Source organism: Paracoccus alkanivorans, from assembly GCF_003697785.1.
GTDB classification, from domain to species: Bacteria; Pseudomonadota; Alphaproteobacteria; order Rhodobacterales; family Rhodobacteraceae; genus Paracoccus; species Paracoccus alkanivorans.
Genome location: NZ_QOKZ01000002.1, coordinates 1 through 55,766, shown reverse-complemented (window position 1 = coordinate 55,766; position 55,766 = coordinate 1). Strand labels below are relative to the sequence as shown.

Genomic DNA, 55,766 nt, shown 5'->3' with positions numbered 1-55,766 from the left:
CGTGGGCCGTGCGGCGCAAATGACGAATTCCTGCTCGCCGCCACTGCCCAAAACCTCCGCAAACTAGCCAAGATCCTTCCCGCACCGCAGCAAACACGAAAAGTCTGATCAGAAAGGCGCTTGCGCACTCTTCAGAACGCTATTTGCTGCGGTCGCGAACGGGCGGTTTTCCACAAAATGGGCGGATTCCAGTCATTCTCTGCAACTGCGAAGGGCTCTTGTTAGAGAGGAATAAGCGGTCATTCATCTCTCATTTGACTATTGCGTCGATGCTGCACTCTGCATCAAGGGCAGCAACGCGCAGATAGTGACCTTTGCAAAGTCTGGGCCATCGGAGTGTTGCAAGGGCTCGGGCGGCCCAGATCGGGCATTAGTCGAGCGTCGTAACGCTGCTAGGCAGCGGTGACATCACGAGGCTTTTCTAGATCCTTCACACCTACGAGCTCTGGATCGAAGTATCAATATCGTTTGCCTTGCATCCATAGACAAAAGCAACCAAAGCTTAGCTTGAAACACCACTACGTCCAAGAGGTATAGACTATGGCCCGTGAGAGCTATGCTGCGGTACTGCTTACACAAGGTGAACATCGTTTCTATCAATTGGCGATGCCCAGCGATGTCTTAGGCAATTGTACATTCGTATCGACGAGAGATGATGACCCTGAAAGTGGGTTTCAGCGATTACTTGATGTGAAGAGAGCAAAGGAAATATCTTCATATATGGACTCTGGCCATGGGACCATTCCGACCTCAGTAATACTGTCAGCTCAAGAATCTTGCGGCCTTGAATATGAATCGAGAAATAAAACCATAAGTTTTGAGATCAGCCCTAACTCTTTTCTGATCCTTGATGGTCAGCACCGCATCTATGGCTTTAAGCTGGCAGAAACAAAAATTCGAGTTCCGGTCATAATCTATGATGGCTTGAGCAGGCAGGACGAATCTCGCTTGTTTATTGACATCAATTCAAAGCAACGGGGCGTTCCTTCGGAACTGTTACTCGATATTAAGAAGCAAGCCGACTACGAAAACACAGAAGAGCAGCTTTTCAGAGATGTTTTTGATAGAATGAGTGCCGATCCAAGCAGCCCTCTCTTCGGACGGTTGACGCCATCGAAGCGCGCCAAGAATAAGATATCAAGGGTTACGTTTAATGCTGCGCTTAAGAGTATTTATCCAGCCCTCACGTCTCGGAGCTCCGAAGACATTCAGACAATCTTATCCGAATATCTTGCCAGTGTTCGAGATCAGATAATTCGAAACGGCGGTGATGAAGATATAATACTAAACAGCGTTACCTTTCGCGCTATTGTCTCGTTTTTTATTCAAGCAGCTCGAAGAGTAAAGGACCGTTTTGGGCCAGAGTACACAGTTGGAAACTTCGATACTGTATTGGCCCCTCTTTTTGACAGTATCCAGATAAGCAAATTGTCCGGAACTTCGCAGGCCAAAATTGTTGACTACCTTGATAAACATTTCAAGGGTGAGTTCCAGCTTTGAAGAAAACTGATATTGAACTGTTGCGACCACTTTGGATACCCAAAAGTTTATCATATGATGAACAGTGTACGCAGACTTTAAAGTTATGGCTACATGATGGAAACTATTACATAAATAGTCAACCTCCCGACCTTTCATTGTTTTGTCAGATCTCGGAAGAAGTAATGAAAAGCATGTCGTTAGATGCGTTTCGATTTGCCACTCACTCAGCACAAACTGTTTTTGAGTTGGAGCAAACTTCTGCATATCCGAAACTCACATCTTGGAGGGTGATCCAAACCTATTATGCGGCTTATTTTGCAGCACATGCAATTCTGCGATTCTTTGGGATGTCTTTCTCTCATCTCGAAAACGGACATGTGCAGTTTCTAAAAACAAGATGTAACAGCGAGGCTGGATATCTTCCCACGCTCCCGTCAAGCTATTACCTGATCGGTTTTTTGCCAGACGATCAGCATCTCACTTTCAATAAGTGCTCCGAAAGCCACAAAGATCTTTGGAAATGTTTTAACGTTTTAGTGAGGCAGATATCAACTGATTCACTCACCCTTCGAGCTTCGGATAATAGGCGACAAGAGCTTTCGCAGGTGTTCTCCAACCTCTCGGATGCATTATGTCAACTGGGAAAGTATCAGTCAGGGAATTGGCTTTCGGTTGTGAGGAATGAAGTTAACTATAAGTCTCTGCACGGTGTCTGGTACCCATTCTCGAAGGCAATTCCGTCATTTGAAGAGCTCATGGCAAAAGTTAAGGACTGGAGGAAGGCGTCCTCCGATTTCGGAAACCCAAATCATATAAGGAATGACCTTGAACGTTTTTTTATTACCGCATTTTTGATAATCGATATATGTCTTTCGCTCGCCCAGGATTATCAGGGTATAGTAGAGAAAGCTGGGCGTAGGTCGGGTAATTTTTCACGCCTTCTAAAATTGAGTGCGGCAGCGTAGGCGCAAACAAGTGTTTACGCCGGTAGGGAGCGCTTTCGTGGCATCGCTGCGAAGGTCCGCTTCCCGCCCTCCGGGCAATGGGCTCTGTGTCATGCTGCAGGCGGAATGAATGTCGTGAAAGGACTGCCTGCCGGCATCGAGCAACCAGATGTGATGCTCCAGGGCGGCGATTCACGCGCTGCATCGCCGCAAGGCGGCTGCGAGCCCATCTTGACCGGCGCCGCGATGCGGACAAATTTCTGCTCCCGCGTTTATTCGTCGCGGCCAGGCTCATTCGGGTCGCTAGAGAACAGCGCTATTTTGTTTCCGTGCGGGTCTCGAAGGTAGCCGACATAGAAGTTCGGCCCATAGGAATTCCGAAAACCAGGCTGCCCGTCGTCAGAGCCGCCTGCAGCCAACGCGGAGGCGTGAAGGTCACGCACTTGTTTCTGCGACTGGGCCTGAAAAGCGACCATTACGCCGTTGCCAGCCGTGGCGGATTGCCCATTGAATGGCGATTTGACGTAGAAATCGGGCTGAACTGCGGACCGGCCCGGCTCTACGGGCAGCATGTAGCTCAGGTCGCCTTGGTATTCTTCGACCTCGTAGCCGAGGGACGGGAGGAAAGCAGAGTAAAAGCGTTCGGCCCGGGCGATGTCATTTGCACCAACGGTTACATAGGCAATCATAAAGTAGGGTTCCTCCGACAGATTCGGCGATGCTGATGGCATCAAGTTTCGACACGAAAGTAGCACAAACGGAAGCAGTCATTGGAGTAGCCGCAGAGAAAGCTCAGTTTGTCCCGCACAACCGAGGCTCGTATTTACTGGGGCCTGTCCGCCCTGACAATAAAGGTCAGATGTCGGCTCTGAGCCCATCGCCACCCTTGGCAAAGCTAAGTGCGACATTATCGCACTATCGAGTACGATAATTATTTTCTACACTAGTGGGACTGGAAAATAATGAGAGCGCCATGGAACACTTGCTTAGCCTTCTGCTGACCCATCCTCACATGATCCTCCTAGCGAAGGTCATCCTGACGTCATTCTTCTGGGTGGCCGGTCTGTTCGGATTGTTCAACTTCAAAGTCATTGTGCAGGAAATGATCGACGTTAATCTGCCAGTCCCCCAAGTCTTCGCACTCGCGACGATTGCTTGCCAACTTGGCGGTCCGGCCCTTCTGATCAGCAACGCCGGGGGTCTTGGCTGGCTTGGAGCGGGCGCTTTGGCTGTTTTCACAATCCTCTGCATTCCGGTTGCACACCCATTCTGGAAATATGAGGAGCCTAAGCGGACCCCGGAGTTTCATATCGTTTTGGAGCATGTCACTGTCGTTGGAGGCCTGATGCTGGCCGCATCCATGTCCATTCTGCTGTGACGGAGCTGCAATTGCCTAAAACCAAACGATCCCGTGGAAGACCTAAGGACGAGAGCAAGCGCACTGCCCTGCTCGATGCAGCACGTACCCTGCTGCTCGCTACGGGGCCGGAGGTGACGACGGACAACATTGCTTCACGGGCAGGGGTGTCGAAATCCACGTTATATGCAAACTTTGCAGACAAGAAGACCATGATCGAAGCCGTCATCCGGCGAGAAGCGGATCTGACGATCACCGATGAAGAATTTGCAAGCTTTTCGCAGGAAAGGCTAACACCTGAAAGCTTGGTCAGCTTCGGGATCAGGTATGTCACCTTCATCAACCAACGCGAACTGGCTGGCTGGGATCGGCTTATTGCCTCAATTGCAACCGAACATCCCGAGTTTCACAAGAAGATCTTTGAACTGGGACCGGGACGAGCACAACAACTCCTGATCCAGCTCCTGAAGCAAGGGATGCAGCAAGGGTTTTTGGCCCAGGTCGATGCCGATGTTGCGGCTGACGTCCTGACGGGTCTTTGGTTGGGGTTCGTCAATATTGAGGTTAAATTAGGCGTTCGCGATCCCTTGTCGGAGCATGAAGTTGAAAAACGAGTTCAACGAGGCGTCAGCATTTTCTTGCACGTGTATGGAAGCTAGTAGTCCTCGGATGACACCGGTCGGCCGATCTGATGCGACGGCAGCTTCGTCCCGCATTGAGTGAGTTCGTACAGTCAATGACTTTGCTGGCGCGGCGAATGGCCGAAATGACGGGCCGCACTGCAGCACTTCGCGTGATCACTGGAAGGCGGCTCAGGGCCGGCCTTTCCACCTTCCCTGTGCTGCACCCGAGAAACGCAGCAGCTGCGCGGTGTGGCAACAAGGGCTCGAAGCTGACCTGCGGCAGCGCAGCAGCATTGGTATCGTCGTCCTGTGGCAGCAGATTGGGTTCCGGACGTCTTGGCGGATGACAACAGGCAGCCCTTCCGCGACATTCGTAGGTCGCGCAGCATCCACGATGCTGTGGCTGCGCACAGCGAATGCCACCTTCCCGAAAGCGGACATTCACAAGGCCGTATTAGCCACGGTTGATGCTGCGCTCTACACCGAGGTCGACGAAGCGCAGGAAGCAGACTTTGCAAAGTCCAGATGAAGGCTCGAGGCAAAGTGCATCGGGTCTGTCCACCACAGCCACAGCTTTGTTTTCCTGGTTTGATAGGGATGGTGCACATGTCATGACTTACGCACCATCTTGGCCGTTCAAGCGGCTTTCGATCCTGAAGGTTTATTGTCCTTGCGCGCATCGATGAGAACAATGTCTTTGCTGTTTTTGAGACCAAGCCGCTTCAATATTCGCTGCACGCGAGTCAACTGTGAATACGAGAAGTAAACAATGGCCTTTATAGCGCGCTGCGCATCTGATGATGCTTGATATATGTCGGTTTGTTTTCTGAGATTCATTTCAAGTTTTGTGTTCTTTGCCAGCTTCACTTCGACGAGTGTCTTTTCTCTGCCGCGCGATATTTTGAAGTCAACCGGCCCGCGACCATCATTGGCCTCGGTACCCGCATCCGACGGTGTTCCAAACCAAACCAGTCGGTACAGTATCTGAACGTCTTTCTCCCGTTCGACCGCGTTTCCATTGTCGTCATAGAAGATGCGCCAGCCTCCCATGTCTTCGATGACGTGCTTCAGGTAAGCGAGTCGAATATGAGCTTCCTCGTAAGTGCCTGGCTTTACGCGGTAGAAATCGGTTGCGGCTAGAACAGGCTGAAGAATTTCGCGTAGGCGCTTGGAGAAAAACAACTCAGTTGCGAAAACCTTCTCAAAGCTCAAATCAGTAGCATCATCGCCAGTGTCTTCTTTCAACTTGATGTAATAGTCGATAAGTTCAGGATACTGCCGGATAGTCGCTGTCGCTGCCTCGGCCCTCTCTGCTTTGGTAGGGTGTCGCCCCTTCTTCTTGCGGGCTTTGAGCTCTCTCTCAAAATAGTTGCTGACGGACGCCCTAAGGCTACCATCAGGGATGGCTGTGGGAATATCTTGGAACCTAAGGATTAAATCGCTTGTGTTGATCCATGTGTCGTCCCTCGTCAGCATATCCTTGGGGGTAAGGATGATGTAATCACCTTCGTACCAAGGCAGTTCGTAGCACTTTCTCTGCCAAGATTGTGTTTTGAAATTGAAAACGGCTCTATCAATCCAGACTTCTCGTATTTGGTCTTCACGCAAATGCGCCTTGGCGAAGCTCTCCGTGTATGTGCACAGAAAGTCCTGGATCAGGTTTGTCACGAAATCACTTATGTTGTCCCGTCCGACTCCGCTCGATACTAAGCATACTTTCTCCAAGTGAGAACTTTCGGTGATGCTCTCCTCGCCAAAGTTGGCGAAGATGACATTCAAGTTTTCATGTAAGCTTCTTGCAAAGTCCATCCCGAGACCTGAACCGCCGTTTCCAACCATCGAGAAGCCAAACCAGTTTTGCTTTACTTCCGGGAAGCAATACCAATTACGTAGCATACCGTCGCTGACGTGGCTGTCCGCTGCCCGATCTCTCAGAAAGACCAGATATTCGATTATGCTATCATGTAAGTCCTGATATTCTTGCTTTTCGCTGTGAAAGAGAAGGAACGGGTCAATAAAAAGTGGCAAATCGTTGATGATTGACACATCAAAAGCCCCGTACTCGTCAACAACAGATTTTTCCAAATTAAATGCATCGCTAAAGAATGTGGCCAACTGGAATACTCCATGCATTGCGCGAAAAGCCGATATTCACACAATATACAACAACTCAAATGCAATTGTAGTGAAAAGTGTTTTCCGTAAAGAATTTTACCGCGAGCGGACTGTGCAATGGCGCATAAGTCCCTTGTATGTGATGGGTCGAGTGCTTCTGCAGTGTCCTCTGTAGGCTGAGCGACGACGTACCGTTCCTGGACACGACCGGCAACTTTTGGCTGCCTGCCGGCATTCAGCTGGCTCAAGCTTGGCTTGACCAGGGCGGGGAGCAGCGCCGCGTTGCCACAAGGCGGCTCCGAGCCCAAATTGACTATTTTCTGCACTGGGACTAGTGTTCATTCGAGTTCCTAAATTCATTACATGTGAGAGAAGGTTTGAAGAATATTCTGGTGATTGGCGGGTCAGGTTTTGTTGGAGGAGCACTCATTCCAACACTCATAAGAGCAGGTCATGCGGTAACGATTCTAAATCGTGGGAATCGAAAAATTGATGGCGTTTCTCAGATTGTCGCCGACCGTGACCGATCCGAAGAAATGGCCAAGCATTCTGCTTCATTTGACGTTGTTGTTGATACTAGCGGTTACACAAGACAGCAGGTTGAAACAGCATTCTCTGCGTTCGGCAACTTTGCGAGCAAGTGGATACATCTCAGCAGTGCTGCGGTTTATCGAGAGACACCTGATCGCTTACCTGCCGAAGATGATAGTCTAGGCGGTGCGGAAATTTGGGGTGCTTATGGGTTGGATAAATCGAGAGCCGACGAATTCTTAGTTGAACATGTCGAATGTCCTCTCGCAATCCTTCGCCCGCCTTATCTATATGGTCCAAACAACGCCAATGATCGGGAAACCTTCATATGGTCTCGTGTGCTGACAGGAAGGCCAATTATCATCCCCGGCGATGGGTCGGTGCAATTTCAGTTTCTTCATGTTCAAGACCTTGCAAACATAATCACCCATTTTGTTGATGCTGATTTCGGCAAGCGCGCAATTTACAATGTTGCAGAACCTGAGACCATGAATGCTGAGGCGTGGGTTAAGAAAGTAGCGGCTGTGTCAGGCGGCGAATTAAAGATCGTTTCAGGTAAAGACCACGCTAGCGATGTGATGGCGCGGAGGTATTTTCCGTTCAGGGATTACTCTTGTGCACTAGATGTGAGCAAACTTCTGCGCGACTTTAACTGGGCATTCGAATTTAGCTTTGATGACGGTATCAGGAACACCATTTCAAACTATGACATTGAAGCTCTGAGACAAGTTTCCCCTAGCTCACCTGACGAGATACGCATCCTTAGAAATACATAGACAACCAAGGTAACTATGCCCCGCATCGTTGCCTACCCGGCGGATCGACGTGAAGAGCTTACCGGACAGTCACGATGCAAGCCGAATCGAAAAGAGCGGGGGATGTGTATTTTTACGTTCAAAGCCCAATATCTCGTAAAACACCTGAGCCTTGTGGTTGTCTGGATTGGTTCCGACATTCAGATAACTGCATGACAATGCGATTGCCTTGGTCTTGCTGGCCGCAATAAGACTGCGGCCAACGCCGCGCCCGCGATACGCGGCCTCAGTAAACAAGTGATGCATGTCCATTCCCCGCCAGCCAAACTGAAGACGGGTCAGCCCACACAGGGCGGAATAGCCTATTAACTCGCCACGCGCCTCCGCGACGAGAACGTAAATCCATGGATTTGCGACGAAAACGTCTCGGGCAAGGTCGTCCGCCGTCAGCGCCGGTGTGTCGCCGTGGTGGGCGGCGAGCTTTCCGACCATCTGAACGATGCGTTCCGCATCTGTCATACGAGCGCAGCGGACAATCCAAATTCAGTTTTCAGGGGGAGGGAGTTTCTTTGCATTTCTAGCTCCATTGCGCCGTAGGAGCCAACTGTCTGCCACCATACGGCGGCAGCATGTTGAAGTGCACCGCGCTCAGATGAGGCGGTGGTAATAGGTCACGAAGCTGGTGGCATTCATGCTCATGCCCTCTTCCTGATCGTATTTCGGTGTTCTGTCAACGGCTGCAAAGTCCCGCTCTGGCGACGCTGTATCAGGTCCCGATATCGCGGTTGCAGCGAAGGTCGGCTCCAGCTGCGACACTGCAGCAGCGTGCTTCGTGATTTCAGGACGGAAGTAGGCTGCGGGACCGAGTTTGCAAAGGGCGCTTCCTGCGCTCCGCGGACCTCTGGCCACGGGAAATGCTGCGCCACGCATGAATGGCTGGTCTGGTGAAGCTGCATGCAGCATCGAAGCCACTGGTGAGCGGCAGCTTTGGGCCGTCCATGCCGTGCCCGGGGACGGGATGCTCACGTCGACCAAGTCTTCCACGCTCTGCGCCAGATTCCGAATGCAATCGACGTTCTGGGCGTCGGTCTAGTGATGATCGGCGTGGCGGTTCACAGACCAGCATCTTTGCCTGTACCGGTGCCGGACAAGGATCCGTCCTGACAGCGGGCAGCGGGCGAACAACAAGATTGTCTGCGCTCTCTCGAGCTTCCCTGATACGGTGTTTGTGCAACCGCAGCCAGGGACAACTTCAACGGATCGCTCCGCATGACAGATCCGAACCCGGCTTGAGTATTCAATTATCTGCAAGATTCTGTTACCCTCTCAGCATGCAACCTGCCTCTATCGAAGACTTTCATACCGCTCAGTCACCGAACGATAGGGCTATTTGCGAAGCTCTACGATCGGCCATCGATGCAAGCCTGCCGGACGCTGAGGGCAAAATCTGGCACGGCCATCCAGTCTGGTTCCTCGACAGAAATCCGATAGTTGGCTACGGCAAGCTAAAAGACTGTATGCGCCTGATGTTCTGGAGCGGTGCCGATTTTGATGAGCCGAAGCTAAAACGTGGCACCGGCAAATTCAAAGATGCATCAGTCCGTTACACTGCTGTGGAGCAAGTGGACCTGGACGACCTCACCCGGTGGCTAGAAAAAAGCCGGAACATCCAGTGGGACTACAAGAACATCCGGAAACGAAAGGGGCAGCTTGAACGGCTCGCCTGAGCGCCTTGCGTCAGAAGCTGCTCGCCGGGAAGTGATGACAGCCTCTCCGCATTCGTACCGTCTAAGTTACGTGTCAAGCGCATGATTCACGCTATGATCACTTCGATTTTATGACATGTATTCAGCAGGGACGGATGCTGCTGTGCGGTGACCTCCACGTCGGCCTTCGGGAAGTACGCAGCGAAACCGCCTCGTTTCTATCAGTAGCTCCCTACGTCGAGTCATGGTTGTACCGGGAAAACCAGATGGGTTACGCGGTCGCCCTGAACGCATATTGTGGGGTTGCCGAGTATGATGTCGTTTGAAGAGAGTTGACCAAAGAAAGGGCGGTTGCCCTCGCCCATCACCACCGGCACCAGGTTGACAGCCACTTCGTCGAGCAGGCCCAGCTCCAGGCACTGTTTGGCGATGGTCCCTCCGGTGACAGAGACGACGCGGTCGCCGGCAATCTCCTGGGCGCGTGCAATCGCGGCTTGCACTCCGTTGGTCACGAAGGAGAAGGGCGCGTCGGGGTGAGCCTCGACCCAGTCCGAAGGAACGTGATGCGTGACCACGACGACGGGGACGTCCAGGCTGTGTCGGCCGTTCCAGCCTTTCGCAACATCGAACAATGTGCGGCCACATACCAATACCCCCAGCGAAGAGATCCACTGCCGCCAGTATTCTGCGCTCGGCGGGCTGAGGTGAACCTTGAAGTCTCCGGCCGGGGTCGGCAGGGCGACCTCGCCGTTCTGGAGCCAGTCGAACAACCGGCCGATGGTGTTGTCCTGCTTGGCCACATAGCCATCCAGAGACATGATCGCTTGCGCTTGCACGGCACCCATCCAACAAGCCTCCTTTTTCTTAGCTTCCATAGTAGGTTTCCGGGCGGAGCCGCGCTTTCTTTCTCATTCCCGGCACAGCTCTGCTGGCGATGTTCCGGTTTGATAACAGAGCCGGAACGAACCGCCCGGCTCTGCCGGCATTCGGGCAATCAGGATGCTGCCGGCATGTTTGCGAGGATGCGTTCGATCGCTACCCTCAGCGAAACCCGGCCGCGTCGCAGCTCGACACCGTCCTCGAGCGCCACGCGACCGCTGGAAATGCCCTCATACATGCCGAGAAGAGCATCGGCTACCGGGGCGGGAATCCCTGCCTCCGCGAGAACTGCCGCGCGGTGTTCTGGCGCGATGAATGCCGGGGTGACCGGGCGATCGAGAAGCTCGGCAAAGATGGCCGCCACATCACCCGGGCTCCAATCCTCAGGGCCAATCAGTTGCACAACCCGCTGCCCCTGCCGGTCCTCGCATAAAAGATCGGCTGCTGCGCTCCCCACATCCATCGTACTCACCATCGGGAACTTCCGATCGGTCTCGATGAAACTCGGAAGTACGCCCTCCTCGACAACGGAATTCGCGACCTCACTCCAGGTTTCCACAAAATAGCCCGATCGCAAGAAGGCGATTGCAGGCGCCGCACCGTCGAGCAAGGTCTCGATCTGGTTGAGGGTGGCAATGACTCCCGTGCCGGAAGCATGTTGCGCCCCGATCGACGACAGGATGACCGCCTTGGACAATCCTGCACGCTGCACCGCTTGTGCGAACGCCGCGCCGGTCTCGACTGCCTGCGCATAGGGATCGCCGGCAATGGGCGGCGGGCTGAGCAAGAACGCCCCGGAAGCACCTTGCAATGCGGCCACGACCGCGCCTGTGTCATTGATGTCGGCAATCGCCACATCCGCGCCGCGCGCCCTCCAGGCACGGGCCTGTTCCGGGCGACGCAGTACGACACGCACCTCCTCACCATGCCTGATCAGTGCATTCGCGGTTTCGCCACCCGCTCGTCCATTCGCGCCAAATATGACATGCATCATCCTGTCCTCCCTGTTGGCAATGATTGCCACTGAATAATCGCATGCCGATCTTTCATGTGTCCAATGCATGATATATATAGTCAGTATGCATGAAGTGGATTTACGCCGTGCCGACCTCAACCTACTCGTGGCGCTTGACGCGCTGCTTGAGGAGAAGAACGTCACGCGAGCCGCGCAGCGGCTCGGCATGAGCCAACCGGCCGCCAGCCGTGCACTCGGGCGACTGCGCGCTCTATTCGCGGATGCACTGCTGGTCGATGGGCCCGGTGGTTATATTCTCAGCGCCCGCGCCGAGGATATTCGACCCGTCTTGCGCAGAACATTGGCGGATATCGGCGAGATGCTGGAGGCAAACCCGTTCGATCCCGCAACGGCAACGGGTCATGTGCGCTTGCTGATGCCCGATCTCCAGGCGGCCGTGCTTGCACCTTACCTGTTGACCCATCTCGCCAAGCAGGCGCCCGGCCTGGACATTGACATCATGCCGCCGGAATCCGCAGCAATCGAAGCGCTGGAAAGCGGTGCGGTGGATGCAATGGTCGGGCTGATCGATGAAGCCCCTGCAGGCATCATACGACGACGCCTGTACGACGATGAGTTGGTGACGCTGATGCGTACCGAGCATCCGGCTGCCGATGGACCGCTCACCCTCGACCGCTATCTGGCACTCGAGCATATCGTGGTAAGCGTTACAGGTGTCGGACCTGCACCCGTCGATGACAAGCTGGCGGCGTTGAACCGTTCGCGGCGCGTGAAGCTGCGCGTTCCGAACTTTTTCGCGGCGGCGGAGATCGCCGCCCGATCCGATCTCGTCATGACCCTTCCTCTGAGCCTTGCTCGGACTGCAGCGGGAATGGAGCGTTTCGTCGCGCTACCACCGCCACTCGATCTGGACCGTTTTACGATGAGTCTTGCTTGGCATGCACGCCATCAGGACGCACCCAAACATGCCTGGTTGCGCCGTATCATGGTCAGAGCGGCCATCGAAATGAGCAATGCGGGAGATAGCCACATCTGAATTCGTCGCCCCCGGTCCCGGCCACCGCCCGACCGGATGAGGCTGGGCGAATATCTGAAGCTGCCATTCAACGATCTTGCGGGGATCGAGGTAGCTCGGAGCAGATATTGGAGCTTCGCGGAATATCACAAGACAAGTTGCGGGCGCAGCAGAATGCCATGATCAACGGTGGCCTTCCGCTCCCTTCGTTTCTCGCGTGGCCGCTTTCTACAATCCGGCCATTCGTCAATAGCGCAGGGTCGTATCTACGAATCGATAACGCCATTTTTTGCGAAGTTCCTGAGGCCAAAGGGGAGCTCTCTCGGCGCCGTGACGAGTATCGATATTTTTTTTCGGACCTTGGCATGCCATACAGCTTTGCGCTGACCTGCTCAGTCGATCGTTTGGGGATCGCAAAGGACATCGCGATAGGCGCAGAGTTCCGCGAGAAGCTCCTGTTCATCGGCAAGGATTTGATCCCGCTCCTTCTGCCCGACGAGATGAATGAGGTAGCTTTGTTCATCGATGCCCTCCCGATCGATGACCGGGTGATAAAGGCTGGACGGATCGTCGAGACTGGGAGCGGCGCCAATATCTTCATTGGTGATGAATGTTGCATAGGGCATGTAATGCGGCATCGATACCGTACGGCGATGGCGTTCGCCAACTTCGCTTCGAGAGATCGGACCTCGCGCTCGACTCTTGTTTGCCCCGGGGAGTAGCTGAATGGCGGGCAGGGTGTCAGGCGGGCTTGCCGGCTGGATGCGATCTCGCGGGCGCGCTGCGATCATCCCCTTGGGCCCACGCGCAGGCTTCAGTCAAACATGCCCTTCGGCGTCTCGCCGGCGAGGAATGGACCGATATGTGACATCAGCAACTCTGGCTGCATGATCACCGCCGTGTGCGAGGTCGCTGGAATTACCGCAAGGCGCGATGCCGGCAGGGGCTGGCCCATATCGCCCATGCCACCGCCACCCAACAGCCGGAACATGGTCACCGAATGTTCCAGCGTTGCCACATCCGCGTCGCCGGTGATGATCAGCACCGGAGTTTCCAGCGCGTCGACTTCGGGGCCCCATGCCATCGGTTCTTTTTCCAGTGCGATCAGCTTTTCGACCAAGGCGGGGAAGCCATCGGGATTAGCGGCAAGCTGCCGGTATTCCTCGGCAAAGGGCATCTGGGTGAACATCTCGACCGTCATCTGCGGGATGAATTCGCGAAAGGCCGGCTGCCAGCCCTCGGCATCATAGGCGGCCGAGGCTGCAATCAACTGGTCGACCTTTTCGGAATGGCGGATGGCCAGTTGCAGGCCAGCCGCCGCGCCCATGGAATACCCTAACACATCGGCCTTTTGCAGATCCACGGCGTCCATGAAGGCGGCCACGTCATCGGCAAGGTTGGGATAGGTGATCGGCCGGTCGATATCGGTGGTGCGGCCATGGCCCTGGAATTCCAGCGCATAGACAGTGTGGTTTTCCGCCAGCATCGGGACGATCTCGCCCATGCTGGGGATGTTCATATAGGCACCGTGCAGCACGACAATCGGATCACCCTGTCCCGAGACCTCGTAATACATCTGCATCCCGTTGACCTCGACGCGCTCGCCTGTCTCGGTGGCTGTCTGGTCCTGCGCGGCGGCCGGAAAGGCCAGCAACAGGGCGGCGGTTGCGATTGTAATCCGTGACATCTTCTCTCTCCTTGTTGCGTCTGCCGTTCAGGCCGAGTCCGGGCCGGGCATCGCGGACATGTCCATCCACGCGAATTCCAGTACATGCCCGTCCGGATCCTGGACCTGGCGGTTATACATCCAGCCCATATCCATCGCCGGGCGACCATCCAGCGTGCCGCCAGCGCCCTCGCCCGCCTTGGCTGTCGCATCGACAGCGTCGCGTTCATCGAAGCTCAGCGCATACATCGCGCCGCAAGCCGTCTTGGCATCCGCGATCGTCATGGGCGTGAAGGTCTGGAAATAGTCGCGGCTCAGCAACTGGAATGTGATCGTATCGGACCACACCATGTTGGCGGCGTTGTCATCGCTGAACTGCTCATTCTTCTGGCAGCCGATCGCCTGATAAAAATGCGTCGCGGCAGCAAGGTCAGCGACGGGCAGGTTTACGAAGATCATTCTGGTCATTGTCTTTACCCCAGTTCGTGTTGGTCATGATGCAAGGACGAAGCAGAAGAACGGAATCCGACATGGGCCGCGATAATTATCTACACCTGTCGCGAAACCTAAAGCCCGTCCAGAAGCTGACGGATATGTCCGGCTTCAGCCGGGGTGTTCGCGAGCGCAATGGCACGCCCGAAAGCGTCGCTGGCTTCGTCGTTCCGGGCGAGGTCGCGCAAGAAGGTTCCGCGCACACCGTGAAAGTAGAAATAACCGTCCAGCGGCGCGGCCAGCGGCTCGATCACGTCAAGTGCCGCCTGCGCGCCGTGCAGCTTCGACACCGCCACCGCCCGGTTCAGGGTGATGACAGGTGAGGGTACATGATGTTCAAGCGCCCGATAAAGCGCCTCGACCTCGGCCCAGTCGGTATCCTCGGGCCGCGACGCACGGGCATGGATTGCGGCAATGGCGGCCTGGATCTGATAGGGGCCGGGCCGATGGTGCAGCATGGCCTTGTCGATCATGACGAGCGCTTCGGCAATCATCCGGCGGCTCCACTGCTTGCGGTCCTGATCCTCCAGCAGAATCGGCGCGCCATCTTTGTCAAAACGCGCGTTCTGACGCGAATGCTGGATCAGCATCAGCGCCAGCAGGCCTATCAGTTCAGGCTCGGCGGGAAACATGCGCAGCAAAAGTCGCGCCAGCCGGATCGCCTCGTCACAAAGGCTCGCGCGTTCGCTGGCGGGGTTGGCATCGGTATAGCCCTCGTTGAAAACCAGATAGACCATGGCGGTGACGGTGGCCAGCCGCTCGGCACGTTCGGCGGGGCCGGGCGTATCGAAGGGAATATCGGCATTGGCGATGCGGGCCTTCGCGCGGGTGATGCGCTGCTCCATCGCCTTTTCCTTGATCAAAAAGGCCGCCGCGATGCGCGACACCGGCAGGCCCGACACTATCCGCAGCGCCAGCGCGATCTGCTGCGTCCCGGGTAGGTCGGGATGACAGCAGACGAACAGAAGCCGCAGGATATCGTCGCGATAATCGGCTGCATCCAGCCGCTCGGCCATGTCGGGCTGGTCGGCTGCGCCCTCAAATGCGGCGTCATCGGGCGGCAGTTGCGTCAGCCGCCTCTGGCGGCGCACATAATCCAGCGCCGCATTGCGGCCGACCATGATCAGCCAGGCGGCGGCATCGCGGGGCGGACCCTTTTCGGGCCAGTTTTTCAGCGCGCGAAGACAGGCCTCCTGAAACGCCTCCTCGGCCAGATCGAGATCGCGGAAATAGCGCAGAAGCGCCGCCACGACCTGCGGTCGCGCTCCGGTCAGCCGTGCTTCGATCCAGCTTGGGTCAGGGGTCCGTGTCATGTGCGGCTGCCGCTCCGTCGGGATAATAGCCCATGATCGGGCGCAATTCATAGACGCCGCCCGGATTGGCCTCGGTCAGGTCGCGGGCGATTTGCAGGCCCTGATCAAGATCCCTGATATCGACGATATAGAAGCCCAGAAGCTGTTCCTTGGTCTCGGCATAGGGACCGTCCAGCACCATGCCGTCGCTTTTCCGCAAGGTCGTGGCCGAGGATGAGGGCATCAGCCGGGCGATCGGCTTGAACTGATCAGCCCATTTTCCATGCACCTTTTTCAGCCGCGCGATAACGGCGGCATCATGTTCGGCCGACCAGTTCGAGGTGACGTTTTCGTCGTGATAGCAGAGGATGGCGTAAAGCATTGGCGTCTCCATTCCAGCCGCCGCGTTGGAGGTGCGGCTGGAAAGTGATAATGCACGATCAATCCTCGCCGGCCAGCCTGTTACGCGTGTCAGCGTGGATTGCCGCGACTTCCGGGGTCAGGGCTTCGCCGAAATCGTCCATCTCGTAGATGGGCCGGATCTCCAGTTCACTGGGGCCAGGCATCGGATTCGGGCAGCGTTTTGCCCAGGTGATGGCCTCATCCATGTCCTTGACGGTCCACAGCCAGAAGCCCGCGACCAGTTCCTTGGTCTCGGCGAAGGGGCCGTCGATGACCAGCCGCGAAGGCCCGTCAAACATAATCCGCTTGCCCTGGGACGAGGGCTTCAGCCCGTCGCCGCCGGTCATGATGCCGGCCTCGACCAGTTCCTGATTGAATTTCCCCATCGCCTCCAACAGCTCGGTCGAGGGCATAACTCCCTTTTCGCTGTCCTCGGTGGCCTTTACGAATACGGCGACACGCATGGTCTTTCTCCTTGATTGTTTTGGCCCTCGTTGGGCTTGTGATCTAAAGACGTCGCGCCGATCGCCAATCCGACACGGTGGCGCATTTTTTTTAAGATCGCGAAGACAGACAGTAAGCCTGTGCCTGGCTTAGCCTGTCTCGGAATGCAACTCGCGGAACAGCTTCGGTTTGATGCCGAAGCGGCGCTCGAAGGCTTCGGTCAGGCGCGCGGTCGGGTAAAGGCCGACCTTGGCCGCGATCTCCTTCAATGGCAGATCGCGCGACAGCAGCATCCGGGCCGTGTCCAACCGCGCGGTTTCCACGAATCGCGCGGGGGTGATCCCTGTGGCCGCAACGAATTTACGGTGAAAGCTGCGTTGGGTCATGCCGGCCCGGTCGGCCAGGCGGGGAACGTCTAGCGTCTCGTCCAGATGTAACAACAGCCATTCGATCAGGTCGGCGACGAGGCTGTCGGCCCTGGTCTGGGCCTGAAGAACAGGGCTGAACTGCGACTGGTAACCGGGCCTGCGGGCATAGAGCACCAGCCTTTTCGCGACCTCGCCGGCGATTGCCGCATCCAGATCGACCGAAACCATTGCCAGCGCCATGTCGATGCCGGTCGTGACGCCCGCCGATGTCCAGCACCTGCCATCGGCAACATAGAGCGCATCGGAATCGACTGTAACATCAGGAAATGCCTGCTCCAGCGGCGCATGGGAATCCCAATGAGTCGCCACCCGCCTGCGATCCAACAGGCCCAGTGCGGCAAGGATGAAACCGCCGCTGCAAATCGAGCCGAAGCGTTCGGCAGTTTCGACCAATCGCGGCAGCGCGCTGCTTAATTCCTGATCCGCCATCGCCGTCATCAAGTGGGCGCGCTCGGCGCCGACGACCAGCACCATCTGCCCCTCGCCGGGCGCAAGGGTGGAAAGGCGCCGGGTTTCGACCAAGATGCCGCTGCTGCTTTCAACCTTCCCGCCACGGGCAGAGGCGGCAACAACCGCATAGAATGGGGACGAGCCCCGTTCGGCCAAGGCGCGGTTGGCATTGTTGAAAACCGCAACCGGCCCCGAAAGATCGAGCAGTTCAAAACCCGGATAGACGACAAAGATGATTTGCGGCATTGGCAGAAATTACCACAAGTTTGTCATTTCCGCCAAGCCGTCTGATGTCTATCTTGAAAGACCAGTGATGGGGGAATGACGAATGTCCTTGAAAAAGGCCCTCTCGGTCATGACTGCAGCGGTCGCCATCGGCTTGATCGGCTTTGGCGGCTGGATCGCAACTTTGCCGCCAGACGTTGTCCGCACGCCCGCGAAACCCGTCCCGCAGACCGAGAAGGATACGATGTTAGCCGCGTTGGCGCTTCGGACGAATGCGCGTCCGTTGATCGCAATTATCGGGCTGAACGATGCCACCGAAACCACAGATTATCTGGTCCCGACGGGGATTCTGCGACGCGCCGATGTCGCCGATGTGATCATGCTGGCAACCGGCCCTGGCCCAGTGCGGTTGTTCCCCGCCCTGCAAGTCGAAGCCGATGCCACCGTCGCCGCATTCGATACCCTCCATCCGCAGGGTGCCGATTACGTCGTCGTCCCGGCGATGAGCCGCGATGACGATCCCGTGGTCCTTGACTGGCTACGGGCGCAATCCTCGAAGGGCGCCGTGATTATCGGCATCTGCGCCGGCGCCAAGATCGTCGCGGCCGCGGGACTGTTGGACGGTAAGCGCGCAACCACGCATTGGTATTATTTGGACGAGATGCTGCGGCGCAGCCCCTCAATCCGCCATGTGGCCGACAGGCGAATGGTCGCGGACGGCCGGGTCTTCACGACGACGGGGGTCAGCGCGTCCATGCCAATGATGCTGGCGCTGATCGAAGCGATCGGCGGCCGGGCCCGCGCCGAGAAGGTGGCGCAGGATCTTGGGATGCAAGCCTGGGGCCTGGAACATTCCACTGCCGCCTTCCGCCTGACCCGTGCCTTTGCGACCACGGTTCTGCGGAACCGCCTCGCGTTCTGGATGCACGAGACCTTCGGTATCCGCTTGCGGCCTGGCATGGACGAGGCCGCGGTGGCGCTTGTTGCCGATGGATGGTCGCGGACCTATCGCTCGCGAGCCGTTAGCGTCGCTGAGACGGGGCAGGCGATCGTGACCGCCAACGGTATCCGCATCCTGCCGGATCGGGTTTCTGGGGCAGGTTCCTACGATCGATGGCTGACATTGCCAACCGGGCAGACCCCGGCTGAGGCGCTCGACAACATGCTTGGCATGATCGGTGATGCCTATGGCCGCCCGACCCGGGATATGGTCGCGATGCAACTGGAATATCCGACGGCGGAGGTTGCGCGATGACCTGCCGGCAGCCCGAGACCGCGCAAAATAAAACTGACCGCCCATGTAGGCAAGCGGTGTGGTTGTTCGTCCTATGACCAGATCGCAATGATCTGCCAAACCTATCATGATCATGCGGTCCGGGGAAATCGAGGACCGGCGAATACAGCAATGGAGAATGATGATGACGAAACTTGTAACCTGCCTCTGGTTCGATCTCGGCCAGGCCAGCAAGGCGGCCGAATTCTATGCGGCGACCTTTCCTGACAGCCGAGTCGACCGGGTGAATAAGGCGCCGGCCGATTATCCAAGCGGCAAAGTCGGGGATGAACTGACCGTCGAGTTTACCGTTCTCGGACGACGCTTCATCGGTCTGAACGGCGGGCCTATCTTTACCCCGAACGAGGCCGTCAGTTTCATGGTGCTGACCGAGGATCAGGCCGAGACCGATCGCTACTGGAACGCGATCGTCGGCAATGGCGGTCAGGAAAGCGCATGTGGCTGGTGCAAGGATCGCTGGGGGCATTCCTGGCAGATCACGCCGAGCCGGCTGATCGAGCTGACGACGGGACTGGACCGCGAAAAGGCGCGCCGCGCGATGGAAGCGATGCTGACCATGCACAAGATCGACCTGGCCGCAATCGAAGACGCTGCGGCGGGGTCTGGCTGACCAGCCACGATCTGGGAAAGACCGCTATTTTACAACGCCAACGAGGCTAGGATGACCGACGATAGCAGCACCACGCGCGACATCGTTATGCGCTTCCATAACGCCTTCAAGGCGCACCGCCCGAGGGACCTCGATGATCTGATCGCTGCGGACTGCGGACTCGAAAATACGGCGCCCGCGCCGGATGGTGCGCGGTTTGAAGGCCCACAGGCATGCCTGAGCTTCTGGAAAGATATCGCGTCCTTGGCGACTCTTGCCTTTGAAGATGAGGAAATCTGGACCAGCGGTGATCGCGGGATCATTCGCTGGCAACTCAGATGGTGCGAAGGCGACACGGCGCGCGTGCGCGGCTTCAACATCATGCGCATATCCGCGATGGGCGGTTCGTCGAGGGCCTAGGCTATGTGAAGGGTTAATTCATCGCCATCCGTCAAGGACAGATGCCGCTTCGCAGCAGCAGCAATCAGCAGGAAGTGGCCCCGGCACTATTCGGGCGTCGAACAAGGGAGACACAGAATGATCATCATCTCTGGATACGCGCATGCAAACAGTGCCGAGGAACGGGACGCCGCGGTAGCGGACCTCCCTGCGCGTTGCTGCCAACTGTGCGATCCGTAGCATCCTGGAGCACCGTATCGGCCGTTGAACGGCTGCTGTGGGGAAATCGGCTGCTGAATGCCGCAGATGGAGTGAGAGCAATGCTGCGCCATGGCCGAATGTTGTGAAAGGGCTGCCTGCCTGCATTCAGCTGGCGCAAGTTCGGATCGACCTGGGCGGGGAGCGTCGCTGCGCTGCCGCAAGACGGCACGGAGCCCTTGGATGTTTAACCATATGCCATTCGTACACACAGTTGCGATGATGTGGTGCCATTACGCCTGAGAGAGCCGGTCAAGTTTCCATGTCGATCGTGCTTCGGGAGAGCTTCGCCACCGTCGCCCGGTTTCTGGTGCCCCATTCGCACAGGGGGATCAGCGCTTCGACGAGCGTTCGGCCGAACGGAGTAAGCGAATAGTCCACCATCGGCGGCACGCGTTGATGGTCGCGCCGTACGAGGACGTTCATCTCGACCAAGTCTCGCAACTGCTGGATCAACACCTTTTCGCTGATCCCGCCGACGCGACGCTTCACGTCGGCAAAGCGGGTCGGACCCTCCTGAAGATGAAAGAGGATCAAAGGCTTCCATTTCCCGCCGACGATCGACAGCGAGACGTCCAGGCCACAAGGCGTATCCATCCGGTCCATGCTTTCTCACATACCTTTTGGTAGGTTCTACCCTAAACGTAACTGATCGTCTATCTTCCATCTATCGAGCTGGCGTCAGGAACATCAGCCAGCCACCAGATGGAAAGGTTCAAACCATGCAAGACGACGTTGATCTGATCAAGGCGCTCTACGCCGCCGCCGAGGGGGAGTCCTTGGATCTGCCCGCGTTCGTCTCATTCTTCTCCAAGGACGGCTATGCTCGCAACGTCCCAGCCGGGGTGGACTTTCACGGAGATGACATTGCCATGGTCGCGGGGGGAATGGCGGAAGCCTTTCCTGATGTTCACCGGGAAATACTCGGCATCAATGCCATGGACGGCGTCGTTGTCGTCGAGCTTGCCATCCGCGGAACACATACGGGCGACTTCGCGACCCCCGCAGGCACCCTTGCACCGACTGGAAGGACAATCGATGTTCCGTGCTGCGATGTGTTTCAGGTAAAGGATGGAAAGGTCGTTTCCTTCCACTGCTACAACGCGGCAACGGTCATGCAGCAACAGTTGGGTCTGACCGGCTGAATGTCGGCTTTGTCCGGCACTTTACGAGTTTGATTGGTCGGATACGCTGCGACCGGTATGAATGTCCGGTTCAGTGAAGCTGCGCCGCGGCATCGCACAGGACGCTGAACGGCAAGAAAGGGCCGACCTCGTTTGCTGCACTCGCATTCGACGCGCCGCGCTCGAATGTCTCTGATGGGCTCTTCACGTCGATCCGCCGGGAAGGCATCGATGCGGACTTTGCGGCCATTGGGTGCGACGGCAGGTTGGCGGATTAAGCGCCCGAAATTAGCGCCCGCTCGCTAATCGAGCAAGATATCTGACTAGGACGAAGTGAGCATCGATGAAAGACAGCTCACTTGACGAATATGCCACAACAGACACGGAGAGGCACTTCCCCATGCCCGCAATCTATCTGCTTATTGCATTCGGTCTCGGAGCCTTGGTTTCAATGCAACCCGCTATCAATGCTCAAATCGCAGCCAGACTCGGAGGTCCGTTGTTCGCGGCTGTTTGCTCGATCACTATAAGCCTTGTCATGGTAACCGCCGCATGGGCCACATTCGGTCGGGTCGGACCACAATGGTCGAAACTGCTGACATTGCCATGGTGGACGCTGATAGGTGGAGCGGCAGGCGCATTGTTCGTGTTAATCGCTCTCGTTATCGTCCCGAAGCTGGGGGTGGCGATGTTCTTCGTTTGTGTTGTTTTGGGGCAGCTGCTCGGCGCCGCATACTTGGACCATATCGGTGCATTTGGGATGGAAATGCGCACGCTCAGCTGGTCCCGTGTCCTCGGGATTGCGCTCGTCATTGTTGGTGTCGCGGTTACACAGGTGGGAAGCTGGCTAGAGGCTTGAACTGATCTGCCACCTTGCGATCAACGTCCGCAAGGGGCTCTTCACGTCGATCCGCCGGGAAGGCAACGATGCGGACAGAGCGATCCCTCGATCACCTACCTGTGGTTCATGAAAAATGTTCGAAGATGCAGAGCAACATCTTCTGGCGCCTCTTCGGCCATATGATGCCCGCTCATGATGCGTTCTTTCATTACGGTCTTGGAACTCCAATCGGCCCATGGTTTGGACGGATCGCCGTAGATGGTTTCCATATCATCATGCGCCGACCAGAGCAGGCCTAGCGGGCACTGTAGATAGCGGCTGACCTTTCGATCCGCGTGATCGTGGTCGTAATCGTATTCCAGGCCCGCCCGATAATCTGCAAGCATGCTACGCACTACTGAGGGGTCACGTGTCGCCTTAACGTAGTCGGCCCTGTTTTCTATGCCCAGTGCGGCGTCTGTCGGATACCAAAGTTCCGGGTCAGCAAGGATCGCGGATTCTGCCTTGTCGCTTTGCGCAAAGAAGAACCAATGCCACCAGTCCCTGGCAAAGCGCCAGTCTGCCCGTTCCAGAGCTTCATAGATCGGAACACCGTCCATCATGACAAGGCCGGCGACGCTTTCCGGAAAGTCCATCGCCAGCCGAAAGGCGCGATAGGAGCCGCGGTCGTGTCCGGCAACGCCAAACCGGTCATGACCGAGTGAGCTCATGCAGGCATGCAGCGCCTTGGCCTTCGCTCTTCCGGAACTGCCTTCAATCTCCTCCGGCCGATAACTTTGACCAAAACCGGGAAGATCGGCGCAGATTACGGTGAAATCCTGAGCCAGCAATGGCGCAACTTTATACCAGGTCGTGTGTGTTCTCGGGTGGCCGTGAAGGAGAAGAACAGGAAATCCGGTTCCACCCGTGCGGATACGGATAGCGCCAAGAGGTGTTTCCACGAAACTAACCGTAAAGTCGGGAAAGAAGCCGTTTGTCATTTACTCTCTCTCGCTGGATTGTTGGGTGTCGTTGCTCCCCGATCCTCCCCGACGATCGACATGCTCCGCAGGGTTCTCAATGGCGGATTTGGGCTCTTCACGTCGCATCCCGCAAGATCGTTGAACGGTGACTTCGGGTAGGGAACCATCGACAGCGACACACGGTAGCTGTCCATTTAAGGAACCGTTCGCCGCGCGCGGCCGGAAGGTCCAGGAAGCCAGACATTTCAGTCCTGCGCTGCGGCGGCAAAAGCTCTGACAATGCGAACCTCGGCTGGCTGGGTCTCCCCTTTTGTTGCCTCTCCGCCTGAGAGCGCTTAGCTGTTTCGCATCAATTGCCTCAGAAGGAAGCGCCTCGTGAACGACGTGAAACTGAAAAACCTCGTGATCGGCAACACTCGCCCCATGACTTTGATCGGAGGAGTGAACGTTATCGAGTCACGCGATCTGGTCATGGCCGCTGCCGAGCACTTCGTCAGAGTCACAGGCGAACTAAGGATGCCGTTCATCTTCAAGGCGTCGTTCGACAAGGCGAACCGCTCCTCTATTCATTCGTTTCGAGGTCCAGGCCTCGATGAAGGTTTGAAGGTGCTGCAAGAGGTCAAGGACACCTTCGGGGTCCCCGTTATCACCGACATCCACGATCCGCATCAGGCAGCGCCTGTTGCGGAGGTCTGCGAGATCCTGCAGATTCCTGCGTTTCTCGCGCGGCAGACCGATCTCATTGCCGCGGCCGCTCGAACCGGCGCGGTCATCAACGTCAAGAAGCCGCAATTCATGAGTCCGGGTCAGGTCCGAAATCTCGTAGAGAAGATCAACGAATGCGGGAACGACAAGGTTCTACTTTGTGAACGGGGATCGTGCTTTGGCTACGATAACCTTGTGGTAGATATGCTTGGGATTCGGGTTATGCGCGAAAGCAGCCGCGATGCACCCATCATTTTTGATGTGACGCATGCCCTTCAAATGCGAGATGCTGGTGCCAATGCATCGAGCGGGAGGCGCAATCAGGTCGCTGAGCTCGGTCGTGCGGGTCTGGCAGTTGGCATTGCAGGGCTCTTTTTGGAAGCTCATCCTGATCCAGACAAAGCCAAGTGCGATGGCCCAAGTGCTTTGCCTCTCGACCTGCTGCCGGCATTCCTGTCGCAGATGAAAACGGTAGATGATCTCGTTAAGTCGTTGCCGCCGCTCGACATCCAATGAGCAGTAAGGGCTCTTCTATCATTTCATCATGGGCAACACTGACAGCGGCAAGGCGGACTTTGCGGTCATTGCTTGGACAGCCGTCTTTCCATGCGCAAAGCCAAAGCCTCGAACCCTAAACTTCGATAGAACGCTTGTGCCCCTTTTCGATGATTTCCGGTGGTGAGCTCAATGGTGTCACAGCCGGCTTCTTTTGCCAGACATTCTGCCGCCGCCACCAATGAACGTCCGATTCCACGCCGGCGATAATTTGGAGCAACGACCAGTGTCGTAATTCGAGCAAGCGGTTCCGGATAGAAAAGCAGAGGGGTGATATAGAGAGCTATCAATCCTACTGCCGTTTCCTCTTCGTAAGCTATCAGCACAGGGTGCGATATGCGGTCTCTGACCAACTGCCAACGACGCAAGATTTCTTCAACCGTATGATTAAATCCAAGGCCGTGCATGAGGTTGGATATCACTTGCATGTCGTCGTTGCCAGCGTGGCGAATCCGATACTTGGCACACATCGATTAGGTTCGACCTTTGGAATAAGAAGGCAAGCCTATGCCAATCGTAGACCATGCCACCTTTGACTGGCACCAGCTTTGATATGCGGGCTGAACAAGCGCAGAATTATCCAGAGTTCCTGCCTTTACATAGACAAGATCGGGATGTTTCGGAGACGATGTATAGAGAGGAGAGCCGCAATTCGGACAGAAGTGCCGAGTTAACTCGTGGCCGCTATCCGCAACCTTGGTGAACGAATCTGTCTCTCCCGAAATCACGCGAAACCCGTCGGCCCTAAACGGCAAGCTGACGGTGAAGGCGCTCCCTGTGCATCTTCGACAGTCCTCGCAGTGGCAATAAGCGGCAGGCCCAGCGGGGGTTCCGCATGAAATTCTGACTGATCCACAAAGGCAGGATGCGACGATTTTCATATACATGTTGTAATGGTATCAGATCGCCGAATGGCGGCAATGGGCTCGAAGCCGCCTTGCGCTGCAAAGAGTCCGGCCCCTGGCCCGAACTGCCATCAGGCGCACCCGGCCCTTTGCCGATACTGACCAAATCGTCCAGCGCTGCGACACAGCTTCACCAGACCGGCCATTCGCTGTGAATACGAAAACTTGGCGCGGTCGAATGGTTGACGTAGCGGGCGTCGCTCCGAAGCTGGCCTCGTTACCCGACCTAATCTGGAAGTTGCCGCCTTATCCATTGCCGGAACGTCCTGAAAGCCGGACGGTTCTTGTTGTCGGCCCAGCACAGGTAATAGTGGCGTGTATTCTGTGCTTGCCACCGGTCGTCGCTGAGCAATTGCACCAAGCGCCCGCTGGTCAAATAGGGCGCTGCATAAACATGGGGCAGCCATGCCAGGCCATGCCCGTCGAGTGCCGCGACAAGCGTCAGCGCGCTGGGCAGCCGGGTGATCCGTGTATGAGCCTGATGGGCCACGCCGTGATCATCGAACCAATTCGACATTTCGATGTCCCGGTCCTCATCCAGAATCCAAGGTAGCTTGGTCAGTTCCTGAGGTGTTTGAATGGAAACGGACTCCAGAACCGACGGCGCCGCCACCACGGTATCCCAACCTTCAAGAAGCCTTTCGCAGTTCACCCCGGGCCAGTTACCGTCGCCATGCCGGACAGCGGCGTCGAAATCACCCCTTGCAAGATCATGTACCGTCGCATCGGTGTTGATGCGCAGGTCGATTTCCGGATGGTGTTGCAGAAATTCACCAAGGCGTGGCAGCAGCCAGTGCTGGGCGAAATGCGGCGTCACGGTAATGTTGAGGATGTTTTCGTCACGCCGAAACTGGACGATATCACCGGCAATCGCCCTGAAATTCTGGAGCAGATTATCGGCTAGGTCTGCGGCGTCCGGCAACATGACCAGACGATTGCCAGATCGGGTGAACAATTTGCGCTCCAAACGGTCTTCCAAGCCTCGTAGATGCTGACTTACTGCGCCATGCGTGACTTTGAGCGTATCCGCCGCAGCACCGACAGAGCCGGTTTCATGGACTGCTGCCAGAGCACGCAAGGAATTCAGCGGCAGCCAGGCGATATCGTTTCGCTTTCTCATGATAGAAAAACTAACTGTAATACAGTTTTACTGACAAGCGTTAAGCTCCATAAATTGCTATTTTGTATGAGCATGCATATGGATGTGAGACAAGATGATATACAGTTTTTCTAAGTATACTGCTGGGAGTGACACCGCCGGTCGGGCTCCGGCCTCCGGGATTGATCAGGAGGCAGCTCATCAAATCCGCCAACAGGGACGCATTGAGCGGGCGAAAATTGTTCGTCACTGCTTTGGCGCACTCAGGCGCTTCGCCACGACGGGTCACTCCGCGGCCATCTCATGAACCGTCGAACCAGCGACGTGCAGGCATTTGAAGCCCACGCAACTGACGCTGACCTCGATGATCTTCGCGTGCGATTGGCCGCAGCGCGTCTGCCGGAGGCCGAGACGGTCTATTCTGCCGCGCCCAACCCTCGCCGATGGGAACAGGGCGTTCCTCTCGCCGACCTCGTCGACATCGTGAACTACTGGCGCACAGAGTATGATTGGCGATCGTTCGAGGCGCGCCTCAACCGGATCGGCCAGTTCCGCACCACCATTGACGATCTGGGAATCCACTTCCTGCACCGCCGATCCACCCGCACAGATGCCACGCCCCTGATCCTGACACACGGCTGGCCGGGCAGCATTGCCGAGTTCACCCATGTCATGGACGAGCTGGCAGATCCGAAAGATCCAGATGCGCCGGCATTCCACGTCGTGGCACCGTCGCTGCCAGGCTTTGGCTACAGCGACAAGCCAGCCACCACCGGTTGGGGAACTGGAAAGATCGCGGCCGCATGGATGGAACTGATGGGAAGGCTCGGCTACCATAAATTCGTTGCTCATGGCGGTGACTGGGGAGGTGTGATCACCACGATCCTCGGTGGCAGGTTCCCGGCACAGGTTCTTGGTATCCACACTACGCTCGCGCAGGCACCGCCAGGGTTGACAACGGACGGGCTGACGGCGGCCGAGCGCAAATGGACCGAGGACACCCGCGATTTCTGGCTCTACCGCGCAGCGTACGCGAAGCAGCAGGCGACCCGCCCGCAGACCATCGGCTATTCGCTTGTCGATTCCCCGGTCGGGCTTCTTGCCTGGATTCTCGACAAGTTCGCTGAGTGGACAGATACCGAAGACAGCCCGTTCGAGACGATTTCCAGGGATCGCCTTCTTGACGATGTAACTTTGTATTGGCTGACGCGGACCGGCGCATCGGCGGCCCGCATCTACTACGAAAGCCACGGCGGAGTTAATGCGCTCGACCCCGAGCTTCGCGTCGATGTCCCGTCGGCGATCAGCATATATCCCCGCGACATCGAGAAATGTCCGCGCTCCTGGGCACAGGAACGGTACCGACAAATCGTCCGATGGGGGACGCCGGAAACCGGGGGACATTTCCCGTCGCTGGAGGTTCCGGAGAATTTCGTCAAGGACCTGCAAGAAGGCCTCGGGGCGGTACTGGCCGCTAGCGGTAGCTGATCATAGCGTTGTCGAGGCTGGCTCCGATGAAGTAGTCCATATAGACAAGGATGAAACGAATGCCCGTTCTACGGAAGGCTGTGGTCAGCTCGGAGTGATCGAAATGCGATGCGAAGCCACCATTCGCAAGGCGTTGAGGGAGCGAGTGGAGCGGACTCGGACCCGACTTAAGGCGACGCCGTGAGCCAGTAATCCGACGCTTTGCGCGTCGACGTGGATCGGCCCAGAGCTGCCTTTGCTGATGCGCCTCAGTGCTGCAACGCTGCCCGCTGAAACCGCCGTTCGCTGCAACTGCGTAACTGGGATACCTAGCAGAGCGCGCTTCGCATGTCCGTTTTCGGAAGTTGACTGTTTAGAAAGGACGTCGCAGGTTGATATAAATTGGGAGGGACTAATTGCGACTTGGTGTATCGACTACGAGCGATGGTGCGTGTACGGCCAACTTGTTGGCACCACGGATCCGGAGTTATCTCTGCCGAATTGCCGGTCATGCGGTTCCCATCACCTATCAAGCACTTGCCAAGGCCTTGGATCTCTCGCCGCCGAATACGATCCATCAACTCACCGTCGCGTTGGAATACCTGATTGAGGAGGACGCCGCCGCCGCCCGCCCGTTGATCGCAGCGCTCGTGGTCAGCAAGACACGGCATGGAATGCCCGCGCCGGGCTTTTTCGACTGCGCGCGGCGCGTTGGGTGCTTCGACGGCGACCCTTCGGGATCGGAGGACCCAGCCTTCTACGCGGCAGAGTTCAAAAAGGCCGTCGAATTTTGGCGCGTGGCCGCCGAAGACTCGTAGTCAGGTTTCCAATTTTGGAAGCCATCCTGAAGATCGGGATTAAAAATACCCTTTGGCACGACCTACCAGAAGCGTTCCGGCCCATTCTTGCCATTCAGCGTCCTGTGCGATGCCGCGGCGCGGCTTCACTGAACCGGTCATTCATGCCGGTCGCAGCGAAACCGATCTATCAAACTGGTAAAAAGCGGGACGTTGCGGACATTCGCACTGTTTGCGTCCTGCTACTACCTAAGCACAGGCACAGCCGAGAGGCGTTCCGCACTACGCCATTCGCGCGTGGCATCCCGCAAGATCGTGGCTGCACCTTGCAGAGCCAGCACGGCCATCAGGGAGGCCACGATGAAATCCGGCCAGCCGGTGCCGGTACCGAAGACACCAAGCGCCGCCAGCAGAACCGCCACGTTGGCGATCACGTCATTGCGCGAGCAGATCCAGACCGAACGCATGTTCGCATCGCCATCCCGGAACGCCATAAGCAGGATCAGGCAGATCAGGTTCGCCAACAGGGCCACGGTGCCGATGACCCCCATCGTGGGGGCATGAGGGACCGACCCGTAGGCCATGTGCCAGACAACCGCGCCCAGCACCCACAGCCCGAACAGCCCCATGGACGCGCCTTTGATCCAAGCGGCTCCGGCACGCCATTTCAGGTTCATGCCCAGGACGAACAGGCTGATGGCATAGTTGCTGGCATCGGCAAAGAAGTCCAACGCGTCGGCTTGAAGGGCGGCTGAACCGGCAAGCATCCCGGCGACGATCTCCGCCGCGAACATCCCGCCGTTGATGGCGAGGACAATCCAGAGAACCCGGCGGAAACGGGGGGAGCTTCCGGTGGATGAGGCGCAGCTATCGGCGGAGCAACAGGGCATGATCGACTCGCTTTATGGTCCAGTTGCCCCCATATATACGGTCTATAGCAACTATAGGGTCAAGCCATGTCTGACGTTTTTCGTATCGGGGATCTGGCCCGTCTCACCGACACGAAGGTTGTGACGATCCGCTACTACGAAAGCATCGGCCTCATGCCCGTGCCGGAACGCAGCGCGTCGAACTATCGTGTCTATGGAAAGGCGCAGCTGGACCGCCTCCGGTTCATCCGGCGCTGCCGCGATCTCGGATTCTCGCTGGAACAGATTGCGGAGCTTGCCGCCCTTTCTTCCGACAGCCGGCAACCTTGCGGTGAGGTGGACGCGCTGACGCGCACCCATCTGGCCGAGGTGGAGGCGAAGATTGCTGACCTGAACGCTCTTGCTGCGGAATTGCGCCGGATCGGCGCGCAATGCCACGGCAGCACGACGATCTCCAACTGCCGCATCATCGAGGCGCTGGATCATCGACCATGAATGATGGTTGTGCCTGCGCCGCGCCATGACCGTAGCAGAGCAGGAGACCGGATGCTTCTGCCATCAGATGGGGCGACGTTCGCTGCTGGACATGCCCAAGCGCGGAAGGACGCGGATGTAGATCAGTTCGGCCACTAGCTCGACCAAGGTCTGCGTCACCATCACTGCCGGAAGCACGGGGATCGCGCCCGGAACAGCAAGGGCCAGCGGCAGCACGACGAGGGAGTTTCGGGTTGCGGTCGAGAAGGCACGGCCCGACCTGCAGCAGGTTGAAGCCCGAAGGCCCGTGCAATGCCCCAGCCGATGACGGCAAAAGCGATGTAGATGGGCAGTGCGGACAGCGCATGACGGCTGGCGGATCCCAGAACCGGAACCGTGGCGGCCACGACGAGGAACAGGACCACAGCCGTCGCTGGTACCGGAAGAAGCCCCAGAACGTCGCTGACACGCTGTCCTGTCGTATGTCGCGCGGCCAAAAGCTGGACAGCGCCAGCGCAGATCAGCGGCACGGCGATCAGCCAGACGAACGCATGCACGAACGGGCCGACACGCACGAGATCAGCGGACTCATTGCCAAGGAACACCCCAAGGTAAATCGGCAGTAGGGCCATCTGCACCAGCAGCAGCCATGCATCCGCCCGCCCCAGATGGGCAAAGGTGATCACGTAGTCGATGCAGGGCGTCAGCAGCACCATGAGGATGCCAAGGCGCAGCAATGCGTCGTCTATGGCAAGGTGGGACAGCAGGAAGGCAAGGATCGGGACGCAGATGAAGTTGCTGACGAGAAGGGCGCCCAGAAAGCGTGTTTCTCGGAATCCTCGGCCAATCTCCGGCAACGGCACCTGCAGGAATGACCCGACGGTGACGAACAGCGTGAAGGCCAGTGCTGTGTTGATCGCGCCTTCAAGTGCAACTGTGCCTGGCAAGGCAAATCCAATGATCGCGGCAAGGGCGACGGCCGCGAAGTAGATCCACACCTGCTGTCGTTCCAGAATGTCACGCATGTCGTTTCCTTGCCGCTTACCTATGGATGCCACGGGTGGCCGACAAAGGAGAAAATCGCGAGAGTCCGCTTTGGGCTCGAAGCCGCCTTGCGGCGCTGCAAAGAGTCCGGCCCCTGGCCCGAACTGCCATCAGGCGCACCCGGCCCAGAGCCGACCTCCACCGGTGGTTTTGATGCTGCGGTGCGCCGCACGATCGTGCCGGAACTTGCGCCAGCTGAATGCCGGCAGGCAGCCGATTGTGTTGAAAAACTCGGCTCTCGACTTTCTTCCTGGCATAACCCGACGCGACATACGCGTCGGTCGTGGCGATCTCCCGCGCCTTCTGGCGCGCGTGCTCGTGTCTCGACCGAGAGATTTTGCGGGTCGCCTGATTGGGTGTGCATCGGGATTTCAGGGCGCAGGCGGCGCAGTCCTGTTTTCGGGCGAAGTATTTCTTGAAGCCGTCCTTTCCGAACTCCGGCCGCCCCTTCGAGATGTCCCGCCAGTAGGGCTTCAGCCCATGGTCTCCGGGGCCGCGGTATTCGTCTGCCGTTTCATCGTAGATGAAATCGGTGGCCGGGTATGCGCCATCCTTGCGCTCGGATTTGTCGAAGACCGGGATGTGCGGCTCGATGTCCTGGTCGTCGACGAGCCAGCCGAGCATCTCGGCCGTGCCGTAGGCGGTATCCGCGGTCAGCGTGTCCGGGTGAAGGTCGAACCGTTCTCTGGTTCTTGTCAGCATGTCGCGCACGGCTCCGACCTCGGCCTGCCGGATTGGAACGGTGGCCTCGACATCGACGATGATCGCGTTGTCCAGATCGACCAGGTAATTGGTGCTGTAGGCGAAGAAGGGTCTGTCGCCCTCTCTGTTGCACTGGTAGCCGCCGGGGTCGAGTTCATCCCAGAAAATGGTGGTGGCGCCGGCGTGAGGCTCACCCATAGGCTGCCGCGTTCATGAAACCCCATTCATCAGGCACAGGCTACCATCCCCGCCAACGCGTCAATCAAACTGCTTGTCTCGACGGTGAATCGCTCGACATCATCAACAAACTTAAGCGCAGGGCCCGACAACAGCCGCTGCAACCATGCTGCGGGGATACCGCTCATCTATGCTTGCCATTTATCTCATTCGGTCGAAATTACAGATAAAAGTTTCAGGTGGTCTGCCTTGACCTCAGCTTTCTGTTCGTATTTTTCCTGCGCCTATTGACTCTCCGCTCGCAACGCTGCCTCATTACCTCAGATAAAAACATTGATCCATTGAGGCGGTAAATGGTTGAAAAAGCGGACATGTATGATCCGTGGCAGATGTCCGCAGTCGCTTTTTCGTCGAACGATCACGAGGGCGATATATTCCGCGCTGAAACCATTGAGAATGTCATGCCACTGGATCGCCAGAAAGGCATACTTGAGAAAAAGACCGCCCCTCCAGTGCTGCAGCATGTCCTGTTCGGTCAGCCTGAATCCATCGAAAGAGCAGACGATAACCGTGAGCTCAACCCGCCGATGCTGACCTACGCGGTTCTCGATGCGAATAAGGTCGCGAACCTGCGTGATATGCTTGAAACCAGCGGATTGGAGCATCGCTGCCTTTTCACCGGGAATGCCTATGACGAACTGAAGGACGGCGCGCCTTGGATTGTGCGGCTCGAAGAGGGGAATCGTTTTACCCGCAACTTGTTTACCGGAAGCGATACTCCGTGGCATCTGTGGGATTCCGAACCGGGCATCTATATCAGATCGCGTGCGACACTTGATGATCTTTGGCGGCATCTCCGAAAGTTCACGCGCATCCAGGACGAGACTGGAAACTGGTTCTACCAACGGTTCTGGGAACCACATGCTTTGATGGTATATGCAGAAAGCCAAACCAGCCCATTCACTGGCGCAAAGATCCATAATGTGATTGCTCTTCAAGGTGGGGACGCACGAATTGTTTTTCCCGGTAGCACCTCGACAAAGCCTCCGAAGCCGGTGCTTACTGTCAGAGACCGGCAGCTTCATGCCCGAAACGGAACGCGGAAATATGCCGTAAATCTGGCGAGAAAGTTCTTTGCCACAGCGCCGGGACAGGTGCGCCGGCTCGGACTTTCGAGTTCGGGACCGATGGCCACCTCTATCATTTATATGGGAAATGCGCTGGCGCGGTTCGAAATAACCCGTAGCGCGGATGTTGCCCGTATCTGTGCTTGCGGGCTATTCCACGGCATGCACGTCTTGCGTGATCCGCGCAACATTCAGCTCGTGAACAGCACGTTGGGCCAGGGTAAAAACGCTCCGCCCGTGCGGGCGCTTCATTTTGAACAGGATCTGCGAAGTAGCTCACGTCATGCGCTGCTGATTTCAGATGCGGGCCTGAAACGCGCATGCGATGATTTGGAAGCTCTTGAAAGCGATGGCATTCTGCCCACAGTACCTTATGATCATGCTGGCATCATTTCGTCCAAGGTACAGGTGTCCTTTTGGGCCGCCTGCAATATGGGATGGCATCAGGCGGGATTTTCTCCTGATGAGTCCTCTCTCCGAAAAACCGCCCATATGAGGCTCTCTCTTCTGTGGACGCCATACTTCTTGCAGGATCCAATGCATATTGGCCTGAAAGAGCTTTTCCTGCAAAGCAAGAAAAATGAGATAACTAAGCTGATTCACGAGTTGCGCCAGCGATTGAACGAGGGGTGAAGATTATGGCGGATGGTTCCGGCGCGCCAGTCGATGAATATCAAAGCGTGCAAGCTGTCGCCGCATCTGAACGCGGAAATGCAACCGGCGGTGGCTGCGCGGAATGCCATGACGGCAACTGGATCCATGTTCGTTACGAATATACCGAAGGGGATCCGATCACGGATGCCGTCTTTGTCGTTCAGAAACCGAATGATGGGGAACCGGGCGGTGAGGTGATCACCGAGGGGTGCTCACGATTGGTTCGCAAGCCGAGCATGACTTCGTTCACGTCGATCTGGGTGATTACAGCGGACCGGTGGAGGTGTTCTTTTTCGATGATCCTACCGAACCGGTTCCCTATATCGAACCGGCTCCGGTTGCAGATGAACGCGGCTGGTTGGAGCGTGCCGCCGATACCGTGGCAGATAGCGCGAAATGGTCCGGAGGCGTCCTTCAGGGCGATTTCAACGAGGATATGTCCACCGGGCAGATCATTACCAATGCGGTAATGACAGCTGTCCCCGGTATAGATCAGGTTGCTGACGCTCGGGATCTTATCGCCAACGGGAAGGCTCTTCTCTGGGATAAACGATATAATGAACTCGTGGTCTGGGTCGGGGTGTTTGCCTGTTTGATTGGGTTAATCCCTTCGCTGGGATCGCTCGCCAAAGGGGTGATCAAGATCATCTGGAAAAACGCGGGCGAAATGGGTCGCGTGCTGATCTATATCAACAAGGCGCTACACCGTACCGGGATCGCCAAAATCAACGGCTATCGTTTTGTTAAAAAACTTGGGGATGAAGTTGTTTCGAGAGTTGGAGAGGCAAGTCAAAAATTCGACGAGTTCCTGGATTTTTGCGCGTCGAAAGCAAGTTTCTTCGGTGCAAGCAGCATGCTCGCGAATATTGAGACTGTGCGCGGCATGGCACGGCAGAAATTCAACGAGGTTGCGACAGAGATCAGTACCAGAATATCGCGCGGGCTAGCGGAGTTCGCCACTCATGCGTGGCGGGTGATGCCGGGGCAAGGCATTATTGTGCGTCGTGCGATGGCGGCGACTCGCCAAGCTTATGACTCGTGGCAGGATACCATGCGGCGGATCGGATTCGACAAGAATGCGCTGGAGGCAGGGGCAGAACCGATTGATGCGAATGCGGCACGTTTTTTTGACGATGCTCAAATTCTCGCTTCGCGATGGTATAACGAACTTCTTTCTGACCCGAAACTTCCCCCATATTTACGCCAGCAGGCCGAAGCCTCCCCGGAGTTTTTTCGAAGACAGCTGGCGACATTTGGCAGCAAGCCGCGCTACGAAACCTTCACCCCGAAACAAAGCCTGTACCGTGTTATTGACAAACCTGACGGCCACACAGGCGGGTTCTGGAGCAAGGCCATTCCGCCGGATGATGAAGCGGCGTGGCGAGCGCGTGATGCCGTGAAAAACGGTTGGAACGAAGCGGGAGCATTCATTAGGGCGGAAGTGCCACCCCCCCCGGCCGGACTGGTTGGAGAGATTGCTCCGCAACAATTGGAAAATTATCCTGGGAAAATGTTGCGCGGCGGCGGAGAACAGGTCTGGTTACCAGGGCCAAAAGAAGGCGCTGTTGCGCAGACGCAGGTGAAAGAGTACTGGCACACGGCTTGGAATGACCGTGCGCCGATCAATCCTTCCCGTGCTTCTCTCAAAGCCGGAAACCCGAATGAGTGTGATTTATGAAACAGCAGATCGATGCTTTTAACGCAGCTCTTGCCGCCTTTAATACTTATGCGCAGATGCTGCACGATGCGGCTGTGGCAGTTCGGGCAGGAGATCGGCGGGATGATTTGATCGTATCACTGATGCGCTCGGAAACGGATGTTTTGCCACCGGATATTGTGGATAAATTGATTGAAGGGGCGGTACTCGTAAAGGAGGCGGCACCACGAATTCGAAATTTGCTCGCGAAGCCGGATGTTAATCAGGCCATTCTGTCTGTGCTGGCACACAGCAGGAATTTGGACAGAAGCTTAGAGCGCACACTTGACCTCCAAAGCCCGCCCCATGCCCGCGTGTCGCCACCATACAGGTTCTTCGAAAAATATGTGGTTCAGTTGCGCGCAGCATTTCCTCGTGCCGTCGGCGCACCATTCGATACGCCTCAGAAAAGAGCCTTCCAGCATTATTTGGAAACCGTCAATAATCCTTGGCGGTAGCTGGCTTCCGGGTCGACGACAGGGCGCGGTTTCACGGGATCAGGTCAAGCACTATTGGCATACCGGGTGGAATGATCGTGCACCTGTTAATCCTTCGCGAGCATCAGTTCGCGCAGGTAACCCAACTGAGTATGACCTATGACACCGACAAAGGCTTTCCAGATAGCGATAGAAGTCTACGATGCTTACGCGGATCGTTTGCAGACCTTCGCATACCGCATCGAACGAGGCGAGATTCAAGGAGCTAAAGCGGTCCAATGCCTCGCAACACCGACGGTATCAAGGGCCGATATCCATGCGCTCTCCACCGCCGTGCGCCGCATAGCCCGTCAGGCAGAAACACAGCTCGCGAAGCCGGATGTGGGTCTTGCGCTAATCGCCGTGGTAAGTGGAGTGCGGACACTCGCGCGTCGAGGTTATGATATCTTAACTGAAGATTGTCCGGACATCCAAGAGCCGGGTAGCGCGTTGCAACCGGCTATGGACGCCATGGATACGGCGTTCCCCAGGCCTCCAGAGGGCGCGGTCACGACCTCCGAGATCGAAGCCTATCAACGCCAATTGGAGCGAGCAAACCCGTGGCGAGATATATCACGAAGCTTTCCATTGTTTTGGCGCTCCTTTTTAGCACGTCGGCAAACGCTCAGGCAGATGAACAGATTCCAAACGGAATCATCGAATATTGGGCGAAATACGCTATTCCCTTGGAGGAATTTGTGAAGCTCAGTTACGGGATGTCTGAGCCAGAGGACGCATTTTCTTCTAAGTGGTGTTAGCAACCAGTGACAATATCACTACTATCTGCCGATCACGAGACGTGTGAACGTTTACTATTTGAAATGCGAGAGAATGGGCGCATCAACTGAATGACGGCCGTCTCCCGGAGCGTTAATGCGAAACTTTGCTGCAAGCGCCCTGACGTGCCTCCCGCTGGCCCCTCATTCATGACGAGAGTCTGTGGGTTTGAGCATCGCCGTGACGGGCTGCTGATCTCGCCCTATGGACGGCTGTCTGCGTCACGCTCCACGCTCGACATGTTCACCGAGGAGGGCGGCGGGGTCTACAACCTTACCTATGATGAACAGGTCGTAGAAAGCCTCTCGGGGACGCTGGGCTTGCGGTTCGAGCATTCCCGACCAATGGACTGGGGCAACCTGACCTCGCGCGCCCGGCTCGAATATACTCATGAATTCGAGAATTCGAGCGAGGCAAGGATTGGTTATGCGGATCGCGGGACATTCCCCTATGCGATCGATGTCGAGGGCTATTCACGCGACGAGTTGGCAATCGGCCTTGGCTTCGATGCCCAGCTCGGTGAGCTCTGGACCCTGGGTCTCGATTACCGCACTGCTTTCGGCACCGACGGTGACAGCCGCGATCAGACCGTCGCGGTGAAACTGGATGTCAGGTTCTAAGTGCTCGATAATGCGAATTCGTTACCGTTGAGTTCCACGAATACGGCGATTGCTCGGAGCCACCTGATCACCTGAATTGATCGAACGCGGCTATGTTGCACAAACTGAGCCGCATCGGTGGCGATTTCTGCGCTCCTGATTGATTGAAAAAGGGGTAATGGGGGCATGTTTGACAGTCCGGGCTCAAATTGTCATGATTTAGTATCTGAATTATCTTGTGATTTTGTTGCGCGGCCCGCTCGGTCTTGGCCAGAGCGGGAATTTTGTCCCGGGTCCTGCAAATCGGAGGTCATGGGTGAATTGTGTGACAAAGATCCTAAATAACAGGAAGTAATATGACTTATAAAACCATTTCTGCCGCGAGCATCGCCGCTTTGCTGATTGGCGCAAGCGGCGCCATGGCGGAAACATGGCGTTATGCGTTCGAAGAGGCGCTTGACGAGGTGCAGGGCAAGTTCGCCCAGAAGTTCAAGGAAGAGGTCGAGGCGAATTCCGATCATGAAATCCAGCTTTTCCCCTTTGGTACATTGGGTGAATCGGCGGATATCATGGAGCAGGCGCAATCCGGCATCCTGCAATTCGTCGATCAGTCGCCCGGCTTCACCGGCGCGTTGATCCCCGAAGCGCAGGTTTTCTTTGTGCCTTATCTGCTGCCGGCAGAGCAGTCGCAACTTGTGGAGTTCTTTCGAACCTCGAAAGCGATTCACGAGCTGTTCCCGCCGCTTTATGCCGATCAAGGGCTGGAACTGTTGACCATGTTCCCCGAGGGCGAGGTCATGATGACCACGCAAGAGGCGGTCAATTCGCCCGAGGATCTGAACGAGGTCAAGTTCCGGGTGATGACCAACCCGCTATTGGTAGACAGCTATGAAGCCTTTGGCGCGACACCCACGCCGCTGCCGACCGGCGAAATTTACGGTGCGTTGCAGACAGGGATCATCCAAGGTCAGGAAAATCCGGCCTTCTACATTGAATCGATGAAAATGTATGAGGTGACAGATCACATAACCCGCATCGGTCATAGTAATTACACCACTGCCGTGATGGCCAACAAAGAGTTCTTTGACGGGCTTTCGGATGAGGACAAGAAGGTCATCCAGGACGCGACCGCTGCGGCCTTCGACTATATCATCGAGTACCAGGAAGGGCTGACCGAAGAGTCGCTGGCCAAGATCCAGGAGGCCAAGCCCGAAATCACCATCACCACCCTGACCGAGGAAGAACGCGAACCCTTCAAGGCAACCGCCGAGTCGGTCGAGCAGAAATTCCTGGAAATTGGCGGCAGTCAGGCGCAGGCCATCCTTGAACAGATGAAGGCCGATCTTGCGGCTGCTGCGGGCGGCGGTGAAACCTCATCTACCGCCGAAAACGAAGACGAAGCTGCGGCAGCGGAAACTCCGGCGGAAGGCGAAGCCGTAGAGGGAGAAGCCGGCAACTGATCCGGGGGGTTGGCTCAAGATCCAGGACCTAGCCTATACTCCGCCAGGTCCCAGGGGATTGCCAAACTGATTCCGCCCCGCTGCTCGGATAGCACTCTGGCATGAAGGTCCCGACCTTGATGCCGAACTCAAGGGGTTCTGTCACAAACATTGCCGCTTGACGTTAGGGTTGCGGCGGATCGACGTTCTTGTCTGACACATCAGTTATTCGGGGAGGACAGGCGATGATCTCGTTCAAGGGCGCGCAGTTTGCCGGATGGTGGGTTCGCGAGCGAGGCCGATTGTTTACCACGCAGAATACGCAACCTCGCCTCGGCAGACTGACGCACGGGCATAGATGCGGTCCCTTCTACGCCGCGATCCTCGAAGGTTGTTTCCGCCTGACCAACACCGGGCGCAGCACGTGCCCCGCTGGAGCGCCTTAATCGGTCACTGTCGCTTCGCCACGCCGGCACGGCAGCTTCTGCTCACCCTGCTGCCCGACATGATTCACCTCTCGGCGCATGACCGGCTCATGTCACTGGCACCCGTCATCCACGAGGAAACTCGATCGGATCGGCGCTAGCGTGAAATGATCCTGGAACGTCTCCTCGAAGTGCTAATGACCGAGGCCCTGCGGTCGAGCCCCGGCCCCTACCTGCCACCCGAGCTATTGCGCGGGCTGTCGGACCCACATCTGGCAATCGCGCTGCATCGCAGCACGCCGACATGGCCGGGGCGCTGTCCAATTGCGGAGCTTGCCCGTGATGCCGGCCTGACACGATCGTCCTTCGAATGCACACTGTGTCCCGCGTTGTGTCGATTTGATCAGTCAGATTCGCTGCGCCCAGCATGAACAGCCGGTTCAGTGAAGCCGCGTCGCAGCGTCGCACAGCAGGGTTAATGGCCGGTTGCTGCGCGTTGCCGCCGTTGATGCAGGCGGCAGCGCAGAAGTGGCCCCAGCCTGAGCTGTGACGGGCGTTGAATGTCAGCTTTCCTGAGAATCCGCTCACCGGGTCGCACCCGCAGCGAATTCACACTTTCCGCCCTTCGGCACGGGGACCTTATCAGCCGGAGCGGAGATCGAGCACTCGCAGCGAATGACCGGAAAGTCCCGCTTCCTAGACCTTCCGGCCGCGCGCGGCGAACGATTCCTTTGATAGACATGGTCCTCTTGTCCCGGTCGCTGGTGCCCAACCTGAAGCTGCCGATCAACGATCTTGCGGAGAGCGACGCGAAGAGCCCTTTGCGGTCATTGTTTCATGGTGCGATAGGTGCCATGCTGTGGGAATACTTGCCGTTATGGAGCGAGCCAATGGATGAAGCAGTTCGAGAACTGTTCGAGCGATACCAAAACTTCTTCAAGCGTTCTCTCGCTGCCGACTTCGACAAGGAAGAGGTCGCGAAACTATATGCTTCTGAATTTATCGCGGCTTCCCCGGCCGGTGTCATGGCCGGGAAGAATGATGAGACACTCGTTCAAGCAATGGCTCAAGGCTATGAACATTATAGGGAAATTGGCACTCAGGAAATGCGGATACGCGGCCTTCGCCTTTCTCCAATTGACGACCTTCATTGCGTGGCTCACGTTTCTTGGACCGCAACCTATGTCCGGGGCGATTTGCCCGAGACAGCAATAGACTTCGATGTCCACTATCTTGTCCAGATTTTGAATGGCTCCGCGAAAGTTTTTGGTTGGGTATCCGGGGATGAGCAGGCACTGCTGAAGCAACACGGTATCATCTGACGTCCGTTTTGTCCCGCTCAATGCCATCTAGATCGCGTGCCGATCACACGGCCTGTGCAATTCCCGCTGGGAGCCCTAATTAATCGTGCAGACACCACGAGCTTCAATCGCATAGGCATCATGCAAATATGCATGAATGCTAAGCCGAGAGGACTGATTGGGATACACAGTCAAAAGATACATCGTACCTCTGGTCAACTCAGACGAGTAAGCAACAGTCCCTGAAACAATTCCTTCACTGCCATCCAACTGTCTGGTCATCCGGAATGTATTACCAGGCGTTACTAGTTGTGCCTTTCCCTCCTCTAAATCGAGAATTTCGATTATTAGTGCTTTGGGCTCACATCCTGTGTCCTCATAGCATATTGTCGAAAAATCGCATTGATAGCCTGATGCATCAGCAGAGTTGAATCCGGCGATAACGAACCCGCCTATGGCAATCGCAAGCGTTCTGCTTATTGTTGTCGTCATCATCGTTTCCCTGAGAGTGATGGTGAATGACTAACAGCGTATTTGACTAGGATAAACGGCTGCTTCGTCCCGCTTCCCAGACTTTCATACCGCAGCGAAGGGCTCCTGTGTGGACGGTAGCAAACTTAATTACGGCTAAATCGGGAAAACCTGCCTCACGTGATCAGACGCCATGAGAACGCTTGGCGTCGCGATCGATATGCTCTTGAGTACATCCCAGCAGTTATCAGGCGCGAGCGCGACAACACAGTATGGGTGATCTTGCAGTCTTGTCAAAAGCGCTGTTCGCAGGTCTTCATCCACAGATGCCAGTTCTTCGATAGGCCGGGGACTGCCAAGGGAGATCCCCGCGCTTAATGCCGCTTCAAATGGAAGCTCGGCGTTGTAGTAGCTACCATTCCCAAACAATAAATGGTTATCAACTGGTGCGCCGTAGGCTGAGAGAACAGCATAGCTTGCCAGTGGCCCTTGCACCATTAGCTTATCCGGTTCATTCGGATCAACATCTTCAATGCGATACACCGCGTAATCATCGCTTTTGAGACCATCAACAAATTCATAAAGCATGGCTTCGGTAACGCCCGCCTTCTCATCGACATAGAGGACACGAGGCCCGCCGCTCGAAGAGCGGAGAATGCCAACAGAGGCCCATTTAGCGCCGTCAGCCCGCCTGACCAATTCATCAAATTCGTTAATGTCGTTCCTGAAAATCAGATCGCCTGGATGCCAATCCCATTCGGCTTCTTTGAAGCGTTCTGTTTCTCCTTCTGCACTGGCGGACCACGACCAAAATGAAACCGTGGCAGCCAACAGAGAGAAAAAGGTATTTCGCATCGTAGTGTCCTCTTCATCGCATCAATGCCTAAAAGCAACAGAGACAATGCAGGTTTGTCCGCTTTTTACCAGTTTGATAGATAGGTTTCGCTGAGACCAGCATGAATGACCGGTTCAGTGAAGCCGCGCCGCGGCATCGCACAGGACGCTGAACGGCAAGAATGGGCCGGGTGCGCCTGATGGCAGTTCGGGCCAGGGGCCGGACTCTTTGCAGCGCCGCAAGGCGGCTCTGAGCCCAGACTCACCGATGCTGCGGGGCGCGCGAATGTCGGCTTTCGTCCGGCGCGTCGCACCATGATGGAGTTAGTCAGCTTCCACCAAGTCACTCCGGGCATCGCGGATGATCATCCACGACGAATGCAGGAAAAGCCCCGCGATCGCGAACGCGACGATCAGGTCGGGCCATGCACTGCCAAGCCACGCGACCAGCCCGGCGGCGATGACCACGGCGAGGTTGCCGATGGCGTCGTTGCGAGAGAACAGCCAGACGGCTCGCATATTGGCATCACCCTTGCGGTGCTTTAGCAGCGGCAGCACCGCGAGGATGTTTACGATCAGCGCACCTACCGCGAAGGCTCCCATCAACCCGGCTTCTGGCGTGGTCTGGTTGAGGACACGCCAGAGCGTGCTGCCGACAACGCCAAGGCCCAGAAGGCCCAGAAACACGCCTTGGATCAGCGCCGACCGCGCCCGCCATGTCAGGCTCCAGCCGATGGCGAGCAGGCCCAGAAACGTGATCGCACCATCGCCCAGAAAATCGAGCGCGTCTGCCTTCAGCGCCTGCGAACCGGACAGGAACCCGCCGAACATTTCGACCACGCCGTATCCGAGATTGAGCGCGACCACGATCCAGAGCGCGCGGCGACAGCTCGGGTCCTTGTAGGCCGGATCGGACGATGTATCGCCGTCCTCGATCTTCTCGAAACCGTAGCCGGTCGCGTCGAGCGCGGGCCGCACTTTCGGCAGATCGCCGTCCGCGATCCGCAATGTCATGATGTGGGTGGCGGCGGACACTTTCACGTCGCCTTCGGCCACGCCCGCAGACCGGGCCGCGCGCTCGATCTCGGCGGCATCTTTCGCGCAGTCCATGCCTTGCACCCGCATTCGGATCGGGGAGGAGGCTGTCGCCAACTTGCTGTTATCGGGCTGGCTCATGTGCGATCCTTTTTGTGGTGGCGGGCGAAAAGGTACGCTGCTAACGTATCAGTGGATAATGATATGACAGCGCAAAACATTCAAGACGATCTTTCGGCACCCGATACACTGGAACTGCGGGCAAAGCTCTTCCGGGGCCTAAGCGATCCCAGCCGTCTGACGATCCTCGATGCGCTGGTGTCGGACGAACGCAACGTGCAGGAAATCGTCGGGCATACGGGTTTGGGTCAGCCCAACGTCTCGAACCATCTGCGCTGTCTGCTGGAATGCGGGCTGGTCAGTCGCCGCAGCAAAGGCCGCTTCGTTCGGTATCGTCTGGCGGACAGGCGGGTCGCCGATCTCATCCGTGATGCAGATCAGCTACTTGCCTCGACAGCCAACGGAGTTGATGCCTGCCAAAGCTATACGGACTAACCGGCGCGACCTGCTGCAATGTCCTATCGGTGCGCCAAACCTGAAGCAGCCATCTGCGCATCCGCAGCGAATGCACCCTTTGTCCCGCTTTTTACCAGTTTGATAGATCGGTTTCGCTGCGACCAGCATGAATGACCGGTTCAGTGAAGCCGCGGCGCGGCATCGCACAGGACGCTGAACGGCAAGAATGGGCCGGAAAGGTGGCTCGATAGGCGTCAGGGAACGTGGACAGCATGTTGCGCTGCCGTAAGTCTGCTCCGGGCCCTTGCCGGAAGTGATGAATTGCTGCTGAAAGCGCACGCAGCAAACTCGTTGAAACACACCGCGGTACAAATTTGTGCTGCTATGCAGCGTGGAGACCGGTCTTTAAAAAGTTGGCTATACCCATCCGATCTTTTCGCAGGTCAGGCAGGCATGCTGTCCACTGTACGAAGCTCACTGTGGTCTGTTTGCTGCGCAGACAGGGATAACCGGTCAAATCGGGGCACTGCACTCAGGAGGCGCTTCGTGTAGGCGTGCTGAGGGTTGCGCAGGACCTCCGCGGTTGGTCCCGTCTCGACGATTTCCCCTTGATACATTACGGCGATCCTGTGACTCACTCGCTCCACCACGGCGATGTCATGGCTGATGAAGAGGAAAGCTACCCCCTCCTGCTGCTGAAGGCGGGCCATGAGATCGGTCACGCGCCGTGCATTCGACACGTCGAGCGCCGATACGGCCTCATCCGCGACGATGATCTGCGGGCTCACCGACAGGGCGCGGGCGATGCAAATCCGTTGTCGTTGCCCGCCGGAAAACTGATGAGGAAAGCGGTCCACGGCCTCTGCCGGCAGCCCGACCTTTTCGAGTAGGGACGCGGCCATGACACGGCGATGGCGGCGCGAAACCATTCCGTGCAGGAAAGCCGGCTCCGTCACAAGGTTACGGATCGCCATCATTGGATTGAGCGATGCGTAAGGGTCCTGGAACACCATCTGCATCTTCGCGCGATGCGGTTTGAGCGCGTTTGGCGACAACCCGTCGATCCGGCAGCCCAACAGCTCCACCTGTCCGGCGATGGGCTCGACAAGGCGCATGATCGAGCGGGCAAGGGTGGATTTCCCGCAGCCCGACTCGCCTACGAGGCCCAAGGTCTCGCCACGCCCGAGGGTCAATGAAACATTCCGAACCGCGGCCGTCGTTTTCCCCTTCGAGAAGAGCCCTGCACCGCCGAAGACCGTGGTCAAGCCCTCCACCCGCAACACGGGCTCTACTTCGGTTCGCGGCGGCGGCGCACCCTCTCCGAGCCGTGGCGTTGCCGCCACCAGCTCTTGTGTATAGGCGGCCATCGGGGTGGAAAAAATCTCGGCGGTCCGACCTTCCTCTACCTTGGTACCGTCTTTCATCACCACGACGCGATCGGCGATTTCCGACACGACCCCGAGATCATGGGTGATGAACAACACCGCCATGCCCGTTTCCTCCTGCAGACCCGCGATCAGAAGCAGGATCTCTGTCTGAGTTGTGACGTCCAGCGCGGTGGTCGGTTCGTCAGCAATCAGGATCTCGGGCTCGCAAATCAATGCCATGGCAATCATCACCCGCTGCCGCAACCCGCCTGACAATTCGTGCGGATATTGGTCGAGCCGATCGGGCTCAGGTATCTTTACCCGCTCCAAGGCAGCACGGGCTGCTTCGCGCGCGGGGCGGCCGCGTAGATTGCGATGCAGGGCCAAAGTCTCGCAAAGCTGCGCGCCGATCGTCATCACCGGGTTGAGCGAGGTCATCGGCTCCTGAAAAATCATGGCGATGCGATCGCCGCGCAATGCGCGCAGCGCTGCCGCAGGCAGTGTGGTGATATCGCTCGGATGCTTGCCAGCCAGTTGGATGGAACCATGTGCGATCCTTCCGCCCTCGCGTTCGATCAGGCGCAGGATCGACAGGGCCGTCGCGCTTTTGCCCGAGCCGCTTTCGCCGACCAGCGCCAGCGTCTCACCATGATGGAGGTTGAACGACAGGCCGCGAACTGCCTCGGTCTGTCCGAAGGTGACATGCAGGTCCCGGACCGCGAGGAGAGGAGGACTGAGAAGTGGGGTCATTCGGCCGCAAACTCCTGCAGGAAAGGCGCCAGTGGCGGCGTCCAGCGCATGGTCGAGGGGGTAAGCCGCGCCTCGAACGGTTCGTCGCCGATGACCTGCCAGTGAACGGTATCGGAAAGCGTCAACATGCCCCAGGAACGGGCGGGCTCGCCGCCGGTGGTGAAGCTTTCGGTCAGGCTCTGTTGGGTGATATGCGGGATGCCATCGACCGTGGTGACGGTGTTCCAGTGAACATGCCCGGCGATGCAGGCCGTGGGCACGCGGCTCTGGGTCAGTGCGGCGCGTGCGCGGTCGGCCTGCGGATAGGTCGAGGCCGCGGAATTGCGTTGGAAGTAGTAGTTGCCGATCTGGCTGTGGCCCGACATCGGGACATGGCTTGCCACCAGCATCGGCTTTTCCGCCTGCTGCGCGACGCGTGACAGCCATAAAAGATCGGTCTCGGGCAGGTAGAAACCCGGCCCTGGGTGTTCGCGGTGAATCCGCGCATCCGCCCGCCAGAGCGCAAGTTGCCACTCGCCAAGATCGATAAGCTCATTGTCAAGCTTGGCACCGAGAATTTCCTCATTCTCGGCCACACTCAGATGATCGCGATCATGGTTGCCGCAGATGTGATGCACGGGCATGTCGAGCCGCGCAAAAATTTCGGCCACTTCGCGTTCAAGCCGCGCGTCGGTCTGGCTGTCTATATCCGAGATACGATCGCCGAGGTCGAGCACCAGGTCGGGTCGCTCGGCATTTGCCCAATCTGTAAAGGCGGTCAGCAAGTCCAGCGCCGTGTCGCCACGCTTGGTATGCGAGGGAGCGCCGTGATGGATATCGGTGATGATGGCAATGCGGGTCATGATGTCGATCCGTGAAGTGAGGAAAGAGGTGGCCGGGCGCGAACGCCCGGCCGGAATATTCAGCTATCAGCCAGCGAGATGCTGCCGGCGCGGAAATCGAGCACATAGGGGATATGGCCGGGCATCGGCGCCCAGTTGACCGAGCGTTTCATGGCCCAGCTCTCAAAGGGACGATAGAGCGGCAGGACAACTGGATCCGCCTTCATTTCCTCCATCAGCTCAGCATAGGCCGCCTTGCGTGCGTCGATATCCGTAGAGAAGCGGAAACGTTCCCATTTTTCCGCGTATTCGGCATCGGTGTTGAAGCGGCCTTCGCTTTCAGACGGTCCCTCGGGCGCCCACATGACGCCGAAGGAGCCGAACGGGTCGGAGAAATACATCGGGTTGGACCAGTTGCGGGCCATCATTTCGGGGTCGTCGCCGGACCATTGGTCCTGCACGTTCACCCGACCGTTGATGCCGACCGCACTCCACATCTCCGTGATCGCCTGCGCGGCCAGCAGACCGTTGGTGTAATAGGTCGCGGCGGTATCATAGGTGATCTCGAACCCGTCATAGCCCGCTTCCTCGAGAAGTGCCTTCGCCCGTTCCGGGTCATATTCGAAGGTGGTCAGTTCCGGTTGGTGCAGCGCGCCCATCTCTTCCATCGTATGGGTTGATGGCACCACCGCTTTGCCGAGCCACAGCGCCTCGTTCAGTGCGTCGCGATCGATGGCCAGCGACATGGCTTGCCGGATGCGCGGATCCTGCAGTTTCGGGTGGTTCTGGTTCATGATCATCACGTGGAAGAGCGCGGTGGCCGTCCCCTCGGTCTTGAGGTTCGGATCGCGTTCGATTAGCGAGATCTGGTCAGGAGCCACATTGGTGATGATATCGACCTCGCCGGTCTTTAGGGCGGTGACACGGCTGGCGGTTTCAGCGATCTGCACGACGGTGGCCCGCTCTAGAGGAGCTATTTCGCCCCAAAACCCGTTGAAGCGTTCCCAGACAAGTTTTTCGCCCGGCTGCAGATCCGCGACGCGATACGGGCCGGTGCCCATGGGTGCCAGTGCAAAGGCCTCGTAATCGCCATCCTCGGCCAGTTCGGGATCGCCCGTCAGAGCCTTGGTATAAACTTCGGGAATGATCATGATCTGTTGTAATGAGATCAATGTTTCCCATAGCGGTTCTTCGCGTGCGGCATGGATGCGAACGGTGTAATCGTCCACCTTCTCGGCCTCGGTGAAATTGCCCAAACGATCCTTGGCGCGCACGACATAGGGCGGGAAAGTGGCTTGGAACATCCGGTTGAGCGAGAAGACCACGTCATCGGCGGTCATCGGGTCGCCGTTATGGAAGATCACGTCTTCGCGCAATGTTAGTTCCATCACCGTCGGTTCGATCAACTCCCAGGACGTGGCGAGTGCGGGAACCCATTTCGATTCCAGCTTGGAATGGTCGCGGTTTATCAGCGTGTCGAAGCTGTTGTAGTAGAACTGCGAGCCGACATTGGAATGGTCGCGGCCCGGATCGAGAAAGGGGGTCACATTGGCGGCGCCCACGGTGATCTCCTGCGCACCGGCGGCAAGCGGCAGCATGGCAAGGGTGGTTGTCAACATCAGTCGAAACATGGGTTGTCTCCGTTTCAGGGTTGGGAAGGGCTGTTCACGCATGGCTCCTGATATGGCTACCTGTCGCGCAGCCGGACATCTGTATGATCCCGCAGCCAATCGCCGAGGATCTGTACGGTGAAGGTCAGCAACAGGATGAGCAGAGCGGGGGTAAGTACGATCCACGGGGCGGTTGGCATGTAGTCCCGTCCAAGACCCACCATCGAGCCAAGCGAGGGTTGCGGCGGCTGCACGCCCAGACCGAGGAAGGAAAGCGTGCTTTCAAGGATCACGATATTCGACAGCGCCAGCGTGAATTGCACGACGAGCGGCGAGATGAGATTGGGCAACACATGATAGCACGCGGTGTAAAGCGGCCCTGACCCGGCAGTCCGGGCCGCTTCGAGAAAGGGCTGAGCGGCGATGCGGCGCACCTCGCCGCGAACGATGCGGGCGTATTGCTCCCAGCCCGCGATTCCCAGGACCAGCACCAGTACCGTCAGGCTCGATCCCATCACGGCCAGGACCAACAATGCGACGAGGGTAAAGGGGATGGCGATCTGCATGTCGACAAGCGCCATGACAAGGTCCTCGACCCAGCCACGACGCAGCCCCGCGACGAGCCCCAGCAGCCCGCCAAGCAGCAGCCCGAGCACGGCACCCGCGAAGGCGAGCGCCAGCGTCAGCCGCAGCCCGTACAATGCGCGGGAAAGAACGTCGCGGCCGAGTTCGTCGGTGCCGAGCAGATGGCCCGGCGCATGGCGTTCGAAGCCGAGCGGCGGCCGCAGTCGGGAAAGCAGGCTTTGCTCCAGCGAGTCGAAAGGCGTCAGTAGCGGAGCGAAAATGGCGGCGACCGCCAGCAGGACGGCGAGCAGTATGGCCGCCTTCTGTATGATGTTCCTGTCATTGCCCGTGCGATTGCTCGGGCGAGGCAGGATTGCATCGGTGAGGTTTGCCATCGCTGTTTCCTCAATTCTGGCCCAGGCGGATGCGCGGGTCGGCCAGCGCATAGGCGATGTCGGTCAGGGCATTGATGGCGACCACCGCGAAGGCGACGGCAATTACGCCGAACTGCAAAACCGGGTAGTCGCGGATGATGGCGGCATTGACCAGGAGCTGGCCGATGCCGGGCCAAGAGAAAATGCTCTCGATTACCACGCTGCCGGCGGCGGCCAGTCCCGCGATCTGCAAGCCGATGACCGAGATCACAGTGATCGCGGCATTGCCGAGGCCGTGACGCAGCACAACGCGCATTTCACCGAGGCCCTTGGCACGGGCGGTCCGGATGAAGTCCTGTCCCAGAACGTCTAGCATGGCATTGCGTGTGAAACGTGTGAGTGCGGCGACCAGCACACCTGACATGGCGATCGTTGGCATGATGAAATGCAGCGCCGTACTGCTGCCAACAACCGGCAGCCAGTCGAGCCAATAGGAAAAGATCAGAATCATCCCGATCGCCAAAACGAAGGCGGGCACCGCGTATCCTGCGAAGGCCACCACCATCACCGCCGATCCGATCCAGCTTTTGCGATAGACTGCGGCCAGCACCCCAAGCGGGAGAGATATAGCGATGGTCAGCCCGATCGAAGCCAATAGCAGTTGCGCCGACGGCCAGAGCCTTTCAGCCACGACTTCCGTCACCGGGCGCCGATCGACGAAACTCAATCCGAACTCTCCCGATAGCGCGCCACGCAGGAAGGCGAGATATTGCTGCCAGAGTGATTGGTCGAGTTGGAAATAGTCGATCAAGGCTTGGCGGCCTTCAGTCGTCAGCCCCTCGCCGAGGAATGTGTCGATCGGGTTGCCCGAAAAACGGGTGGCGATGAAGGTCACCGTCATAATGGCGAACAGTGTCACCACCGCCTTGACCAGGACGCGGGCGAGATAAGGGATCATCGCAAGTGGTTCCTCTGGATGTGGAAAAAGGGGATGCCGGCGGCAGCGGCGGCCTGGCCGTCGGTCAGAGCGTTGTCGCCAACGAAGACGGCGTCGCCCGGAGGCAGGTCCGCACGAGACAACGCGGCAGTCAGCATGGCCGGGTCGGGTTTGCCGAGGCACTGCCATGTGAGGCTCGGGCGGATCGCACGGAGTGCGGCCAGAAGCGCGCCGGTTTCGGCAACGGGCCGACCGTCATGGCTGGGGTGGGAAAGGTCCTCGTTCGCCACCCATAGCGGGATATCATCCGTGATGACGGACAGAACCTGCCCCATGGAATCGACTGTCAGGCAGGGATCGCGGCAAAGGAGCACTGACTCGGGGGCCTGCGATTCTGGGTCGATCCCGAGGATTCGGGCAAGTTCCTTGAGTGTCGGAGTTGCGCAGAGCGAAAGCCGCGTCAGGCCGAGTTCCGCGAGGCGACGCAGCGTGAACTCTCCTGCCAACAGAATATGCTCAAAAGGGATATTCAGGCCCAGTTCCAGCATTTGGGACGAAAGCGCCGCCGCCGTGGTGTCGGAGCGATTTGACACCACCCAAAGGCGGTCGCCGCAGGCCTCGACGAAAGCCGGGGTTTCCTCAAAGAGCCGTCCTTCGGATATAAGGCATCCATCCAGATCGCACAGCACGATTCCTGCTGCTTCCACGGCGCAGGGTTCCAGTCTTGCGAAGCGCGTGGTCGAGGGAAATGGGGTGGTCGCAGCGTCCAAGTCGGTTTCTCCTGGTTGGTCCGGGTGTGTGCCCGTCCTTGCCGCCGACCAATGAAGACGCAATGTAACAAGCTTGACACAAGACAAGATCAAACTAAGAGAAAAGCAATGTTCGAGTTTGGCTCTTCATGAAACTTTCGATGTCTCGCCTCGAAGCGGTCCGTGCCGTTGCAGAAGCTGGCTCCTATGCGGGAGCCGCGCGAATTCTGGGCGTTACGCAACCCAATGTGTCCGCGCAGGTGCGGGGGATCGAGGCGGAATACGGGGTGCACCTTTTTCGTCGCGAATCGGGGCGGCTTCTGCCAACGGATCTCTGCTTGCAGCTTTGCGATTCCGTCGAGCGGATAGCCGAAGCACGCGGCGAAGCCGAACGGTTGCTGCAGAGCCGGTCATCGTTTCGCGAGGGGCAAATCGTTGTCGGGCTGGGCAACGCAATGCCGGGCATGGCACTCGTCGCGGCCTTTCACCGAACCTATCCGAGAGTAACGCTGAAGGTCGAGACCGGCTCGCATCACAAGATCACTCGGGCTGTCCTGAACCATGAATGCGATATTGGCGTCTTGCCCGATGTTCCCGCAGATCCGCGTTTCCGGCGAAAGCATCTTGCGGAAGCGCGGGTGGTTGCTATCGCACCACCGGGACATCCACTGGCCGGAACCGGCCCCGTCAGTGCCGAGGCGCTCTGCAATGAGCCATTGATTTTCCGTGCCTCCGGTTCCTCCACCCAGCGGGCTGTGGATCGCATGTTTGCGCGGGCGGGGCTAAGCCCGCGCCCCTTCCTGACATTGGATGCGCGTGACGGGCTCTATGAAGCAGTGGTGAACGGCCTGGGGATCGGCTTTCTCTGGAAGGACAGCACGAGTCGGGAGGATGGCGTTGCGCGATTGCCGATCATCGAAATGCAAAGTCAGGCGATCCACGAAACTGTCTTCAGTTTGGCGGATGTGCAGGGCAGGATCGTCGATGCGTTCTATCAGGTGGCCGGGAATTTCTGGACCCGATGATCGTGCTGTGAACTGACTGGGTCGGCGGGCTCTCCCACCTCACAGTAAAACTAGCATAGCTGATTGCGTGAGTGCAGCGAATGGCGGTTTCAGTGCGCACCACCGTCGTTCATATTCCTGAAATGCTGCATGACGCATCAACGGCGGCTACGACGAGCCGCGCCGCTGCGTCACGAGGGCCTGGCGAATGGCCGCAATGGGCCGTCCTGAGCGGGCCGGCCCTTCGTCTCAAATTTCAACAGCTTCCGCAATCACGAGTGCATCCTCCAATTCGACACCGAGATATCGCACCGTGTTGTCCATCTTGGTATGGCTGAGCAAAAGCTGTACAGCGCGAAGATTACCTGTCTTGCGGTAGATCTGGGCGATCTTGGTGCGACACATGGAATGCGTCCCGTAGGATGTAGGCTCCAGACCGATGGACGAGACCCAGTCCCGAACTAGCCGAGCATATTGCCGGGTCGAGATGTGCAACCGTTCGTGAAAGCGTCCAGGCCAGAGATATTCGGAACCGATCATCATCGGGTCCTCCAGTCAGGCCGCGATTGATGTTCGCGTTCCTTCGGTAATCTCGAAGCGTACAGATTTGCGCGTCTTGCTCTGGATAATCGAGGCCCACGCCTTTACTTGGCCGGCCGCGTAAATATCAGCAACCTTGAGCTTCACGAGGTCACAGCCGCGAAGTTTGCTGCCGATGGCGAGGTTGAACAGCGCGAGATCGCGTAGGTTGTGCGCTAACTCAAGTCGAACGCGGATTGCCCAGACATGTTTCGGTAGCAAGGGGCGCTTTTGGCCGACGATGCGACCCTTGTTCCAGGCGGGGCGGCGGGCACGGATGGCGGGCAAATTGTCGATGGTCATGGCGGATCCTCCGATCCGCCATGCTCTCCGCATCATCGGCACAATACCGACGATTCATCATAGCATGGTGCGGGCGTGGAGATCCTCCACACCGGGACCTTCCCCGGTATAGACATAGAATTCATTCAACCCCGGGTTACTCTGATGCAAGTCGTCGCTTCATCCGTCCAACTGCCTCAGGCCCGCCTGTCGCAAGCTCTTCCGTGATGGCCCCCAATTCAGGGTCGGCAGCACGATAGCGGTTCCCCCAGACACCCAGTTCCACCAGAAGCGGCAGAAGATCGATCCCGGCTTTCGTCAGGCGGTAGACCGCCTTGAGCTTGTGATTGGGATCGTCGTGGCGCGTCACGATCCCCTCCGCCTGAAGGGTTTGCAACCGATCAGCAAGAGTGCGCGACGAGACACCCTCATCCGACTGCAAGAACTCTCGGAAGTGCTTTTTACCAGCAAACATCATGTCGCGAATGATCAACAATGTCCATCGGTCGCCGATTACCTCGAGTGACAGGTTGATGGGGCAGTTCGATTTTTCCTTGCCTGACATTTTTGCTTCCATTTTTAAATCACTTTACTATTGACATTATTGTGTCCGGCGTCAACAGTTCCAATTGTAAAGCAATTTAGACCCAGTTGGTTGGCATTGTTTTGAGGAAGGAGAATTTTATGACCCGCTTGAATCCTTTGAGGGGAGAAACGCACGCCTTTATGAAAGCCGGCTCTACCAGTGAATTTGGCGCGACGACTTTGGTAAACCTAACCACTTATCGAACTGGAGGATTCCCAAAATGAGAAAACTCGTTCTTCAGATGCAGATTTCGGTCGACGGCTTTGTTGGCGCTGACGGCGATCACGATTGGCAGGTTTGGGGCTGGGGCGACGACAACCGCTGGGACGAGGTGCTCAAGCGGGATTTTAACGCCCACTTCCAGTCCATCGACACCATCTTGTTGAGCCGCAAGATGGCGGAGGAAGGCTATCTGTCTCATTGGAGAGATGCGGCGAAGAGATATCCGCACGACCAGTTCTATGCCTTCGCGCAGCGTATCATCGATGTGCAGAAGGTGGTGCCGAGTGATAGGCTGGAAGAGTCCCGATGGGATCGCACAGTAGTCATAAGCGGGGACCTTTCTCGTGAGGTCGGCGCGTTGAAAGCCGAGGAAGGTGGCAACATCGCTGTTTTCGGTGGCGCGGGTTTTGCCTCGGCACTGGTCGCGGCTGGACTGGTGGATGAATTTCAATTCTACATTAATCCGGCTGCACTTGGCGGCGGAAGGCGCATCTTCGACCAAGCTGACCTCCGCAAGTTTCGCTTGCTTGGCTCGAAGGCCTATGAATGTGGCATCGTGGTGAATCGCTACGGTCCGGTCGCCTAGACCCGGTTCAAAATCCCTTGGTGGGACTGGCTAATTTTGTGGCCGTCACGGTCTTGGGGATGTCTGCAAGGGGTCGAACACGTCCGCACAGATGGCCAATCCGAATGTCGCAAAAGTCCCGCATCGCTGACAGGAATGATTCGGTTTCGCTGGGCAGCGCTCGAATGTCCGATGTGGAGATTGCCGATTCGCGGAGTTCATTGTTGCCGAACGACGGGTAAGGGCCGGGTGCGCCTGATGGCAGTTCGGGCCAGGGGCCGGACTCTTTGCAGCGCCGTAAGGCGGCTTCGAGCCTATTCCGTTGAAAAACTCCGTCATGCGAAAATCGCCTCGGAAACTTGGAATATTGTTCCGGCAGGAGGCCAATCGGTGTCAACGGCGGAGTAAAACCCGGCCACGCGGCGGCGCAAAAGTCTGCCAGTTAGCGGCACAAGCACGGAACGTCGGGAGGGCGTAGCCCGACCAGAGTTCCGTGCTTGTGCCGTTGGCATTTTTTGAAAGGGGTCAGCCGGCCTTTCGGGCGCGGCTTTGGGCAAGACGATAGCTCTGGCCATTCATTTCGAGAATGCTGACGTGGTGGGTCAGCCTGTCGAGAAGCGCGCCGGTGAGGCGTTCGGAGCCGAATGTCTCGGTCCATTCGTCAAAAGGCAGATTGCTGGTGATCAGGATCGAGCCGCGCTCGTAACGTTGCGAGATCAGCTCGAACAGGAGCTCGGCGCCGGTTTTCGACAAGGGCACGAAGCCGAGTTCGTCGATGATGAGAAGCTTGTATCCGGCCATCTGCTTCTGAAGGCGGAGTAAACGGCGTTCGTCACGGGCTTCCATCATCTCACTGACCAGGGCCGCGGCGGTGGTGAAGCCGACGGAAAGACCCTTCTGGCAGGCGGCCAACCCGATGCCGAGGGCAACATGGGTTTTTCCAGTGCCCGATGGCCCGAGGGCGATGACGTTTTCACGCCTGCCGATCCATTCGCAGCGTGCCAGTTCCAGCACCTGCATCTTGTTGAGTTTGGGAATGGCGGCGAAGTCGAAGCTGTCCAAGCTTTTGACCGCTGGGAATTTGGCGGCCTTGATGCGCCGCTCGACCATCCGCCTTTCCCGATCGATGAGTTCCAGTTCGACCAGCCGGGCCAGATAGCGGACATGGTCCACGCCTTCCGCCGCACATTGCCCGGCCAGCTTCTGATGCTCGCGCAGGAACGTGGGCAGCTTGAGTGCCTTGAGATGATGGGCGAGCAGGATTTCCGGAGCGTCGCTCATGCCATATCTCCCGCCAACAGCCGCATGTAGGAACGCGCCTCGGTCTTCTCGACCGTTGCCTTGGGCAGATAGGGATAGCAGTCCAGGTTCAGCCTGGGCGGTCGGCGTTCCACCCGGCACAACAGGAGATGCTTCACAGCGTCGAAGCCGATTGCACCCATGTGGAGCGCCTGCTTCACGGCGACCTGGAGATCGGCCAGATCGAAGGTTTCCAGCAGCCGCAAAACCTGGACGTATTCGCGGCGGCCATACCGGTTCATGCGAGCCTCCATCAGTCGGCGCAGTGTCGCGAACTCTTCGGGAAGGTCCCAGCCCTGAAGCGGCGCTGCCTGCTCAAGCGCATTGATCTTCTGCTCCAGCAGCGGCAGGTAATGGATCGGGTCGAAGACGATCTCGTCACGATCCCAGCACCGGGGATGACGGGCGATCACTTCCCCACGGCAACCGATGACCACCGTGTCGACATAGGCCCGGATCCAGACATCCTGATGTCCGAATGCGACCGGCACCGAGTAGTCATTAGTCTTGTAGCGCACCAGGGATTGGGACGAGACCCGCCCATTGTCCTGATCACAGGCCTCGAAAGGCGCGGCCGGGAATGGGCGCATCGCTGCCAGATCGTGTTGCAACCGCGCGCCGATGGTATCGCTTTCGCCGCGCAGAACATCGAGCTGGCGACGCT

The 55,766-nt window shown here is 57.5% G+C and carries 59 protein-coding genes and 1 pseudogene (1 of these 60 running past the window's edge); 28 read left to right on the top strand and 32 right to left on the bottom strand.

Going from position 1 to position 55,766, the window contains the following annotated elements:
- From C9E81_RS04965 to C9E81_RS04955, 3 genes are all read left to right on the top strand, one after another.
- Window positions 1-108, top strand: the 3' portion of a protein-coding gene (locus C9E81_RS04965; protein ID WP_122111227.1) for a transposase. The gene continues 1,278 nt to the left of window position 1, outside the view; the window shows 108 of its 1,386 coding nt (coding positions 1,279-1,386); its start codon lies off the left edge, out of view; it ends in the stop codon at window positions 106-108.
- Window positions 109-540: 432 nt separating this feature from the next.
- Window positions 541-1,500, top strand: coding sequence for a DGQHR domain-containing protein (locus C9E81_RS04960; protein WP_122111226.1), 960 nt, complete (start codon window positions 541-543; stop codon window positions 1,498-1,500).
- A gap of 164 nt (window positions 1,501-1,664) precedes the next feature.
- A complete protein-coding gene (locus C9E81_RS04955) occupies window positions 1,665-2,447 on the top strand; it encodes a hypothetical protein (RefSeq protein WP_208021112.1) in 783 nt (260 codons plus the stop codon).
- A gap of 251 nt (window positions 2,448-2,698) precedes the next feature.
- Here C9E81_RS04955 and C9E81_RS04950 read toward each other — a convergent pair whose 3' ends face one another.
- Window positions 2,699-3,115, bottom strand: a complete 417-nt coding sequence (locus C9E81_RS04950; protein ID WP_122111224.1) for a VOC family protein — start codon at window positions 3,113-3,115, stop codon at window positions 2,699-2,701.
- 284 nt (window positions 3,116-3,399) lie between these two features.
- Here C9E81_RS04950 and C9E81_RS04945 point away from each other — a divergent pair, with 284 nt between their 5' ends.
- The 3 genes from C9E81_RS04945 to C9E81_RS04935 all read left to right on the top strand — a co-directional run bounded on the left by C9E81_RS04945 (window position 3,400) and on the right by C9E81_RS04935 (window position 4,935).
- A complete protein-coding gene (locus C9E81_RS04945; protein WP_122111223.1) occupies window positions 3,400-3,804 on the top strand; it encodes a DoxX family protein in 405 nt (134 codons plus the stop codon).
- An 11-nt stretch (window positions 3,805-3,815) separates the two neighbouring features.
- Window positions 3,816-4,442, top strand: a complete 627-nt coding sequence (locus C9E81_RS04940) for a TetR/AcrR family transcriptional regulator (RefSeq protein ID WP_122111222.1) — start codon at window positions 3,816-3,818, stop codon at window positions 4,440-4,442.
- Between the two features lie 211 nt (window positions 4,443-4,653).
- Window positions 4,654-4,935, top strand: a complete 282-nt coding sequence (locus tag C9E81_RS04935; RefSeq protein WP_122111221.1) for a hypothetical protein — start codon at window positions 4,654-4,656, stop codon at window positions 4,933-4,935.
- Window positions 4,936-5,042: 107 nt separating this feature from the next.
- Here C9E81_RS04935 and C9E81_RS04930 read toward each other — a convergent pair whose 3' ends face one another.
- Window positions 5,043-6,521, bottom strand: a complete 1,479-nt coding sequence (locus C9E81_RS04930; protein WP_119748704.1) for a hypothetical protein — start codon at window positions 6,519-6,521, stop codon at window positions 5,043-5,045.
- Window positions 6,522-6,898: 377 nt separating this feature from the next.
- On the opposite strand from C9E81_RS04930, the gene C9E81_RS04925 reads away from it, so the two are divergent.
- A complete protein-coding gene (locus tag C9E81_RS04925) occupies window positions 6,899-7,828 on the top strand; it encodes an NAD-dependent epimerase/dehydratase family protein (RefSeq protein WP_166461821.1) in 930 nt (309 codons plus the stop codon).
- Between the two features lie 69 nt (window positions 7,829-7,897).
- On the opposite strand, the gene C9E81_RS04920 is transcribed toward C9E81_RS04925, so the two are convergent.
- A complete protein-coding gene (locus C9E81_RS04920; RefSeq protein ID WP_122111219.1) occupies window positions 7,898-8,326 on the bottom strand; it encodes a GNAT family N-acetyltransferase in 429 nt (142 codons plus the stop codon).
- 770 nt (window positions 8,327-9,096) lie between these two features.
- Here C9E81_RS04920 and C9E81_RS04915 point away from each other — a divergent pair.
- On the top strand, window positions 9,097-9,534 hold the full coding sequence (locus tag C9E81_RS04915) for a DUF1801 domain-containing protein (RefSeq protein ID WP_243698514.1): 438 nt from the start codon (window positions 9,097-9,099) through the stop codon (window positions 9,532-9,534).
- 221 nt (window positions 9,535-9,755) lie between these two features.
- Here the strand turns inward: C9E81_RS04915 and C9E81_RS04910 are convergent, their stop codons facing one another.
- Window positions 9,756-10,358 carry a dihydrofolate reductase family protein gene (locus C9E81_RS04910; RefSeq protein ID WP_122111798.1) on the bottom strand — a complete coding sequence of 201 codons (603 nt, stop codon included), beginning with the start codon at window positions 10,356-10,358 and terminating at the stop codon, window positions 9,756-9,758.
- Window positions 10,359-10,507: 149 nt separating this feature from the next.
- Entirely contained in the window at window positions 10,508-11,386 is an 879-nt protein-coding gene (locus C9E81_RS04905; RefSeq protein WP_208021111.1) for an NmrA family NAD(P)-binding protein, read from the bottom strand.
- 85 nt (window positions 11,387-11,471) lie between these two features.
- Between C9E81_RS04905 and C9E81_RS04900 the strand changes: the two genes are divergently transcribed.
- On the top strand, window positions 11,472-12,404 hold the full coding sequence (locus C9E81_RS04900; protein WP_166461820.1) for a LysR family transcriptional regulator: 933 nt from the start codon (window positions 11,472-11,474) through the stop codon (window positions 12,402-12,404).
- A gap of 371 nt (window positions 12,405-12,775) precedes the next feature.
- Here C9E81_RS04900 and C9E81_RS22665 read toward each other — a convergent pair whose 3' ends face one another.
- The 7 genes from C9E81_RS22665 to C9E81_RS04865 all read right to left on the bottom strand — a co-directional run bounded on the left by C9E81_RS22665 (window position 12,776) and on the right by C9E81_RS04865 (window position 17,803).
- Window positions 12,776-13,174, bottom strand: coding sequence for a hypothetical protein (locus C9E81_RS22665; RefSeq protein WP_147457559.1), 399 nt, complete (start codon window positions 13,172-13,174; stop codon window positions 12,776-12,778).
- A gap of 23 nt (window positions 13,175-13,197) precedes the next feature.
- Window positions 13,198-14,070 carry an alpha/beta fold hydrolase gene (locus C9E81_RS04890; RefSeq protein WP_122111215.1) on the bottom strand — a complete coding sequence of 291 codons (873 nt, stop codon included), beginning with the start codon at window positions 14,068-14,070 and terminating at the stop codon, window positions 13,198-13,200.
- A gap of 27 nt (window positions 14,071-14,097) precedes the next feature.
- Window positions 14,098-14,517 carry a VOC family protein gene (locus C9E81_RS04885; protein ID WP_122111214.1) on the bottom strand — a complete coding sequence of 140 codons (420 nt, stop codon included), beginning with the start codon at window positions 14,515-14,517 and terminating at the stop codon, window positions 14,098-14,100.
- Window positions 14,518-14,615: 98 nt separating this feature from the next.
- Complete coding sequence (locus C9E81_RS04880; RefSeq protein ID WP_122111213.1) at window positions 14,616-15,854, bottom strand: RNA polymerase sigma factor; 1,239 nt, start codon at window positions 15,852-15,854, stop codon at window positions 14,616-14,618.
- A complete protein-coding gene (locus C9E81_RS04875; RefSeq protein ID WP_122111212.1) occupies window positions 15,838-16,215 on the bottom strand; it encodes a YciI family protein in 378 nt (125 codons plus the stop codon). Before C9E81_RS04875 ends, C9E81_RS04880 begins: the two co-directional genes overlap by 17 nt.
- 58 nt (window positions 16,216-16,273) lie before the next feature.
- Window positions 16,274-16,699, bottom strand: a complete 426-nt coding sequence (locus tag C9E81_RS04870) for a YciI family protein (RefSeq protein ID WP_122111211.1) — start codon at window positions 16,697-16,699, stop codon at window positions 16,274-16,276.
- A gap of 129 nt (window positions 16,700-16,828) precedes the next feature.
- Window positions 16,829-17,803 (bottom strand): GlxA family transcriptional regulator, encoded by a 975-nt coding sequence (locus C9E81_RS04865; protein ID WP_122111210.1) that lies wholly within the window; start codon window positions 17,801-17,803, stop codon window positions 16,829-16,831.
- An 82-nt stretch (window positions 17,804-17,885) separates the two neighbouring features.
- Here C9E81_RS04865 and C9E81_RS04860 point away from each other — a divergent pair, with 82 nt between their 5' ends.
- From C9E81_RS04860 to C9E81_RS04850, 3 genes are all read left to right on the top strand, one after another.
- Window positions 17,886-19,037: a DJ-1/PfpI family protein gene (locus C9E81_RS04860; RefSeq protein WP_122111209.1), complete on the top strand. Its 1,152-nt coding sequence runs from the start codon at window positions 17,886-17,888 to the stop codon at window positions 19,035-19,037.
- A 157-nt stretch (window positions 19,038-19,194) separates the two neighbouring features.
- Window positions 19,195-19,686 carry a VOC family protein gene (locus C9E81_RS04855; protein WP_208021110.1) on the top strand — a complete coding sequence of 164 codons (492 nt, stop codon included), beginning with the start codon at window positions 19,195-19,197 and terminating at the stop codon, window positions 19,684-19,686.
- Between the two features lie 51 nt (window positions 19,687-19,737).
- Window positions 19,738-20,085 carry a nuclear transport factor 2 family protein gene (locus tag C9E81_RS04850; protein ID WP_208021109.1) on the top strand — a complete coding sequence of 116 codons (348 nt, stop codon included), beginning with the start codon at window positions 19,738-19,740 and terminating at the stop codon, window positions 20,083-20,085.
- Between the two features lie 489 nt (window positions 20,086-20,574).
- Here the strand turns inward: C9E81_RS04850 and C9E81_RS04845 are convergent, their stop codons facing one another.
- Window positions 20,575-20,928 (bottom strand): winged helix-turn-helix transcriptional regulator, encoded by a 354-nt coding sequence (locus C9E81_RS04845; RefSeq protein WP_208021108.1) that lies wholly within the window; start codon window positions 20,926-20,928, stop codon window positions 20,575-20,577.
- Between the two features lie 116 nt (window positions 20,929-21,044).
- On the opposite strand from C9E81_RS04845, the gene C9E81_RS04840 reads away from it, so the two are divergent.
- Window positions 21,045-21,467, top strand: coding sequence for an ester cyclase (locus C9E81_RS04840; RefSeq protein WP_122111207.1), 423 nt, complete (start codon window positions 21,045-21,047; stop codon window positions 21,465-21,467).
- Window positions 21,468-21,789: 322 nt separating this feature from the next.
- Window positions 21,790-22,305 carry a DMT family transporter gene (locus C9E81_RS04835; RefSeq protein ID WP_122111206.1) on the top strand — a complete coding sequence of 172 codons (516 nt, stop codon included), beginning with the start codon at window positions 21,790-21,792 and terminating at the stop codon, window positions 22,303-22,305.
- Between the two features lie 95 nt (window positions 22,306-22,400).
- Here the strand turns inward: C9E81_RS04835 and C9E81_RS04830 are convergent, their stop codons facing one another.
- Complete coding sequence (locus C9E81_RS04830; protein WP_122111205.1) at window positions 22,401-23,267, bottom strand: alpha/beta fold hydrolase; 867 nt, start codon at window positions 23,265-23,267, stop codon at window positions 22,401-22,403.
- A 357-nt stretch (window positions 23,268-23,624) separates the two neighbouring features.
- Between C9E81_RS04830 and kdsA the strand changes: the two genes are divergently transcribed.
- Window positions 23,625-24,470 carry a 3-deoxy-8-phosphooctulonate synthase gene (gene kdsA / locus C9E81_RS04825; protein ID WP_122111204.1) on the top strand — a complete coding sequence of 282 codons (846 nt, stop codon included), beginning with the start codon at window positions 23,625-23,627 and terminating at the stop codon, window positions 24,468-24,470.
- Between the two features lie 65 nt (window positions 24,471-24,535).
- Here kdsA and C9E81_RS04820 read toward each other — a convergent pair whose 3' ends face one another.
- The 3 genes from C9E81_RS04820 to C9E81_RS04810 form a co-directional block, all read right to left on the bottom strand.
- Window positions 24,536-24,979 (bottom strand): GNAT family N-acetyltransferase, encoded by a 444-nt coding sequence (locus C9E81_RS04820; RefSeq protein ID WP_122111203.1) that lies wholly within the window; start codon window positions 24,977-24,979, stop codon window positions 24,536-24,538.
- A gap of 3 nt (window positions 24,980-24,982) precedes the next feature.
- A complete protein-coding gene (locus C9E81_RS23645) occupies window positions 24,983-25,390 on the bottom strand; it encodes a GFA family protein (protein WP_425010623.1) in 408 nt (135 codons plus the stop codon).
- A 250-nt stretch (window positions 25,391-25,640) separates the two neighbouring features.
- A complete protein-coding gene (locus tag C9E81_RS04810) occupies window positions 25,641-26,534 on the bottom strand; it encodes a LysR substrate-binding domain-containing protein (RefSeq protein WP_122111201.1) in 894 nt (297 codons plus the stop codon).
- A gap of 282 nt (window positions 26,535-26,816) precedes the next feature.
- Between C9E81_RS04810 and C9E81_RS04805 the strand changes: the two genes are divergently transcribed.
- Window positions 26,817-28,001: an epoxide hydrolase family protein gene (locus C9E81_RS04805; protein ID WP_122111200.1), complete on the top strand. Its 1,185-nt coding sequence runs from the start codon at window positions 26,817-26,819 to the stop codon at window positions 27,999-28,001.
- A gap of 446 nt (window positions 28,002-28,447) precedes the next feature.
- Entirely contained in the window at window positions 28,448-28,798 is a 351-nt protein-coding gene (locus C9E81_RS04800; protein WP_243698513.1) for a hypothetical protein, read from the top strand.
- Window positions 28,799-29,022: 224 nt separating this feature from the next.
- Here the strand turns inward: C9E81_RS04800 and C9E81_RS04795 are convergent, their stop codons facing one another.
- Window positions 29,023-29,667 (bottom strand): cation efflux transmembrane domain-containing protein, encoded by a 645-nt coding sequence (locus C9E81_RS04795; protein ID WP_122111198.1) that lies wholly within the window; start codon window positions 29,665-29,667, stop codon window positions 29,023-29,025.
- A 66-nt stretch (window positions 29,668-29,733) separates the two neighbouring features.
- On the opposite strand from C9E81_RS04795, the gene C9E81_RS04790 reads away from it, so the two are divergent.
- Window positions 29,734-30,141: a MerR family transcriptional regulator gene (locus C9E81_RS04790; protein WP_122111197.1), complete on the top strand. Its 408-nt coding sequence runs from the start codon at window positions 29,734-29,736 to the stop codon at window positions 30,139-30,141.
- Window positions 30,142-30,302: 161 nt separating this feature from the next.
- On the opposite strand, the gene C9E81_RS04785 is transcribed toward C9E81_RS04790, so the two are convergent.
- The gene (locus tag C9E81_RS04785; RefSeq protein ID WP_208021107.1) at window positions 30,303-31,145 is read right to left on the bottom strand and encodes an arsenic resistance protein; all 843 of its coding nucleotides are present in this window, start codon (window positions 31,143-31,145) and stop codon (window positions 30,303-30,305) included.
- Window positions 31,146-31,161: 16 nt separating this feature from the next.
- Window positions 31,162-32,064 (bottom strand): transposase, encoded by a 903-nt coding sequence (locus tag C9E81_RS22840; protein ID WP_166461818.1) that lies wholly within the window; start codon window positions 32,062-32,064, stop codon window positions 31,162-31,164.
- 332 nt (window positions 32,065-32,396) lie between these two features.
- Between C9E81_RS22840 and C9E81_RS04775 the strand changes: the two genes are divergently transcribed.
- The 7 genes from C9E81_RS04775 (at window position 32,397) to C9E81_RS04740 (ending at window position 40,558) form a co-directional block, all read left to right on the top strand.
- Window positions 32,397-33,803: a DUF4123 domain-containing protein gene (locus C9E81_RS04775; protein ID WP_122111196.1), complete on the top strand. Its 1,407-nt coding sequence runs from the start codon at window positions 32,397-32,399 to the stop codon at window positions 33,801-33,803.
- 229 nt (window positions 33,804-34,032) lie between these two features.
- A complete protein-coding gene (locus C9E81_RS04770; protein ID WP_122111195.1) occupies window positions 34,033-35,502 on the top strand; it encodes a hypothetical protein in 1,470 nt (489 codons plus the stop codon).
- Window positions 35,499-35,978, top strand: a complete 480-nt coding sequence (locus tag C9E81_RS04765; RefSeq protein WP_122111194.1) for a hypothetical protein — start codon at window positions 35,499-35,501, stop codon at window positions 35,976-35,978. The genes C9E81_RS04770 and C9E81_RS04765 overlap by 4 nt, the downstream gene beginning before the upstream one ends.
- A 138-nt stretch (window positions 35,979-36,116) precedes the next feature.
- On the top strand, window positions 36,117-36,698 hold the full coding sequence (locus C9E81_RS04760) for a hypothetical protein (RefSeq protein WP_122111193.1): 582 nt from the start codon (window positions 36,117-36,119) through the stop codon (window positions 36,696-36,698).
- A 224-nt stretch (window positions 36,699-36,922) separates the two neighbouring features.
- Window positions 36,923-37,393 carry an autotransporter outer membrane beta-barrel domain-containing protein gene (locus tag C9E81_RS04755; RefSeq protein ID WP_166461817.1) on the top strand — a complete coding sequence of 157 codons (471 nt, stop codon included), beginning with the start codon at window positions 36,923-36,925 and terminating at the stop codon, window positions 37,391-37,393.
- A gap of 335 nt (window positions 37,394-37,728) precedes the next feature.
- Window positions 37,729-38,832, top strand: a complete 1,104-nt coding sequence (gene dctP / locus C9E81_RS04750) for a TRAP transporter substrate-binding protein DctP (RefSeq protein ID WP_122111191.1) — start codon at window positions 37,729-37,731, stop codon at window positions 38,830-38,832.
- 1,294 nt (window positions 38,833-40,126) lie between these two features.
- Window positions 40,127-40,558 carry a nuclear transport factor 2 family protein gene (locus C9E81_RS04740; protein WP_122111795.1) on the top strand — a complete coding sequence of 144 codons (432 nt, stop codon included), beginning with the start codon at window positions 40,127-40,129 and terminating at the stop codon, window positions 40,556-40,558.
- A 606-nt stretch (window positions 40,559-41,164) separates the two neighbouring features.
- Here C9E81_RS04740 and C9E81_RS04735 read toward each other — a convergent pair.
- The gene (locus tag C9E81_RS04735; protein WP_122111190.1) at window positions 41,165-41,863 is read right to left on the bottom strand and encodes a peptidoglycan peptidase; all 699 of its coding nucleotides are present in this window, start codon (window positions 41,861-41,863) and stop codon (window positions 41,165-41,167) included.
- 303 nt (window positions 41,864-42,166) lie between these two features.
- Window positions 42,167-43,018: a cation diffusion facilitator family transporter gene (locus tag C9E81_RS04730; protein ID WP_122111189.1), complete on the bottom strand. Its 852-nt coding sequence runs from the start codon at window positions 43,016-43,018 to the stop codon at window positions 42,167-42,169.
- A gap of 63 nt (window positions 43,019-43,081) precedes the next feature.
- Here C9E81_RS04730 and C9E81_RS04725 point away from each other — a divergent pair, with 63 nt between their 5' ends.
- Window positions 43,082-43,432, top strand: coding sequence for an ArsR/SmtB family transcription factor (locus C9E81_RS04725; protein WP_007803330.1), 351 nt, complete (start codon window positions 43,082-43,084; stop codon window positions 43,430-43,432).
- 404 nt (window positions 43,433-43,836) lie between these two features.
- On the opposite strand, the gene C9E81_RS04720 is transcribed toward C9E81_RS04725, so the two are convergent.
- From C9E81_RS04720 to C9E81_RS22835, 6 genes are read right to left on the bottom strand one after another with little or no spacing between them, the layout of a single operon-like run.
- Entirely contained in the window at window positions 43,837-45,510 is a 1,674-nt protein-coding gene (locus tag C9E81_RS04720; protein ID WP_122111188.1) for an ABC transporter ATP-binding protein, read from the bottom strand.
- Window positions 45,507-46,352, bottom strand: a complete 846-nt coding sequence (locus tag C9E81_RS04715; RefSeq protein ID WP_122111187.1) for a metallophosphoesterase family protein — start codon at window positions 46,350-46,352, stop codon at window positions 45,507-45,509. Before C9E81_RS04715 ends, C9E81_RS04720 begins: the two co-directional genes overlap by 4 nt.
- A gap of 59 nt (window positions 46,353-46,411) precedes the next feature.
- Entirely contained in the window at window positions 46,412-47,962 is a 1,551-nt protein-coding gene (locus tag C9E81_RS04710) for an ABC transporter substrate-binding protein (RefSeq protein ID WP_122111186.1), read from the bottom strand.
- Between the two features lie 56 nt (window positions 47,963-48,018).
- Window positions 48,019-48,900: an ABC transporter permease gene (locus C9E81_RS04705; RefSeq protein ID WP_122111185.1), complete on the bottom strand. Its 882-nt coding sequence runs from the start codon at window positions 48,898-48,900 to the stop codon at window positions 48,019-48,021.
- A gap of 10 nt (window positions 48,901-48,910) precedes the next feature.
- Complete coding sequence (locus C9E81_RS04700; RefSeq protein ID WP_122111184.1) at window positions 48,911-49,837, bottom strand: ABC transporter permease; 927 nt, start codon at window positions 49,835-49,837, stop codon at window positions 48,911-48,913.
- Entirely contained in the window at window positions 49,834-50,586 is a 753-nt protein-coding gene (locus tag C9E81_RS22835; protein WP_243698512.1) for an HAD family hydrolase, read from the bottom strand. Before C9E81_RS22835 ends, C9E81_RS04700 begins: the two co-directional genes overlap by 4 nt.
- A 140-nt stretch (window positions 50,587-50,726) precedes the next feature.
- On the opposite strand from C9E81_RS22835, the gene C9E81_RS04690 reads away from it, so the two are divergent.
- The gene (locus C9E81_RS04690; RefSeq protein WP_243698511.1) at window positions 50,727-51,590 is read left to right on the top strand and encodes a LysR substrate-binding domain-containing protein; all 864 of its coding nucleotides are present in this window, start codon (window positions 50,727-50,729) and stop codon (window positions 51,588-51,590) included.
- Window positions 51,591-51,818: 228 nt separating this feature from the next.
- On the opposite strand, the pseudogene C9E81_RS04685 reads toward C9E81_RS04690, so the two are convergent.
- Together C9E81_RS04685 and C9E81_RS04680 are read right to left on the bottom strand one after the other, a co-directional pair.
- A pseudogene (locus C9E81_RS04685) lies at window positions 51,819-52,451 on the bottom strand (tyrosine-type recombinase/integrase).
- 136 nt (window positions 52,452-52,587) lie between these two features.
- Window positions 52,588-52,995, bottom strand: coding sequence for a winged helix-turn-helix transcriptional regulator (locus C9E81_RS04680; RefSeq protein WP_122111181.1), 408 nt, complete (start codon window positions 52,993-52,995; stop codon window positions 52,588-52,590).
- A 241-nt stretch (window positions 52,996-53,236) separates the two neighbouring features.
- Between C9E81_RS04680 and C9E81_RS04675 the strand changes: the two genes are divergently transcribed.
- On the top strand, window positions 53,237-53,824 hold the full coding sequence (locus C9E81_RS04675; protein WP_122111180.1) for a dihydrofolate reductase family protein: 588 nt from the start codon (window positions 53,237-53,239) through the stop codon (window positions 53,822-53,824).
- A 504-nt stretch (window positions 53,825-54,328) separates the two neighbouring features.
- Here the strand turns inward: C9E81_RS04675 and istB are convergent.
- Together istB and C9E81_RS04665 are read right to left on the bottom strand one after the other, a co-directional pair.
- On the bottom strand, window positions 54,329-55,084 hold the full coding sequence (gene istB, locus C9E81_RS04670; protein ID WP_119752220.1) for an IS21-like element ISPve1 family helper ATPase IstB: 756 nt from the start codon (window positions 55,082-55,084) through the stop codon (window positions 54,329-54,331).
- Window positions 55,081-55,766, bottom strand: a 686-nt coding sequence (locus C9E81_RS04665) for a Mu transposase domain-containing protein (RefSeq protein ID WP_425010610.1), incomplete at its 5' end; no start/stop codon positions are given. The genes istB and C9E81_RS04665, both read right to left, overlap by 4 nt.

Excerpts from the sequence above, each read along its gene's own strand:
- C9E81_RS04960 (WP_122111226.1), top strand. The coding sequence starts at position 541 with ATGGCCCGTGAGAGCTATGCTGCGGTACTGCTTACACAAGGTGAACAT.
- C9E81_RS04955 (WP_208021112.1), top strand. The coding sequence starts at position 1,665 with ATGAAAAGCATGTCGTTAGATGCGTTTCGATTTGCCACTCACTCAGCA.
- C9E81_RS04950 (WP_122111224.1), bottom strand. The coding sequence starts at position 3,115 with ATGATTGCCTATGTAACCGTTGGTGCAAATGACATCGCCCGGGCCGAA.
- C9E81_RS04945 (WP_122111223.1), top strand. The coding sequence starts at position 3,400 with ATGGAACACTTGCTTAGCCTTCTGCTGACCCATCCTCACATGATCCTC.
- C9E81_RS04920 (WP_122111219.1), bottom strand. The coding sequence starts at position 8,326 with ATGACAGATGCGGAACGCATCGTTCAGATGGTCGGAAAGCTCGCCGCC.
- C9E81_RS04910 (WP_122111798.1), bottom strand. The coding sequence starts at position 10,358 with ATGGGTGCCGTGCAAGCGCAAGCGATCATGTCTCTGGATGGCTATGTG.
- C9E81_RS04905 (WP_208021111.1), bottom strand. The coding sequence starts at position 11,386 with ATGATGCATGTCATATTTGGCGCGAATGGACGAGCGGGTGGCGAAACC.
- C9E81_RS04900 (WP_166461820.1), top strand. The coding sequence starts at position 11,472 with ATGCATGAAGTGGATTTACGCCGTGCCGACCTCAACCTACTCGTGGCG.
- C9E81_RS22665 (WP_147457559.1), bottom strand. The coding sequence starts at position 13,174 with ATGATCGCAGCGCGCCCGCGAGATCGCATCCAGCCGGCAAGCCCGCCT.
- C9E81_RS04890 (WP_122111215.1), bottom strand. The coding sequence starts at position 14,070 with ATGTCACGGATTACAATCGCAACCGCCGCCCTGTTGCTGGCCTTTCCG.
- C9E81_RS04885 (WP_122111214.1), bottom strand. The coding sequence starts at position 14,517 with ATGACCAGAATGATCTTCGTAAACCTGCCCGTCGCTGACCTTGCTGCC.
- C9E81_RS04880 (WP_122111213.1), bottom strand. The coding sequence starts at position 15,854 with ATGACACGGACCCCTGACCCAAGCTGGATCGAAGCACGGCTGACCGGA.
- C9E81_RS04875 (WP_122111212.1), bottom strand. The coding sequence starts at position 16,215 with ATGCTTTACGCCATCCTCTGCTATCACGACGAAAACGTCACCTCGAAC.
- C9E81_RS04870 (WP_122111211.1), bottom strand. The coding sequence starts at position 16,699 with ATGCGTGTCGCCGTATTCGTAAAGGCCACCGAGGACAGCGAAAAGGGA.
- C9E81_RS04865 (WP_122111210.1), bottom strand. The coding sequence starts at position 17,803 with ATGCCGCAAATCATCTTTGTCGTCTATCCGGGTTTTGAACTGCTCGAT.
- C9E81_RS04860 (WP_122111209.1), top strand. The coding sequence starts at position 17,886 with ATGTCCTTGAAAAAGGCCCTCTCGGTCATGACTGCAGCGGTCGCCATC.
- C9E81_RS04855 (WP_208021110.1), top strand. The coding sequence starts at position 19,195 with ATGATGATGACGAAACTTGTAACCTGCCTCTGGTTCGATCTCGGCCAG.
- C9E81_RS04850 (WP_208021109.1), top strand. The coding sequence starts at position 19,738 with ATGACCGACGATAGCAGCACCACGCGCGACATCGTTATGCGCTTCCAT.
- C9E81_RS04845 (WP_208021108.1), bottom strand. The coding sequence starts at position 20,928 with ATGGACCGGATGGATACGCCTTGTGGCCTGGACGTCTCGCTGTCGATC.
- C9E81_RS04840 (WP_122111207.1), top strand. The coding sequence starts at position 21,045 with ATGCAAGACGACGTTGATCTGATCAAGGCGCTCTACGCCGCCGCCGAG.
- C9E81_RS04835 (WP_122111206.1), top strand. The coding sequence starts at position 21,790 with ATGAAAGACAGCTCACTTGACGAATATGCCACAACAGACACGGAGAGG.
- C9E81_RS04830 (WP_122111205.1), bottom strand. The coding sequence starts at position 23,267 with ATGACAAACGGCTTCTTTCCCGACTTTACGGTTAGTTTCGTGGAAACA.
- C9E81_RS04820 (WP_122111203.1), bottom strand. The coding sequence starts at position 24,979 with ATGTGTGCCAAGTATCGGATTCGCCACGCTGGCAACGACGACATGCAA.
- C9E81_RS23645 (WP_425010623.1), bottom strand. The coding sequence starts at position 25,390 with ATGAAAATCGTCGCATCCTGCCTTTGTGGATCAGTCAGAATTTCATGC.
- C9E81_RS04810 (WP_122111201.1), bottom strand. The coding sequence starts at position 26,534 with ATGAGAAAGCGAAACGATATCGCCTGGCTGCCGCTGAATTCCTTGCGT.
- C9E81_RS04805 (WP_122111200.1), top strand. The coding sequence starts at position 26,817 with ATGAACCGTCGAACCAGCGACGTGCAGGCATTTGAAGCCCACGCAACT.
- C9E81_RS04795 (WP_122111198.1), bottom strand. The coding sequence starts at position 29,667 with ATGCCCTGTTGCTCCGCCGATAGCTGCGCCTCATCCACCGGAAGCTCC.
- C9E81_RS04790 (WP_122111197.1), top strand. The coding sequence starts at position 29,734 with ATGTCTGACGTTTTTCGTATCGGGGATCTGGCCCGTCTCACCGACACG.
- C9E81_RS04785 (WP_208021107.1), bottom strand. The coding sequence starts at position 31,145 with ATGCGTGACATTCTGGAACGACAGCAGGTGTGGATCTACTTCGCGGCC.
- C9E81_RS22840 (WP_166461818.1), bottom strand. The coding sequence starts at position 32,064 with ATGGGTGAGCCTCACGCCGGCGCCACCACCATTTTCTGGGATGAACTC.
- C9E81_RS04775 (WP_122111196.1), top strand. The coding sequence starts at position 32,397 with ATGGTTGAAAAAGCGGACATGTATGATCCGTGGCAGATGTCCGCAGTC.
- C9E81_RS04765 (WP_122111194.1), top strand. The coding sequence starts at position 35,499 with ATGAAACAGCAGATCGATGCTTTTAACGCAGCTCTTGCCGCCTTTAAT.
- C9E81_RS04760 (WP_122111193.1), top strand. The coding sequence starts at position 36,117 with ATGACACCGACAAAGGCTTTCCAGATAGCGATAGAAGTCTACGATGCT.
- C9E81_RS04755 (WP_166461817.1), top strand. The coding sequence starts at position 36,923 with ATGACGAGAGTCTGTGGGTTTGAGCATCGCCGTGACGGGCTGCTGATC.
- dctP (WP_122111191.1), top strand. The coding sequence starts at position 37,729 with ATGACTTATAAAACCATTTCTGCCGCGAGCATCGCCGCTTTGCTGATT.
- C9E81_RS04740 (WP_122111795.1), top strand. The coding sequence starts at position 40,127 with ATGGATGAAGCAGTTCGAGAACTGTTCGAGCGATACCAAAACTTCTTC.
- C9E81_RS04735 (WP_122111190.1), bottom strand. The coding sequence starts at position 41,863 with ATGCGAAATACCTTTTTCTCTCTGTTGGCTGCCACGGTTTCATTTTGG.
- C9E81_RS04730 (WP_122111189.1), bottom strand. The coding sequence starts at position 43,018 with ATGAGCCAGCCCGATAACAGCAAGTTGGCGACAGCCTCCTCCCCGATC.
- C9E81_RS04725 (WP_007803330.1), top strand. The coding sequence starts at position 43,082 with ATGACAGCGCAAAACATTCAAGACGATCTTTCGGCACCCGATACACTG.
- C9E81_RS04720 (WP_122111188.1), bottom strand. The coding sequence starts at position 45,510 with ATGACCCCACTTCTCAGTCCTCCTCTCCTCGCGGTCCGGGACCTGCAT.
- C9E81_RS04715 (WP_122111187.1), bottom strand. The coding sequence starts at position 46,352 with ATGACCCGCATTGCCATCATCACCGATATCCATCACGGCGCTCCCTCG.
- C9E81_RS04710 (WP_122111186.1), bottom strand. The coding sequence starts at position 47,962 with ATGTTTCGACTGATGTTGACAACCACCCTTGCCATGCTGCCGCTTGCC.
- C9E81_RS04705 (WP_122111185.1), bottom strand. The coding sequence starts at position 48,900 with ATGGCAAACCTCACCGATGCAATCCTGCCTCGCCCGAGCAATCGCACG.
- C9E81_RS04700 (WP_122111184.1), bottom strand. The coding sequence starts at position 49,837 with ATGATCCCTTATCTCGCCCGCGTCCTGGTCAAGGCGGTGGTGACACTG.
- C9E81_RS04690 (WP_243698511.1), top strand. The coding sequence starts at position 50,727 with ATGTCTCGCCTCGAAGCGGTCCGTGCCGTTGCAGAAGCTGGCTCCTAT.
- C9E81_RS04680 (WP_122111181.1), bottom strand. The coding sequence starts at position 52,995 with ATGTCAGGCAAGGAAAAATCGAACTGCCCCATCAACCTGTCACTCGAG.
- C9E81_RS04675 (WP_122111180.1), top strand. The coding sequence starts at position 53,237 with ATGAGAAAACTCGTTCTTCAGATGCAGATTTCGGTCGACGGCTTTGTT.
- istB (WP_119752220.1), bottom strand. The coding sequence starts at position 55,084 with ATGAGCGACGCTCCGGAAATCCTGCTCGCCCATCATCTCAAGGCACTC.